Origin of the sequence: Stenotrophomonas sp., from assembly GCF_032056425.1 — a bacterium.
Classification (GTDB): domain Bacteria; phylum Pseudomonadota; class Gammaproteobacteria; order Xanthomonadales; family Xanthomonadaceae; genus Stenotrophomonas.
This window is the reverse complement of sequence record NZ_DAMBCN010000030.1, coordinates 1-55,429: the sequence shown is the minus strand read 5'-3', so window position 1 is coordinate 55,429 and position 55,429 is coordinate 1. Positions and strand designations below refer to the sequence as shown.

Below are 55,429 nucleotides of genomic sequence, written 5' to 3'. Positions count from 1 at the left end.
CCCACGCCGGCTCTCGGCACCTACGCTGCCAGATTTCCATCAGATAAGGCTTGGCAGCCGCATCCATGCGGCTGACACCCCGCAATCCGACACCGCCCCGCCTCTGACAGATTCCCGCGTTCTGTCGGAATGGCATGGGGTCGGATCCGGTTGCTGCGCAACGGGCTCTGACCCCAGCATTCTTTTGGATATCTGACAGATTCATCCACGCATGGCGTGGATCTACTGTGTCGACCAAGGTCGACACCTACCAGAGCAGAACGCTGTGTAGAGTCGAGCCATGCTCGACTGAAGCAACGGCAACGGCAACCGCAAAAGCGTGCATTGCGTGGGATGGTGGGTCGGTTGGCCAACGGCCAGTAGATCCACGCCATGCGTGGATGAATCTCAACCGGAATCGAAAAAATTCGATTGAACTCGAAGAGCATCCACGCATGGCGTGGATCTACTGTGTCGACCAAGGTCGACACCTACCAACAGCCGCGGGGGACTGTCGAAGGCGGGGTGGGTCCGGTTGCGGGGGCGTGAGCCGCATGGATGCGGCGACCGAGCTTACATGGACGTACTTGCAGCGTCCCCCGCAACCGGACCCACCGCGCCATTCCCCACGAACCCAGCGTTTGACGTTGACGTTGACGTTGCATTGAGCGGGTGCAGGGCGCAGCCCTGCCAAGCCCCCCACCCTATACTTGCCGCCGTGAGCCACTTCCCTGCCCTTGTCCCGCTGGATACCCCGCTGCTGGTCGCCTACAGCGGCGGGCTGGATTCGACCGTGCTGCTGCACTGGCTGTGGCGCTGCGCGCAGGCCAACGGCAGCCGTCTGCGCGCCATCCACGTGCACCACGGCCTGCAGGCCGATGCCGATGCCTGGGTGCGCCATTGCCAGCAGCAGTGCGATGCCCTGGGCATCGAACTGGCCGTGCACCGCGTGCAGATCGCCACGACCGCTGGCCTGGGACTGGAAGGCGCCGCCCGCCAGGCCCGGCGCGCCGCATTTGCCGCCGAGCTGCGCGAGGGCGAAACCCTGGCCCTGGCCCAGCACCAGGATGACCAGGCCGAAACCTTCCTGCTGCGCGCACTGCGCGGCTCCGGCATCGATGGCCTGGCGGCGATGGCCGCCGACAGCATGCTGCAGGGCCACCGCGTCTGGCGGCCCTTGCTGCACACCGCGCGCAGCGCGCTGCAGCACTACGCACAGCAGCAGGCCCTGCGCTGGATCGAAGACCCCAGCAACGGCCAGGACCATGCCGACCGCAACTTCCTGCGCCTGCACGTGCTGCCGCTGCTGCGCCAGCGCTGGCCACACGCGGCCGCGGCCCTGGCCGGCAGCGCCGATCACTGCGCACAGACCCGCGCACTGCTGGACGAGGAAGACGCCGAACTGATCGCGCATCTGGAAGTGGCGCCGCGGGTGCTGTCGCTGGAACTGCTGCGCCAGGTGTCGCCTGCGCGCGGTGCGCGCGTGCTGCGCGCCTGGGTACGCGCGCACGGTGCCGCACCGCTGCCGGCCACGGTGCTGCGGCAACTGCAGCACGAACTGCTGGAAGCGGCCAGCGATCGGCAGGCACAGGTGCGCTGGCAGGACCACGCCATCCAGCAGTGGCGCGGCCATGCGTACCTGCTGCCAGCGGAACTACCGGTACTTCCCGTCGATTGGCAGACCACCTGGGACGGCCGCGCGCCGCTGCCCTTGCCCGATGGCGGGCAGCTGAGCCTGCTCGGCGGCGAAGCGTTCGCGCAGCCGGTGCAGGTGCGCGCGCGGCGCGGCGGCGAACGCATCCTGTTGCCGGGCCGTACCCATTCACATGCGCTGAAAGACTGTCTGCAACGCGAGCACCTGGCCCCTTGGCGACGCGCGCAGCTGCCCCTGTTGTACGCCGGCGAGCAGTTGCTGGCCGCCGCCGACGTCGTGGTTTCCGCTCCCTTCCAGGCGTGGTTGCAGTCGGCCAGCGCACAGCTGCAGTGGCGACCCGGCGGCTGGTGAATTGACCCCTGCGCGTGGCCCGTCCACACTTGTCGCATGGCCAAGAAGTCCCCCGAAAACGCCTCCCCCGTTGCCCAGTTCGAACAATCGCTCGAATCGCTGGAGCAGCTGGTGGAGCAGATGGAAACCGGCGAGCTGAGCCTGGAAGCTTCGCTCAGTGCTTACGAACGTGGCGTCGGTCTGTACCGGCAGTGCCAGCAGGCGCTGGAGCAGGCCGAACTGCGCGTGCGCCTGCTCAGCGATCCGGCGCAGCCGGAAACAGCCGAACCCTTCGATCCGCCCAGCCATGACGGTTGAGGCGCTGTTCGCGCAGTGGCGCGACCGAATTGAAAGCCAGCTGGACGCGGCCCTGCCCTCGCCGGCCGACGCACCGCAGCGTCTGCACCAGGCCATGCGCTATTCGGTGCTGGGCGGCGGCAAGCGCATGCGCCCGCTGCTGGTCTACGCCAGTGGCCGCCTGTTCGGCGTGCCGCTGGAGCAACTGGATGCGGCCGCGATGGCCGTTGAGCTGATCCACGCCTATTCGCTGGTGCACGACGACCTGCCGGCCATGGACGATGACGCCCTGCGCCGCGGCAAGCCAACCACGCACATTGCCTTTGATGAAGCGACGGCGATCCTGGCCGGCGATGCCCTGCAGACCCGCGCCTTCGGCCTGCTGGCCGATGCCGCCCTGCCCGCCAGCCTTCGCGTGGCCTGCCTGCAGACCCTGGCCCACGCCTCTGGCGCGGCCGGCATGTGCGGCGGCCAGGCACTGGATATCGATGCCACCGGGCAGCAGCAGTCGCTGGCGGCGCTCACCCGCATGCATGCACTGAAGACCGGTGCGCTGATCCGTGCGGCGGTGCGCATGGGCGCGCTGTGCGGCGAGGCGCCCGCGCCGGTGCTGGCACAGCTGGACGGCTTTGCCGATGCGCTGGGCCTGGCCTTCCAGGTGCGCGATGACATCCTGGATGTCGAGGCCAGTTCCGAGCAGTTGGGCAAGACCGCCGGCAAGGACCAGGCGCAGGACAAGAGCACCTTCCCGGCATTGCTGGGCATGGACGGGGCCAAGGCGCAGCTGCGCGAGCTGGCCGCGCGCATGCAGGCGGCGCTGGCCGGTTACCACGAAGAAGCCGACGCGCTGCGTGCGCTGGCCACGCTGGCGGTGGAACGCGATCATTGACCGCGCCCGCCGGGCGTGGCCCGGCGCTGCCTCCACGCCGCAAATGGAAACGCCCGGCATTGCCGGGCGCTTCTTTGTGCGCGATGGATCGTTGTCGCTTACTTGATCAGGCGCAGCGCGAACGGGTAGCGGTACAGCTCGCCGTTGTTGGCCTTGACCGCAGCAATGATGCTGAAGATCAGGCTGAGCAGACCGACGATCGGCATCAGGATGGCACCGATGACCACGAATGTCAGGATGATGCAGACGAACATCGCGATGGCGATGGTGATCTGGAAGTTCAGCGCTTCCTTGGACTGGTCGGTCACGAAGGACTTGCTTGCATCATCCTTGTTGATCAGCCAGATGATCAGCGCACCGATGAAGCCGGTGAAGATGCCCAGCAGGTGCGCGGCCAGCGCCATGGTGCGCTGGTCGGACGGCGCGTTGCCCGCCGCCGGGACGTTATCGAAATCGCTCACGACAAAACTCCTTGTTTTTGGGTGGTCATGCGCGACCGGCAGCGGGCCGGTCGCGTCAGGCGGGCATAGCTTACGCCATCAACGCCATCAATCATTACCGGCGATCGTCATTCGCCCCACCAGGATCGAACCAGTGCGGATGTGCGAGCGCGGGTCGACGTCGCTGCCGACCGCTTCGATGCTGGCGAACATCTCCCGCAGGTTGCCGGCAATGGTGATGCCATCCACCGGGAACTGGATCTGGCCGTTCTCGACCCGGAAACCACCGGCGCCGCGCGAGTAGTCGCCGGTCACCCCGTTCACGCCCTGCCCCATCAGCTCGGTCACCAGCAGGCCGTCGCCCATCTGCCGGGCGATCTCGTGCAGCGAGCCCGCATTGGCAGCCAGCTGCAGGTTGTGCACACCGCCGGCGTTGGCGGTGGTCTGCAGCCCCAGCTTGCGGGCCGAGTAGCTGCCCAGCACATAGCGCTGCAGCACGCCATCGGTCACCAGGGCCGATGCCCGGGTGGCCACGCCATCGCCATCGAAGGCGGCCGAACGCAGGCCGCGGCGCAGGTGCGGCAGCTCTTCAATCTGCATCCACTCGGGGAAAAGGCGCTGGCCCACGCTGTCCAGCAGGAAGCTGGCCTGGCGGTACAGGGCGCCGCCAGACACGGCCGACAACAGGTGGCCGACCAGGCTGCGCGCCACTTCCGGGGCAAACAGCACGGGCAGGCTGCCGGTCGGCAGCGAACGCGGCTGCAGCCGGGCGACGGTCCGTTCGGCGGCGCGACGGCCGACGCTGGCCGGGTTTTCCAGGTCTTCGCGGGCCAGTGCGCCGGTGTACCAGCCATCCCGCTGCATGCCATCGCCGGTACCGGCAATCAGCGCGCAGCCGATCGAATGGTGGGTGCCGCGCTCGCGGCCGATGAAGCCATGCGAGTTGGCGTACACCGATACGCTCTGCATGCTCGACACCGAGGCGCCGTCAGAATTGCGGATCTGCGCATCGGCCTCGCGGCCGGCGGCCTCGCAGGCCAGGGCCAGATCCACCGCCTGGTCGGCCTGCAGCGCCCACGGGTGCCAGCTGTCCAGATCGGGGAAGTCGCGGGCCATCAGCGCGGCGTCGGCCAGGCCGGCGGCCGGGTCGTCCTCGGTGTGGCGGGCAATGGCACAGGCCTGCTCCACCGTGGCCTGCAGGCTGGCCTCGTTCAGATCGGCGGTGCTGGCACTGCCCTTGCGCTGGCCGAAGTAGACGGTCACGGCAATGCCGCGGTCACGGGTGGACTGCACCGTCTCCACCTCACCCAGGCGGACATTGACCTCCAGCCCGCGGTCTTCGCTGCAGCTCACTTCAGCCTGGCTGGCGCCCAGCGCGCGGGCACGGTCGATCAGCTGCTGGGAAAGGTCGGCCAGCCGTTCCAGACGGGCCAGGCTGTCGTCGCCGGTAGCCACTTCAGGGGCGATCACGTTCAATGCTTTATCCTGTACGGGTTGGGCCCGGCATCACGCCGGGCGACTTTTTTTGAGATCAGGTAGGGACGATGCGCGGACGCGACGAAGAAACCGGTGAATTCCACGACAAGAGCCGCAGCCAGAACCGGCGCGACGCACTTGACGTGCTGGCCCTGGGCGAGAAGCTGGTGTCGCTGACTCCGGCCCAGCTGGCCCGCCTGCCGATCCCCGAGGACCTGCTGCCGCACATCGCCGAGTGCAAGCGCATTACCGCGCACATCGCCCACAAGCGACAGCTGGCATTCCTGGCAAAGCACATGCGTCGCGAGGATGAGGCCACGCTGGACGCGATCCGCGATGCGCTGGACGCCAACAGTGAAACCGGCCGCCGCGAGGTGGCGATGATGCACCGCGCCGAAGACTGGCGCGAGCGCCTGCTGGCCGAGGGCGACAAGGCGCTGGCCGCCCTGCTGGACGACTACCCGCAGGCTGACCGCCAGCAGCTGCGCACGCTGGTGCGCAACGCCCAGGCCGAAAAGGCCAAGAACAAGCCGCCGCGCGCCTACCGCGAGATCTTCCAAGTGCTGCGCGCGCTGATGCTGCCGGCGGCGCTGGGCCTGAAGGCCGCGACCGACGAGGCCGACGACGTCGGTACCGACGAAGCCGACGAGGACTGAGTCCCCGCCGGCCCGGGCATGGGCGCTGGCCATCGCCGCGCTCAGGCCTGGGTACCGCCCACGGTCAGCCCTTCGATCAGCAGCGAGGGCTGGCCGACACCGACCGGCACGCTCTGGCCATCCTTGCCACAGATGCCTACGCCCTCGTCCAGGGCCAGGTCGTTGCCGACCATGCGCACCTTCTGCATGGTTTCCGGGCCATTGCCGATCAGGGTCGCGCCCTTCACCGGCGCGGTGATGCGGCCATCTTCGATCAGGTAGGCCTCGGTAGCCGAGAACACGTACTTGCCGCTGGTGATGTCCACCTGGCCGCCGCCGAAGTTGACCGCATACAGGCCCTTCTTCACCGAACGGATCATCTCCTGCGGGTCGTGCTCGCCGGCACGCATGTAGGTGTTGGTCATGCGCGGCATGGTCAGGTGCGCGAACGATTCGCGGCGGCCGTTGCCGGTCGGGGCCATGCCCATCAGGCGCGCGTTCAGCGCATCCTGCATGTAGCCCACCAGGATGCCGTCCTCGATAAGCGTGGTGCACTGGCTGGGGTGGCCTTCGTCGTCGATGTTCAGCGAACCGCGGCGTCCGTCCAGGGTGCCATCGTCGACGATGGTCACCCCCGGCGCGGCCACGCGCTCGCCAATGCGGCCGGCGTAGACACTGGTGCCCTTGCGGTTGAAATCACCTTCCAGGCCGTGGCCCACCGCCTCGTGCAGCAGCACGCCCGGCCAGCCCGGGCCCAGCACCACCGGCATCACCCCGGCCGGGGCCGGCACGGCGTCCAGGTTCACCAGCGCCTGGCGCAGGGCTTCGCGGGCGAAGGCTTCCGGGCGGCCATCGGCAAACAGTTCGGCATAGCCATAGCGGCCGCCGCCACCGGCATAACCCGACTCGCGGCGACCGTTCTGTTCCACGATCACCTGCACGTTCAGGCGCACCAGCGGGCGCACGTCGGCGCCGAGCACGCCGTCGGTGCGGGCCACCAGCACGGTGTCCACGCCGCCGGACAGGCTGACCATCACCTGCTTCACCCGCGGGTCGGCCGCGCGCAGGTAACCGTCCAGGCGCTTGAGCACTTCCACCTTCGCTTCGTTGCCCAGGCTGTCGATCGGGTCCAGCGTGGGGTACAGCGCGCGCGCACTGCCGCGCAGCAGCGAACGCCCGGCCTGCGCCCCGCCTTCGCGCGAGATCGCGCGCGCCGACTGTGCGGCGCTCAGCAGTGCATCGGCATGGATATCGCCGGAGTAGGCAAAGCCGGTCTTTTCCCCGGCAATGGCACGCACGCCCACGCCCTGTTCAATGGAATGCGCACCGTCCTTGACGATGCCGTCTTCCACACTCCAGCTTTCGCGCCGGGCGTGCTGGAAATAGAGGTCACCGAAGTCCACGCCGGGGCCGAGCAGCTGGCCGAAGGCGCGCTCAAGGCCGGCGGTATCCAGGCCGCCGGGGCGCAGCAGGCGGTCGTGGGCAAGAGTCAGGGCAGTATCAGTCATGGTCTCGATCTGGGGGTGCTGGCGCGGCCAGGCAAGGCCACGCGGTGAACGGGGGCGCCGCGCTCAGCGCGGGCGCGGCAGGTCGGTCACGGTCGGCGGCGGAACCGGCACGGGCACCGGAACCGGCGCAGGTGCCGGGCTGCGGTCGCGGCCGCGCTCGATCACCTCCACCTTGGGCTCCTTCCACGGCCCGGTCACCCGATAGGTGCGGGCGCCGATCTCACCCAACGGCTTGGACAGTACCGCATTGGTGGCCGCGCCCAGCGCCGCGCCCACCGGGCCACCGGCCATCGCGCCCACCACCGTCAGCAGGTTGCCGGCACGCGGGTTCACATCGATGGTCTGGTCGAACTGCTGCTGGCGCAGGTCGGTCTGGCCACGGATGGTGATGTTCGCCGCCGGACCTTCGATCAGCACCTTGTCGGTGCGCGCCATGCCGTTGGCGAACTGCATGCCGCCCTCGATCTGGTTGAAGGCAAAGCCCTTGGAGAAGAAATCACGGAAGTCGAACATCAGGCGGCGCGGCAGCTGGGCCACGCTCAGCAGGCCCAGCACGCGCCCAGCGCCCGGCTCCAGCTCCAGCAACTGGCCATTGCGGGCATGGATGTCCAGCTGCCCCTGCAGGTTGCCCAGCTGGAAGTCCGACGGGCCACCGGCCCACGAGGCCTGCAGCTGCGCCTGTCCGGAGCCCCCGCGCAACTGGCCGCCGTAGTCGAAGTTGTGCATCAGGCCGCCCAGGTCTTCGCTGCGCACCTGGGCGTTCAGTTCGGTACGGGCACCGGCGCTTCTGCCCAGCCAGCGGCCGGTGATGTCGATTTCCTGGTCCGGCGCGCGGAAGCGCAGCTCGTCCACGCTCAGGCCCTGCGCCAACGGCCGGGTACGCAGCACCGCCTGGCCCAGCACCACCTTGCCGAATTTCAGGTCGGCGATATCCAGGGCGAACGGCGGCAGCTTGGCCGGGTCCATGTCGTCGGCACCGGCCTGCACTTTCGCGGCAGGCGGGGTTGCCGCGCCGGCTGCGGCAGGTGGCGATTGCCAGTACACACGGTCCAGCGTGCCGCTGATGGTGCCGCCGTCGGCATTGGGCACGCTCAGGCGACCGGCCAGCGACGGCCCATCCATGCGCACATCCAGTGCCTGCGGGCCGGGGTGCAGCTGCAACCGGGTCTGCGCGAACACGCCGCCGATCAGCATCAGCTGGCCCACCTGCACATCCACCGTGCGCAACGGCATGCGGTCGCCATCGCCACCGGCGCCGCGGGCCAGGCCGATCCATTCCAGCGCGTCCAGGGTGGGGCTGCGGCCGTTGATGGTCAGCCCGCTGGGCGGCGGCTCGCGGTCCACCTGGCTGCTGCCCAGGGTGACCTGCACGCCGGTCTGGTTGTTGTGGCTGCGCGCAGCCAACGCCAGGCGGTTGCCGAACGCGACGTCGATGCGACCCGCCCCCATCGGCAGCTGTGCGGCTACGGTGGTGGGCAGCGGCTCGGCGGCCGGCTTGTCCAGCGGCGCTGGCAGGTCCAGACGGGTGCCGACAAGGTCAGAACGCAGGCGCAGTTCGCTGGGCGGCGCGGCGCTGCCGGGTGACACCTTCGGCAGATTCACCGCGATCGTCCATGGCGAGGTGCCATTGATGTAGGGCTTCAGCCACGCCATTTCCGGCGCGCGATCAAGCAGCACACCGGCCTCCAGGCTTGCCGACAATTCCGATTCGAACGCCAGCCGCGCATCGCGCACGAAGCCGCCCGCGCGCAGGCTCAGCGTGCCGTCCTGGCCCAGGTGGCGCACCGACAGCGACTCGGCCGCGAACCCGGCGTTGCTGTAGCGGGCCTGGCCGTGCATGCCATCGAAGGCCACATCGAAGCGCTTGTCGGCCAGCTTCACGCCGGCCAGGTCCACCGTGCCCTGCAGATGGCCGCCGCCCTGGTCATGGTGCAGCGGCTGCAGCAGGTCGAAGTGCACGTTGGCCGGGCCACTGGCGCTCAGGTTGTCCAGTGTGTCGCCGTATTCCTTGTGCAGCCCGCTCTGCCGCAGCATGGCCAGCAGCGCCCCGGCCTCGCTGCGGCTGTCGGCGCGCACGTACAGCGGTTGCTGGCCGAAATCGGGAATGCCGGCTTCGAAATGCTGCACCGCCACCCCGGCCAGATCGCCGCGGCCCTGGATTTCAAAGCCCGGGCCGATGAAGGCGACATCGGCGTCCACCTGCCCCATCAGCGGCCAGTCGTGCTGGAAGCGGATCTGGCCGTTGCTGATATGCCCGGTGGCCTCGAAGCGGCCATCATTGTTGTCGAACGGCCAGTCATCCAGGTCACCGCTGACCAGACCAATACCGTCCCGCACCTGACCACCGGCCAAGGCCATGTCCAGCCAGTCGGTGGCGCCCTTGCTCATCTTGGAATGGATCCAGAAGCGCTTGGCCGCAGTCATCGGCACGTCGTCCAGCTTGGCCGCCAGCTGCAGCCACGGCCGCGTGCCATCGCCCTGGAACCAGACACCGCCGCGCACATCGGCAGCGTAGTCGGTGCCCTGCACGCGCATGGCCGGGGTGCCGATGCGCCAACCACCCGCCTCATCGCGCCAGCCCACCACCTGTCCGGCCAGGTGCAGGTCGTGGCGCACGCCAAAGCCGCTGGGCCAATCGAACTGCAACTGCCGTTGCGGCTGCAGCTGCAGGCTGAAGCCCTCGGCATCGCCTTCAAAGCGTCCGCCCAGTCCGCGCAGGCCCGGCGCGCCGGCCACGCTGGCAAAGCCCAGCGACTGCAGCTCGCCCTGCGCCCACAATGGACCGTCGCGCTGGCCACGCAGCTGAAGGGCTGCCAGATCCAGCTGTGGCCGGGCCAGGTACAGCCAACGGCGCAGGCCCGGGTCCATGCGGTCGCTCAACGCCAGCGCGCGCACGGCCGTACCGGCCTGCACGGCGCCACTGCTGATCTGCAGCTGCCGGCCCATCCGCACCTGCAGGCCATCGAGTTGTTGGGCACCGTCTTCGCCCTGCAGGCGCAGCTTCGGCACCTGCAGCACCCAGCCATCGGCCTGCCGCTGCCAACGCAGCCGTGCCTGCAGCCGCTGCAGCTGCAACTGCGGTTGCTCCACGCCAGGCATGGGCGCGCCTTCCATGCGCAGGTCGCGCAGGTCCGAGTCGGTGGAAACCGCCACCGGGGCGAAATCACGCAGCGTCAGCCACAGGTTCAACTCGCCCTTACCCTCGCGCAGGCGCATTCCGGCGCCCGCCAGCAGGGGGGCCCACGCATGGAAATCCACCGGGTCGGCCCCCAGCCACGCCTGGCCATTGCCCTTGCGCCGGTCCAGTTCCAGCACCGCCGTCAGCGGCAGCGCCTCGGGCTGCGCCCACGCGCGTACCCCCGCCTGCAGGCGATCGCCCTGCACGCGCAGGCGCAGATCGATGCGCGGCAGAGTGGCCTCGATGCCCAGTGCGGGCGCATGCACGGCCAGACGCCCGCCAATCACCTGCAGCTCGCCCAGCCGACGCAGCGCATCCAGCGGGTCGCCGCCGCTGGTCGACTGCGGCAGGCCACGCACGCTCCAGCGACCATCTGCCGCCTGCTGCAGGTCCAGCGACAGCCCGCGCAGGCGCAGTTCGGTCAGCGACCGCCCGGGCAACAGCCCGCTGTACAGCGACACCAGCACCTCGGCTTCACCGATGGCCAGGCCCTGTCCGGCGCCGATATGCAGCCCCTTCAACTGCAGCAACGGACCACGTCGGGTCCAGGCCGTCTGCAGGCGATCGAAACGCACCGGCTGGCCGGCGCGCGCGCTCAGCCACGCGGCAATCTGCTGCGGGTGGCGCTCGGCCAGCGGCAGCAGCTGGCTGAGGGTGCCCACCAGCAGCGCCAGCAGGACCAGTCCTACCGCGCAGGCGGCAATGAGATGACGGCGGATCCTTCGCAGTCGCAGGCGCGGCGGCGCGCTCATCGGCCGGCGCCGGACAGCCGCCGGCGTGGATCAGAGCAGAACCACATCGAACTGCTCCTGCAGGTACTGCTCGTCCGCCTGGAAGCGGATGCTCTTGCCGAGGAATTCCTCCAGCTCGGCCACGGCGGCCGATTCCTCTTCGGTGATGCGTGCTACCACCTTGGTCGAGGCGATCACCAGCAGGCGCGCGGCATCGAACTGGCGCACCGCGCGGGTGATCTCCCGGAAGATCTCGTAGGTCACCGTCTCGGTGGTCTTGATGCTGCCACGGCCACTGCATTGCGGGCAGGTTTCCGACAGCTGGCGCTCCAGGCTTTCCACGGTGCGCTTGCGGGTCATTTCCACCAGGCCCAGCGGCGAGAAGTCGTACACCGTGGTCTTGGCATGGTCGCGGGCCAGCGCCTTTTCCAGCGTGCGCAGCACCTGGCGGCGGTGCTCGGCGTCGTCCATGTCGATGAAATCGATGATGATGATGCCGCCCAGGTTGCGCAGGCGCAGCTGCCTGGCCACCGCCTGCGCGGCCTCCAGGTTGGTGCGGAACACGGTTTCTTCCAGGTTGCGCTGGCCCAGGAACGAACCGGTGTTCACATCGATGGTGGTCATCGCCTCGGTCTGGTCGATCACCAGGTAGCCACCGGACTTGAGCGGCACCTGCTTGTCCAGCGCGCGGCCGATCTCGTCTTCCACGCCGAACATGTCGAAGATCGGGCGGTCGCCACTGTACAGCTCGATCTTCTCGGCCAGCACCGGCATGTACTTGGCCACGAACGCCTGCAGCTGGGCGAAGGTTTCCTTGGAATCGACCTTCACCTTGTCCACGTCCTTGCGGATCAGGTCACGCACCGAACGCAGCGGCAGGCTCAGGTCTTCATAGATGTTGCTGCACGAGGCCGCTTCGCGGCCGCGGCGCTCGACCACGTTCCAGACCCGCGACAGGTACGCGATGTCCTCGGCAATGGCTTCGGCCGGCTGGCCCTCGGCATTGGTGCGCACGATGTAGCCGTAGCCGCCGTGCTGGGCCGACAGTTCGGTCACCAGCGCTTTCAGGCGTGCGCGCTCGCCTTCGTCCTCGATGCGCGCCGAAACGCCCACCACTTTCGACTGCGGCAGCAGCACCATGTAACGCGAGGGAATGCTGATCTGGGTGGTCAGGCGGGCGCCCTTGGTGCCGATCGGGTCCTTCACCACCTGCACCACGATGTCCTGGCCGTCACGCAGCAGTTCCACGATGGGCACGCTGGAGGGCGGCGGCAGGGTGGTGTTCTCGGTATCGGCGCTGGCCACCGGGGCCGGCCGCACCACGTCGTTGGCGTGCAGGAACGCGGCGCGCTCCAGCCCCACTTCCACGAACGCGGCCTGCATGCCGGGCATGACCCGCTGCACCTTGCCCTTGTAGATGTTGCCGACCACGCCCCGGCGCCAGCCGCGCTCGATGTGCAGTTCCTGCAGCATGCCGTTTTCGATCACCGCGACCCGGGTTTCGCGCGGGGTCACATTGACCAGGATTTCCTCAGACATCGGCAGCCTCCCTGGCGGCATGGGCAGTGGGGGCCAGCACGCCGCAGCGGGCCAGCAGGCGATCAGTGTGCAGCAAAGGCAGCCCCATCACGCCGGAGTAGCTGCCTGACAGGTGTTCGATCCAGCGCTCGGCACCGCCCTGGATGGCGTAGGCCCCTGCCTTGTCCAGAGGTTCCCCGGTGGCCACGTAGGCGGCGATGTCAGCGGCGGCGATCGGCGCGAAGGTCACCTCGGAGATCACCAGCTCGGTCTCCAGGCCCTGCGCATGCACGACCACCACCGCGGTCATTACCTGGTGGGTGCGCCCGGCCAGGCGCGCCAGCATGGCGCAGGCCTGGGCCGCATCGGCCGGCTTGCCGAACACCTGGCCGTCCAGCACCACCTCGGTATCCGAGCCCAGCACCCGCGCCTGCGGGTCGCTGGCCAGCACCCGGGCCAGCCCGGCGCGCGCCTTGTCGGCGGCCACCCGGCATACATACTGTTCGGCACTTTCCTGCGGCGCACGCTGCTCGGGCACCTCCAGGTCCAGGGCTTGGAAGGGGCGTTCGAGTCGGGCCAGCAGCTGGTTGCGTCGGGGCGATCGGGAAGCGAGATAGAGCATCGGCACAGCATAACCTGAGGCCGCCGCCTGAATCGTCGGCAACCCGGCCTTCGATGCGTTCAACCCCGAACGGACTCACAGCGCGTTCATCGCTACGACACCACCCTCACCGGCACAACAAGGAGATCCCATGCGCCGCACCGCCACCCCGCTGCTGCTTGCCCTGTCCCTCGCTCTTGGAGCTTCGATGACCGCCCATGCTGCCCCGCCGCCGCCGCCCGCCGTCGCTGCCGCCGAAGGCACCCTGCTGAACATCTCGGCCAATGCTGAAGCCACCCGCGTGCCGGACGTGGCCACCCTGTCGGCCGGCGTGGTCACCCAGGCGGCCGACGGCAACAGCGCCATGCGCCAGAACGCCCAGCAGATGGACAAGGTACTGGCCGCGATCAAGGCCGCCGGCATTGCCGAGCGCGACGTGCAGACCAGCGGCGTCAGCCTCAACCCGCAGTACCGCTACACCGACAACGAAGCACCGAAGATCACCGGCTACCAGGCCAGCAACACGGTCAGCGTGAAGGTGCGTGACATCGCCAGGCTGGGCAAGGTACTGGACGCATTGGCCGCGCAGGGCGCCAACCAGATCAACGGCCCGCAGTTCGAGATCGACCAGCCCGAGCCGGTCTACGACGAAGCCCGCCTGGCCGCGCTGAAGAAGGCCCAGGCCCGTGCCCAGACCTATGCGAAGTCGCTGGGCCTGCAGGTCCGTCGCATCGTCAGCATTTCCGAGAACAGCAATGGCGGCTTCCGCCCGATGCCGATGATGGTCGCCCGCTCGGCCATGGCCGGCGCGGCCATGGACAAGGCCACCCCGGTGGCGCCGGGTGAATCGACCGTGTCGGTGAACCTGGACGTGGTGTTCGAACTGGGCCGGTAACCGCCGCCGGGCATGGCCCGGCGCTACCGCTTCATGAAGCCCAGCCCAACGGGGTCGCACCTGACTCTAGGCAGTCGCCCTCGGCTGGCGCTAATGATGGACTGCCAGCCGCGTGCGGCAACCCCGATGGCGGCCCTGGTGCGTCAAGGACTTCGACACTGGCATGGAGGTGGACCATGGTTCGTACCTATCCCGTAGCATCCCAGCACTTCGACCCCGCCCGCATTGCCGCCTGGAGCGCGGCCATTGCCCTGCACCTGCTCGCCCTGCTGTTGCTGCTGATCCCAGCGACCTACCAGGCCATCAGCGCACTGCCGCGTGACAACACCATCGTGCGCTTCATCCCCAAGGAAGACCCCAAGCCGCTGGAACCCACGCCGCTGCCGCCGAAGCCGGAGGTGGTGAAGCGGGTACCGGAATCGCAACCGGTGCCGACGGTCACCCCGCCGCTGCCCGCGCCCACTGCCACGCTGGAAGAAGCCCAGGGCATCATTCTGCCTGCGGCCGCGCAGACAGCGGTCGAAGCTCCGCCTGCGCTGGACCCGGGCGCACCGGTCACCGGCGCACAGCTGCAGTACCGCACCGCCCCACCGCCGAGCTACCCGGTGGCGGCCCTGCGCAACCACGAACAGGGCACCGTGCTGCTGCGGGTTGAGGTGGATCGGAGCGGGCAACCGGTCAACGTCAGCATCGAACGCAGCAGCGGCTCGCGCAGCCTGGACCAGGCCGCCCGCCAGCAGGTGCTGCGCCATTGGCGTTTCGTCCCGGCCGAACGTGATGGACAGGCAGTGGCTGCCATCGGCATGGTGCCGGTGCAGTTCAGCCTGCCCGACTGACGGCAGTGCCGATGAACCGGCCCGGCGTACGGCCGGGCCGGGATCGTCGAACGCGAGCTGCACCGCAACCCGGCCAATGCACTCCGGTTCTTCAGTGGCGATCACAATTCCGTTACGAATTCAGTAAAACTTCACGACGTCGTCACCTGCGGGAAACCTAGATTGGCGCGTCACCGGGGCACACCGGTGACGCCCTCGATGCTCGAGTTTTTCCAGTCAGGAGAGAAGCTGTGAAACACCCGATCCAACGGCCCGCCAGCCGCCGCCATAACCACCTGGCAACGTCCATCACCCACATCCTTACCGGCGGCGTAGTGCTGCTGGCCGGCGCCGTGGTCTCCCCTGCCTTCGCACAGGACCAGGCCACCAACCTTGACCGGATCACCGTGACCGGTTCGAACATCCCGCGCACCAACACCGAAACACCGTCGCCGGTGCAGGTGGTGACCCGCCAGGAAATCGATCGCACCGGCAAGACCACGGTGGCCGAATACCTGCAGACGTTGACCGCCGACGGTTCCGGCTCGATCCCCAAGACCTTCGGCAACGGCTTCGCCGGTGGTGGCGCAGGTATTTCGCTGCGCGGCCTGGGCGCCGGCTCCACGCTGGTGCTGTTGAACGGCCGCCGCATGGCCACCTATGGTCTGGCCGATGATGGCCAGAAGGTGTTCACCGATCTCAGCACCATTCCGCTTGACGCTGTCGAGCGCGTGGAAGTGCTGAAGGACGGCGCCTCGGCCATCTACGGCTCCGATGCGATCGCCGGCGTGGTCAACATCATCCTGCGCAGCGACTTCCAGGGTGGGATCCTGCGCGGTTCCTACGGCGTATCCGGCGATGGCGATGGCGATGCCAAGAAGGCCACGCTGACGGCCGGTACCGGCGACCTGTCCACCGATGGCTGGAATGCGTTCTTCAGCCTGGACGTCGGCAAGACCGACGCGATCAAGATCAGCGACCGCAAGAACCGCAAGTGGATCGGCACCGGTGACATCCGTCAGTGGGGCTATGGCAACAATGCCCAGTTCCTGGGCGGCGCCTACCTCAACGGCCGTACCGCGGGCGGCGTCGGCCCCAACGGCTCGGTCTTCGATGATCGCGTCCCGGCGGGCACCTCCGCGCAGCTGGTTCCGCTGCCCGGCTGCCAGGGCCTGACCACCATTCCCGGGCAGACCGATGCTTCGGTGGCGGCGCAGGGCTGTCTGTGGGATCCGAACCAGCTGTACCGCGACCTCACCCCCGAGGAGAAGTACGTCAACGTGTTCGGCCGCGCCAGCTTCGCCTTCGGTGAAGGCGGCGAGGTGTACACCGAGATCGGCTATTCGAAGAAAGAAACAATCTTCAGCAACACGCCGTCCGGCGTATCCGGCAGCTGGGGTTACCCGGAAGGTCCGCGCAATGCCAGCAGCGGCGCAGGCGCCGTGGTGCTCTCGCCCACCCATCCGGACAACCCGATTCCCGGCCAGGCCTCGCGCCTGCGTTACTCCGCCTGGGATGTCGGTCCTCGCGTGACCAACAACACCAATGAGTTCAACCGCTTCCTGGTGGGCGTGAAGGGCAACTGGGGCGAGTGGAGCTATGACACCGCCTACCTGCATTCGGGCACCGACCTGGTCAACAAGCGTACCGGCTTCCTGCGCTACAGCGCCGTGCAATGCGCACTGGGCAACCCGACCTGCGCCGGCGGCGTGTGGCGCATCGGCGATAACGCCGGCCTCAATTCGCAGGCGCTGTACGACTACATCTCGCCCACCATCAGTGCCCGCGCCAAGTCCAGCCTGGACATGTTCGACTTCACCATCTCGCGCAGCCTGATGGATCTGAAGGGCGGCCCGCTCGGCCTGGCCATGGGTACCGAATGGCGCAAGACCAGCAACAGCCTGACGCCGCAGACCTACACCGACCAGGGTGACATCATCGGCCTGGGCTATTCGGCCTATGACGGTACCCAGAACGTGTACGCCGGCTATGTCGAACTGTCCGCGCCGGTGCTGGAATCGCTGGAACTGTCGGCCGCCGTGCGTTACGACAAGTACGAAAGCGGTGAAGGCAAGGCGACCCCGAAGCTGGGCGTGAAGTTCACCCCGGCCGACTGGATCGCCCTGCGCGCCAGCTACGCCGAAGGCTTCCGCGCGCCGAACCCGGCCGAGAACGGTGACGGTGGCCTGGCTGCATTCTCCAACGCCCGTGACCCGGTCCGCTGCGCCGCCAGCCCGGCTGCCGACGTCGGCACCAACTGCAGCTCGCGGCCGGTTGCGATCATCACCCGCCCCAACAAGGACCTGAAGCCCGAAGAGTCCAAGAGCTACTCGGTGGGTATTGTCCTGCAGCCGACGTCCAGCACGTCGCTGACCGTCGACGCGTGGCAGATCAAGCGCACCAATGAAATCGCGCAGGGCTCCACGGCCGATGCCATCGCCGCCGGCAACGTGCTGCGCGACATCGACCTGATCAACGGCATCGCGGGCACGGGCAGCATCCTGGCAGTCAACACCGCCTACATCAATGCGGCCTCCACGCGTGTCCGCGGCATCGACACCGATATCCGCCAGACCTTCGATATCGGCCCGGGCCAGCTGGAAATGGACCTGCAGTGGAGCCACGTGCTGAAGTACGAGCGCACCGACGCTGATGAAACCTTCGACTACGCAGGCACCCACGGCAACTGCGATGTGACCAACTGCATCGGTACGCCGAAGGACCGCATCAACTTCGGCACCACCTGGCGCCAGGGCCCCTGGAGCGTAAGCGGCGTCGCCAACTACATCTCGAAGATGGATAACAAGGACTTCCGTGGTCCGGACGGCTCGTATCAGTTCGCTTATGCCGACGGCACCGACGTCACCAAGATCTCCTCGTTCACCACCTTCGACCTGTCCGGTCGCTGGAACATCACCGAGGCGTTTGAACTGAATGCCTCGGTGCAGAACGTGTTCGACCGCATCGCGCCGCTCGACCCGACCACCTACGGCGGCGTGAACTACAACCCGCTGCACTTCAGCGGTGCGATCGGCCGTTACTTCACCGTCGGCGCCAAGTACACCTTCAACTGATCCAGGAAGGCGAACCGCACTGCAAAGGCCCGGGCACGTCCCGGGCCTTTTCTTTTTCACCACGGCCCGATGGGCCATGATGAAGGCCTCCCGCGCGAGGCACGATCGCATGCCCTCTTCCACCCAACGCCTGGGTCTGGCCGCATTGACCGCTCTGGTGGTGGGCTCGATGGTCGGCGCCGGTATCTTTTCGCTGCCGCAGAACGTGGCCCGCAGTGCCGGGCCGGCGGCAGCGCTGATCGGCTGGGCCCTGAGCGGCGCCGGCATGCTGATGCTGGCCTTCGTGTTCCAGGCGCTGGCCAACCGCCGCCCCGACCTGGACACCGGCATCTACGCCTATGCCCGCGAGGGTTTCGGCAACTACATCGGCTTCTCCGCCGCATGGGGCTACTGGGTGGCCTCGGTACTGGGCAATACCAGTTTCTTCGTGCTGATCTTCAGCGGCCTGGGTCACTTCCTGCCGGTGTTCGGCGAAGGCAACACGCCGGTCGCGTTCGCGGCCTCGTCAGTGCTGCTGTGGACAGTGCACCTGCTTGTCCTGCGTGGCCTGCGTACCGCAGCAATCGTCAACGGCCTGGTCACCGTGGCCAAGCTGGTCCCGATCGCACTGTTCCTGGTGCTGGCCGCGGCGGCGTTCCGCATGGACGTGTTCAGCGCCGACTTCTTCGGTACGCCGGCGCTGGGCGATCTGGGCACGCAGCTGCGCGGCATGATGCTGGTGACGGTCTGGGTATTCATCGGCATCGAAGGGGCCAGCATCTATTCGCGTCGTGCGGCCCGCCGTACTGATGTTGGCCGCGCCACCGTGATCGGCTTCGTTGGCGTATGGATGCTGCTGGTACTGGTCAGCCTGCTGTCGATGGGCGTGTTGTCACAGGCCGAGCTGGCCGGCCTGCCCAACCCCTCGATGGCTTACGTGCTGCGCGCCATTGTGGGCGAATGGGGCGCCACGCTGATCATCATCGGCTCGATCATTTCGGTCGTGGGCGCACTGCTGGCCTGAGTGCTGCTGTGCGGAGAAGTGCTGTACGCCGCCGCTGGCGACGGCACCATGCCTGCCTTCCTGGGCCGGGAAAATGCGCGTGGCGTACCGGCCAACGCACTGTGGATGAGCAATGGTCTGATCCAGGTGTTCCTGCTGCTGGTGCTGTTCAATTCGGGCAGCTACACCAGCCTGGTGCTGCTGGCCGCTTCGATGAGCCTGGTGCCCTACTTCCTGTCGGCTGCCTTCGCAGTGCAGCTGGCCTGGCGGGGCCAGGCCTATGCAGGCGAAAAGGGCGTGCGCTGGCGCGACTTCGGCGTAGCCGTGCTGGCCAGCCTCTACGCGCTGTGGCTGGTGTATGCCGGCGGTCTGGACAACCTGCTGTTGTCGGTGCTGCTGTACGTGCCCGGCGTGGTGCTGTTCGCATTGACCCGGCGCCAGCAGGGGCAGGCGGTGTTCACCCGTTGGGAGTGGGTGCTGTTCGGCGCGATCGTGCTGGTGGCGATCGCCACGTTGGTCGCGTTCTGGCGCGGCGCGTTGGCGTTGTAACGTCAAGCTAGCTCGACTGCGCCGCCGCCTTTGTAGAGTCGAGCTTGCTCGACTGGCGCTTGCATCGAGCACACAGCAGTCGAGCAAGCTCGACGCTACCAAGCAGATGCACACGCACAAAAAAAAACCTGCATCTCGCGATGCAGGTTTTCAAAGGTGGCGCCCGAAGTTGGACTCGAACCAACGACCCCCTGATTAACAGTCAAGTGCTCTAACCGGCTGAGCTATTCGGGCAGACGACTAGTATAACCACTCTTCACGCGCGATGGTAGGGGTGATTGGCAATCATTGCGGCCGCCCGATACAGCTGCTCAGCCACCACCAGCCGCACCAGCATGTGCGGCAGGGTCAGCGGGCCGATCGACCACTTCTCGTCGGCCAGTGCCGATACTTCCGCCGAATGCCCTTCCGGGCCCCCGATCAGGAATGCCAGATCCCTGCCCTGCCCGCGCCAGTGCTCCAGGCGCTGTGCCAACTGTTCGGAACTGAGCTGGCGGCCGGGAACATCCAGCGCCACCACGTAGGCGTTCTTCGGCAATGCCGCGATCACCCGCTTGCCTTCGTCCTCAGTGGCACGCCGTGCATCGCGGCCCTTGCCACGCAGGCCGGGCTCGATCTCCACCAGTTCGAACGGCAACCAGTGCGAGAGCCGCTTCTGGTATTCGGCAAACCCCTGTGCCACCCAGCTCGGGGCGCGCTCACCGGTCGCAATCAGACGGGCTTTCATCAACAGTCCTCCAGAAACGTCGACGGCGCCACCGGCGCCGTCGAGGGGATGCAGCTACGGATGGCTCAGGCCACTTCGTCGTCGCTGGATGGCGGCTGGTCGCCGACGGTCCACAGGCGCTCCAGCGCGTAGAACTCGCGCACGCGCGGCAGCATCACATGCACGATCACATCACCCAGGTCCACCAGCACCCATTCGGCTTCGCGCTCGCCTTCCACGCCCAGCGGCATCACGTCGATCTTCTTGGCGAAGCGCACGACTTCATCGGCAATCGACTTCACATGGCGGGTGGACGTACCCGACACGATGACCAGGTAGTCGGCGACGCTGGACTTGCCGCGCACATCGATCTCGACCGGGTCCTTGGCCTTCAGGTCTTCGGTGGCTTGACGGACGCTGGCCAGCAGTTCCGGCACCGAAGGCGGCGGGCTGGGCAGTTCGACCTTGATGGTCTGGGGCTGGGTCTGGTTGCTCAAAGCGGATCGACTCGATAAACGTGGGGGCGATTATACGGGCAAGGCGCGCCCGCGGCATTCACGGGGTGGCCGGGCGGTACAGACCGTGGTCCACCACGTAATCGGCCACCGCTGGCGGCAGCAGGGCCCGCCACGGGCCGGTGGCGGCAATCTGCGCGCGCACCGCGCTGGCCGATTCCGAGCGCAGCGGGTGGTGCAGGCGCAGCACGCGACCGGCCGGGCTGGCGAACAGCGCCTGCTCGTTGTCGGCCCAGCGCCCATCCAGCAGCTGCCCCAGGTCGCCATCCACCGAATCCTGCAGGGGGCTGCCCGGGCGTTCGGCCACGATGAAATGAGCCAGGTCGAACAGACGCTGCCATTCATGCCAGGCCGGCAGAGCCAGCAGGCTGTCGGCACCCACCAGCCAGGCCAGCGGGCGGCTCGGCCCCAGCTCGGCGCGCAGTTCGCGCAGGGTGTCGACGGTGTACGACGGGCGCCCCGGGAAGCGCTTGGCCCGTTCCAGCTCACGCCGATCCAACAGCAGGCCCGGCTCATCGCCAATCGCCAGGGACAGCATGCGGCAGCGCTGTTCGGCAGTGGCCCCGGGCGGCGCGCGGTGCGGCGGATCGGCGGCCGGCAGCAGCCGCACCGCCACCTGCAGCTCATCACGCGCAGCGCGCGCGATCGCCAGATGCCCCAGGTGCACCGGATCGAAGGTGCCCCCGTAGTAGATCCGCAGGCTCATGGCTCAGGCACGGGCCAGCAGGCGCACGGCACGGGCCTCGGCCACCGCCACCAGCAGGCGCTCCAGCGCCAGCCAGGCATCGCCGTCTGCGCGCCCCTTGGCGATGCGGTCGACCAGACCGGCCTCGGCCACGAAGCGCTCCCAGCGCTTGCCTTCCGGGTGGCGCTGCAGCGCGCGCTTGTAGGGCGCCTGGCGCGATTCCCAGATACCACGGGATTTCATTTCCGCCGCCAGGTTGCCGCCGCGGGCCTGCACCCGTGCCAGACCGGCACCGGCCAGCAGTTCACGGATGACCATCGGCATCAGCGCGGCCACCGCCTCGCCCTCGCCGCGCAGCCCGGCCAGCATGCGCAGTACCGCCTGCGGCTGCCCGGAGAAGGTGGCTTCCAGCAGACGGAAGACATCGTAGCGGGCGGCATCGGCCACCAACGATTCCATGCGTTCCACGTCCAGGGGCTGGCCGTCGGCCAGCAAGGCCAGCTTGTCGATTTCCTGCGCGGCAGCCAGCAGGTTGCCTTCCACGCGCTCGGCCAGCCGCTGCACGGCAGCCGGGTCGGCGCGCAGGCCCTTGCCGCGCAGCCGGCGCTCGATCCAGTCGGGCAGTTCGTGGGGCTTGATCGCCCAGGCCACCGACAGCACACCGACGCGGTTCACCGCTTCGGCCCACTTGCCCTGGTGGGCCTTGCTCCATTCGTTGGCGGTGATCAGCAGCACCACGTCCGGGGCCGGGTTGGCGCAGAACTGGCTGATGACCTCGGCACCGTCCTTGCCCGGCTTGCCACTGGGCAGGCGCACTTCCACCAGGCGACGGGCGCTGAACAGGCTGGGCGCGTTGAAACTGGCGTCCAGCTGGTTCCAGTCGAAATCACGACCGTCGGCATCGAACACCTCTCGTTCGCCGATGCCGGCAGCGCGCGCGCGTGCGCGCACGGCATCGGCCGCTTCCAGCACACGCAGGGTTTCCGGCCCGGCGATCAGATAGACCGGCGCCAGCGCGGCGTCACCGCCCTGGCTGGCAAGCTGCTCCGGACGCAGTTCCATCGCTGTGCCGGCTCAGCGCTCGACCGGCGGTGCCGGTGTGGGCTGTGCGTCGTCAACCGCAGCCGGCTTCGGCGCCGCCAGGCTGCCGCCCCGCTCCAGTTCGGCGCGGACCACGCTGTCGATGCGGCGGATGATGGACGCCGACATTTCCCGGCGCAGTTCATCGGCCAGGATCTCGCGTTCGGTGGTGGTACCGGTGGCGTCGGTCGGCGGCGACACGTAATCGCGCGACAGCTCGATCACCTGCTGCGGCACCAGCTCGCTGCCGTCTTCGCGGCGGAAGATGAAGATGACCGCGTAGCGCAGGCTGTATTCCTGGGCGCGGCCCTGCGCATCGATGGCGATGGGCAGATCGCCCCAGCGCTCGGACAGTACCTGCAGCTGGGTGCTCGGCCCGGTGCTCTCGTCATCGGCCAGCCTTGCGCCGGACGCCAGCAGGCTGCGGTTGAGCAGCTTGACCAGTTCGCTGTAAGGCGCGGTGGACACCACCCTCACTGGCGCCGTATCGGTCGGCAGCATCAGCTTGTTGCGCAGGTGGAAACCGCAGCCGGCAAGGCCGAGGGCAAGGACGAGGGCAAGCAGGATTCGGGTCATGGGAACAGTCTGGCGGAGCCGGGCGATCACGGCAACAGACAGCGTGCCCGATCACGCGTGAACGCAGGGCCATCGGCCGCTGACGCCGGCGTGGGGAACACGCACCGGCCGCCACATGGGCGGCCGGTGCCGGGGACATCAGGCAGCGACGATGTTCACGATCTTGCCCGGCACGATGATGATCTTGCGCACCGTCAGGCCTTCCATGAACTTGGCCGCATTGGGTTCGGCCTGCGCCAGCGCTTCGATATGGTCGCGCGCAGCATCGGCAGCCACCTCGATGGTGCCGCGCAGCTTGCCGTTCACCTGTACGGCCAGGGTGACCGCATCGCGCACCAGCGCGCTGCTGTCAGCCTGCGGGAAGACCTGGTCTTCCAGCAGGGTTTCGCCATGGCCCAGTACCTGCCACAGGGCGTGGCTGGCATGCGGGGTAATCGGGTTCAGCAGCAGCACCACGGCCTGCAGGGCTTCCTGGCGCACTGCACGGCCCTGCGCACTGGCATCGTCGAACTTGGCCAGCGCGTTCATCAGCTCCATCACCGCCGCGATGGCGGTGTTGAAGCTGTGGCGGCGACCGTAGTCGTCGCCCACCTTGCCGATGGTTTCGTGGGTCTTGCGGCGCAGCGCCTTCTGGTTGGCATCCAGGGCGGCCACGTCCAGTGCCGGCGCAACGCCTTCTTCAGCGTGCTTGTGCACCTGGGTCCACAGCCGGCGCAGGAAGCGGGCCATGCCGTCCACGCCGGCCTCGTTCCACTCCAGCGACTGTTCCGGCGGTGCGGCGAACATCGAGAACAGGCGCACGGTGTCGGCGCCGTACTTGCCGACCATGGCCTGTGGGTCCACGCCGTTGTTCTTCGACTTGGACATCTTCTCGGTACCGCCCACCACCACCGGCTGGCCGTCGGCCACCAGAGTGGCGCCGGTGATGCGGCCGCGCTCGTCGCGCTGCACGTCCACGTCGGCCGGGTTGATCCAGTCCTTCGAACCGTCCGGATTCGGGCGGTAGTAGGTTTCGGCAATCACCATGCCCTGGCACAGCAGATTGCGTGCCGGCTCGTTGCTGTCGACCATGCGCGCGTCGCGCAGCAGCTTGTGGTAGAAGCGGAAATACATCAGGTGCAGGATCGCGTGCTCGATGCCACCGATGTACTGGTCCACCGGCAGCCAGTAGTTGCCGCGCTTGTCCACCGCGTCACGCGCACCCGGCGAGGTGTAGCGGGCGTAGTACCAGCTCGATTCCATGAAGGTATCGAAGGTATCGGTTTCGCGCTCGGCCGCGCCGCCGCAGTCCGGGCAGGTGGTCTTGCGCCATTCCGGGTCGGTCTTGATCGGCGAACCGGTGCCCGAGAACGCCACGTCTTCGGGCAGCACCACCGGCAGCTGCTCCTCCGGCACCGGCACCGCGCCACACTTGTCGCAGTAGATCACCGGAATCGGGCAGCCCCAGTAACGCTGGCGGCTGACGCCCCAATCGCGCAGGCGGTAGTTGACGCGGCGCTGGCCCTGGGCCTTGCGCTCGAAGCGTTCGGCCAGGGCTTCGAAGGCGCCCTGGAAGTCCAGGCCGTCGAATTCGGCCGAGTTGACCAGTTCGGTCTGCCGGCTCTTGTCGCTGTACCAGTCCTGCCAGCGGGTGGCATCCCAGGTGCGCTCGTCGTCGTTGCGCGCATCCTTCAGCGCGATGACCTGCACGATCGGCAGGCCGTACTTGTTGGCCACCTCGTTGTCGCGCTGGTCGTGACCGGGAACGGCCATCACCGCGCCGGTGCCGTAGCCCATCAGTACGAAATTGGCCACCCACACCGGCACCTGTTCGCCGGTGACCGGATGGATCGCGCGCAGGCCGGTATCCATGCCGCGCTTTTCCTGGGTTTCCAGCTCGGCTTCGGTCACCCCCCCCTGCTTCAGCTCGGCCAGCAGCGCGGCCAGTGCCGGGTTGCTCTTGGCCGCATGCAGGGCCAGCGGGTGTTCGGCGGCAATGGACACGAACGTTACGCCCATCACCGTGTCCGGACGGGTGGTGAACACGCGCAGCGGGTCCAGCGCGCTGCCATCGGCATCACGCACGTCGAACTGGATTTCCAGGCCTTCGGAACGGCCGATCCAGTTGCGCTGCATGGTCTTGACCGATTCCGGCCAGCCGTCCAGCTCATCCAGGCCGTCCAGCAGTTCCTGGGCGTAATCGGTGATGCGCAGGAACCACTGCGGGATCTCGCGCTTTTCCACCAGCGCGCCGGAACGCCAGCCGCGGCCGTCGATCACCTGCTCGTTGGCCAGCACGGTCTGGTCCACCGGGTCCCAGTTCACCACCGAGTTGCGGCGGTAGGCCAGGCCCTTGCGCATCAGGCGGGTGAACATGCGCTGCTCGTGGACGTAGTAGTCCGGGCGGCAGGTGGCGAATTCGCGCGACCAGTCGATGGCATAGCCCAGCGATTTCAGCTGGCTGCGCATGTGGTCGATGTTCTTGTAGGTCCACGCCGCCGGCGCGGTCCTGTTCTTGATGGCCGCGTTTTCCGCCGGCAGGCCGAATGCGTCCCATCCCATGGGCTGCAGCACGTTGTGGCCGGTCATGCGCTTGTAGCGGCTGATGACGTCGCCAATGGTGTAGTTGCGCACGTGGCCCATGTGCAGCGCACCGGACGGGTACGGAAGCATCGACAGGCAGTAGTACTTCGGCTTGTCCGAGGTCTCGCTGACCTCGAAGGCACGGGTGGCGTCCCAGTACTGCTGGGCGGCGGATTCAACCTGCTGCGGGTCGTAGGCGATGGGTTCAGCGCTGGTCATGGAACACGCGGATGCGGCGGCAAAGCGGTACAGCGTACCGCAGTGCGGCAAACGTCTCCAATCCTGCCCCGGGAAGTGCAGTCAGCTGTCGCTGCCGTCCCGGCCGCGGCACCGCCGACTGCGCCGGTCACGACAGGGCGCGGGCGTTGCCGTGATTGGGTTTGCGGGCAGGGGCGACGCCGGTCACGGAACGCTGCTGACCCGGCATTTGCCTACCGCCGTTCCGGCATTCCCCGCTGCCGGCGCCGCCGGCCCCGACCGAATCTGCACTTGCGGGCCGGCCGGCTCCCTGTCCAGCCGGCCGCTGGCCGCTCCCTGGGGCCCGGTACAGGAGATCCACCATGAAACTGCTGCAACAGGCAGCCTTGGCCGCTGCACTGGTGCTGGGCAGCGCCGCCACCGCCCAGGCCGCCACGTTCAACTGCGCCTACATCATCACCAGCGAACCTGGCGGCTCCGGCTTCTACGGTGTGGAAGCTGACACCCAGCAGGACGCGATCAACCAGACCATCGCCTGGCTCCATGACACCTTCGGCCCCGTCGGGTTCCAGGTGAAGTGCTACCCGCAGCCCTGACCCGGACCGGGCGCGGCCATCGCCGCGCCCTCAGCGGTGCCGCAACAGCGGCAGCGCCGCCGCCAGCCAGACCGCCCAGCAGGCGAACGCCAGGCGCTGCGCCAGCGGTGCCGGCAGCAGGCCCTGCAGGCCGAAAGCGGCCAGCGCAGCGGCCAGGCCAGCGGCCAGCGCGAACAGGCCCGGCGCGCGGGCACCGGCGCCGCGCATCTGGCTGGCCCCCAGCATCAGCGTGCCGGCCACGAAACCCAGCACCCAGACCATCCAGGCGCTGGCGTGCAACTGGCTGGCGCCGCCATGCAGATCGTCCAGGTCCAGCGGCAGCACGCCCATGGCCGCGAAGGCCAGGCCGGCCAGCAGCAGCATCTGGCTGCCCACGCGACCCGCCCAGCCTTCGGTGGCCGGCAGCCGCCGGCGCAGGCGCTCGGCCACCACCATCGCCAGCATGCCCGGCAGCACGAAGCCCAGCAGGTTGAACGTCAGTGCATGTGGCACCCCCTGCGCGCCGAGCAGGGCCACCGGGTGCACGCCCTGCGCGTAACCGCCCAGGCTGGCGCCGAAGCCGACCACCGCGGTCATGAACAGCACGGCGGCGCACAGCCCCAGCCAACGATCGATCCGGACCCACGACATGGTGCACACCCACACGGCAGAAGAATCCGAACATTGTCGCGACCTGCGCGCAGTGCGCCAAGCCAAGGCGTGACGGCAGGGTTGAGACCGACAGCAATCGACACCATAGAATCGGTCTCCTGTTGCCGAAACGATGTGCCCCCATGACCGAGACGACCTACGTATTCGACGCCACGACCGCGACCTTCGAGGCCGAAGTCCTGCAGAAGTCGCTGCAGACGCCGGTGCTGGTCGATTTCTGGGCCACCTGGTGCGGCCCGTGCAAGACCCTGGGGCCGATGCTGGAAAAGCTGGCCGCCGAGTACAACGGCGCCTTCGAACTGGCCAAGGTCGACGTGGATGCCGAACAGCAGATCGCGGCCGCCTTCCAGATCCGGTCGGTGCCCACCGTGTTCCTGGTCAAGGGCGGGCAGCTGGTGGACGGCTTCCCCGGCGCCATTCCCGAAGGGCAGCTGCGCGAATTCCTGGCCCAGCACGGCATCGTGCCGGCCGACGTTGGCGATGCCGGCAGCGAAGAAGAGGCGCCGCTGGACCCGCAGGGCCAGGTGGACGTGCTGCGCGCACAGATCGCCGCTGAACCGGACAAGGACGAGTTGAAGCTGGACCTGGCGTTGGCCCTGCTGCAGATCGGCGGGGTGGACGAAGCAGGCAAGCTGATCGATGCCCTGCCGGCCAACCTGGCCACCGATGACCGCGCCGTGCGTGGCCGCGCCCGGCTGGCCTTTGCCACGGCGCTGAAAGACGCACCGGCCGCCGATGCACTGGACGCGCGCATTGCCGCCAACGGCAAGGACCTGCAGGCGCGCCACCTGCGCGGCGTGCAGCTGCTGCTGGGCGGCCACGACGAAGCCGCGCTGGAACAGTTCCTGGAAATGCTGCGCATCGACCGCAGCTATGACGACAACCTGCCGCGCCGCACGCTGATCGATGCCTTCAATGTCATCGCCGATGAAGATCTGGTGGGCCGTTATCGCCGCAAGATGGCCTCGCTGCTGTTCTGATCGCGCTGTTTTCGTTCAGGATTCCCGGGACACACCGGGCAATAATGTGATGCCGGCCGCATTTTTGAGCAGCCGGTATCCATTCCGGGGGGAATAGGTCAGGGCCATGGGGTCTGCACGCTGGCCCCCGCATTGCCGGGACTGCATGCCGTGACCGTTGGGATCTCGTCTGTTGTTGTGCGCGTGTTCGCCGCGCTGCTTGCCGCCGCCAGCCTGCTGCCGGTCACTGCAGCCGCGCAGGACTGGACCTACCGGGTGCGCCCGGGCGACACCCTGTGGGATCTGGGCGGCCTGTATCTGAAGCCCGGCGTACCCTGGCAGCAATTGCAGCAACACAACCGCATCGACAACCCCTACCGGCTGCCCCCGGGGCAATCGCTGCGCTTCCCGATCGGCTGGCTGCGGGTGGAACCGGCGCCGGCACGTGTGCTGGCCGTGCGCGGCCCGGTGCAGTTGAGCGCGGGCAGCGGCGCAGCCACCCGGGTGCTTCAGGCCGGCGAGCACCTGCATATCGGTGATGTCGTGCAGACCGGCGCCGATGCCAGCCTGACCCTGGAGTTTGCCGACGCCTCGCGCCTGCAGCTGCGCGAGCACTCGCGCCTGCGCCTGGACCAGCTCAGCCGTTACGGCCACACCGGCATGGTCGATACCCGCATGCGCCTGCAGCAGGGCCGCGCCAGCAATCGCGTCACCCCGGCGCGCGGTCCGGCGTCGCGCTACATCATCGATGCCCCCACCGCGACCAGCAGCGTGCGCGGCACCGTATTCCGGGTAAGCGCAGGCGAAGACGGCCACCCGGCCGCCACCGAAGTGCTGCAGGGCAAGGTCCAGGTCGGCAACCGCCAGGGCCAGCAGCTGGTGCACCCGGGCCAGGCCAGTGTCGCGGCCCGGGCCGATGCGGCGCCGGCGGCCGCGTCGGCCCTGCTGCCGCCGCCCGCATTGGCGCCGGACACGTTGCAGCGCCCCGGCCTGCCCCTGCAGCTGCACTGGCAGGCGGTGGCCGGTGCCGATCACTACCGGGTCGAGGTGGTGCAGGCGGCCACAGCGGAGATCCTGCTGTTCGCAACGACCACGGCCGATACCCGGCTGACGATCGCCGCCCTTCCCCCCGGCGAACACCGTCTGCTGCTGCGCGCGGTGGATGCGCAGGGCGTGGAAGGCCTCGACGCCAGCCTCGATTTCCGTCTGGACGACCAGCCGCCACCGCCGCTGACGGTCGCGCCGCTGCACGGCCAGACGATCAACACCGACCGCCCCCGCTTCCGCTGGAGCCGCGCCCCCGGCGCGCAGGCCAGCGTGCTGCAGATTGCCAGCGATGCGCAGTTCCTGTCCCCCTTGCAGGAGCAGACCACCACCGGCACCGATCTGCGCCTGCGCCAGCCATTGCCGCCGGGCCCGTATTTCTGGCGCGTGGCGTCCCGCGACGGACAGGGCCGGCAAGGCCCTTACGGCAACGCGTTGCCTCTGCAGCTGACCGACCTGCCCGTGGACCCGGCCCTGCAGCCGCCGGAAGCTGCCGGCGGCGAGCTGACCCTGCGCTGGCAGCCCGGCAGCGAAGGCCAGAGTTACCGCGTGCAGGTTTCCCGCAACGGGACGTTCGAGGCACCATGGCTGGACCAGACCGTCGAGCAGCCCCAGGTGAGTTTCAAGCGCCCTTGGCACGGCACCCTGCATGTGCGCGTGCAGTACATCGATGACGACGGCCACGCCGGCCCGTTCTCGCCCGCCCAGCAGGTCAGCCTGCCGTGCCGGCTGTGCTACGGCGCCGGCGGCAGCGCCGCCCTGCTCTGGCTGCTGCTGTGAGGCGCTCGCCGCTGCCCTGGTCGCGGCGGGTGATGCTGGCCGTGTTGGCCTTCGTGGCCACCGCGGTCGTCAGTCACGGGCAGTGGCTGTGGCGTCAGGATGAAGCGGCCTATGACCTCATGGTCGGCGACTGGACCTACCGGCCCGACCCCAGCGTGCTGGTGGTGGCCATCGACGAAGACAGCCTGGCGCGCATCGGCCAGTGGCCGTGGCCGCGTTCGGTGCATGCGCGGCTGTTGGACCGCTTGACCGATGCCGGTGCCGAGCGCGTGGCGCTGGACCTGATCCTGACCGAGCCCGACCGGCGCGACAGCCGCCAGGATGCCGAGTTGGCCGCGGCCATCCGCCGCAACGGCCGCGTCGTGTTGCCGGTGCTTGCGGCGCCGGCCGCCGGTGACCGCATGGCTGAAGAACTGCTGCCCATTCCGCTCATTGCCGACAGCGCCGCGGCGCTGGGCCACAGCGATGTGGAAGTGGATGGCGACGGCGTGGCCCGCGGCGTGTACCTGCATGCGGGCATCGGCCAGCCGCACTGGCCGGCACTGGGGCTGGCCCTGGCCGATCTGCCGGTACAGGCCGCGCGCGGGCTGCCCGACCCGGATCCGGCGCTGGAAACGCCCTACCAGTGGCGACGCGATGACTACGTGCGGGTGCGCTACGCCGGTCCGCCGGAACGGTTGCCACAGGTGTCCTATGCCGATGTGCTGGACGGCCAGGTGGATGCCGCCCTGCTGCGCGACCGCCGCATCGTGGTGGGCATGACCGCCAGCGGCATCGCCCCGCGGCTGTTGACCCCCACCACCCGCGAATACTGGATGAGCGGCAGCGAGTACCAGGCCAGCATCGCCTCGATGCTGCTGCAGGGAAAACAGATCCAGGTGGTTCCGCCAGTAGCGCAGGCACTGCTGGCCGGCCTTCTGGCCGCGTTGTGCGTGCTGCTGCTGGGCCTGCGCCTGCCGTGGCTGGCCGCGCTGTGCTCGCTGCCATTGGGCCTGGCCATGAGTTGGCTGCTGCTGCGCACGGCCAGCCTGTGGTGGGCACCGGCTGCGGCCACCTTCGGCATCGCGATGGTGTTGCTGGTGTGGGCGGTCTGGCGTATTTCCGCCTGGCATCGCCAGGCCAACCGCGATGCATTGACCGGACTCGGCAACCGCCTGCGCTTCGAACAGTCGCTCCAGCAGGAATGCGACGCCGCGCGGCGCAACGGCAAACCGCTGAGCCTGGTGCTGATCGACGTGGACCATTTCAAGCGCCACAACGACCGCCATGGCCATCAGCTGGGCGACCGCGTGCTGCGTGACGTCGCCGCGCTCATTGCCGCACACGCACGACGCCCACGTGACATTGCCGCACGTTATGGCGGCGACGAGTTCGCGATGGTGCTGCCGGACACGCCGGCCAGCGGTGCGCGGCAGGTGATCGAAGACCTGATTGCCGACGTGCGCTCCCTGCCCGCCCCTGCGGCCGGAGACGACAGCCGTATCACGCTCACCATCGGCGTGTACACGCACGTACCCGACAGCCAGATGCAGCCGCACCACTTCGTGGAAGGCGCCGATGCCGCGCTGTACCGTGCCAAGGCGAACGGTCGCGACGGCTACGCCATGGACGGCGCGTAACCCTGATCCCGTCCGACGCCCGTAGAGTCGAGCTTGCTCGACTGCTCTTCGCGCGATGTCGGCAAAAAAAAGTCGAGCAAGCTCGACTCTACGGACGAAAAAATCAGAGCTGCCTGACAGCAGTACCCCCCCCGGCGCCAAGCATTCTGGGGCATGCCCAGCCGAGCGCTCCTGCAAAACCGCCGCTCCGCCATCGGTCACTTCTACGTCATCACCAGCGTAACGGCAGATCGCCACTGCCTGTTTCGCGACCCTGCGCGCGCGGCCCTGCTGGAAGACGCCTTCCGCTACAGCGACCAGCAGGGGCTGACACGCTCCTGTGCCTGGGTGGTCATGCCCGACCACTTTCATTGGGTCATGCAACTGCGCGAGGGCTCACTGGGGCGATGCGTGCAGGCGTTGAAGTCACAGTCGGCCATTGCCATCAACACTGCGCTGGGCGGTCATGCGACGGTGTGGCAGCGCGGCTATTACGATCATTGGATTCGGGACGAGCGCGATGTACGCCGGCAGGCCCTTTACGTTATGGCCAATCCCGTGCGGGCAGGACTGGCGCAACGGTTGGGGGAATATCCCCATGTATGGTGTCGCTGGCCGATTTCGTAGCGTCGAGCTTGCTCGACTGTCTTTTCCCGACAGCGGATGCAAAGCCGTCGAGCAAGCTCGACGCTACCGGAGCAGGGCGAGATGCCAGGGCGGTGGAGCGGGCGCGACGCCATGAAAGCAGGACCGCACGGGGCACCAGGGAGCACGCGTGGCGAACGCTCATCCCGCGTGACCCAACAAGCCCCGGGGTTCAACATACGGTGGCGAATGGCTAGACTCGAGACCTCGCCCCCTGCCCCGCACCCGCATGAAAGCCAGTACCTTCCGTCTCGGCATCAACCTGTGGCCGCCGTTCCTGTTCACCGGCATCCATGTCACCCGCATCACCGCCGACTACCGGCAGATCGATGTCGAGCTGCGCATGCGGCCGTGGAACCGCAACTACGTGGGTACCCACTTCGGCGGCAGCCTGTTTGCCATGACCGATCCGTTCTGGATGCTGGGCCTGCTGCACACGCTGGGGCGCGATTACTACGTGTGGGACCGTGCCGGTGCCATCGAATTCCTCAAGCCCGGCCGCGGCACCGTGCGCACCCGCTTCCACATCGATGATGCGGTGCTGGACGAACTTCGCGCCGAGGCCGCCGGTGGCGAAAAGGTGCTGCGCTGGTTCAGCAACGATGTTGTCGATGCATCGGGCGAAGTGGTCGCACGCGTGCGCAAGCAGGTCTACGTGCGCCTGAAACCGCAGGCACGCGGCGGCTGACCCGCCGTGCCGGACGCTACAACGGCACCGACAGCATGGTCGTCAGCTCGCCCGTTGCGTCCCGCTCGCGGCGCGGCACCTGCAGGTGGCGACCATCGGCCGACAGCGTGGGTACCCGGCTGGGCGAACGCCATTGCGCCGGCAGCCGCGCCAGCGCCTGTGCCGGGGCATCGGGCTGCTGCCGCAGCCATCGCTGCGCCCCCAGCAGACGCACCAGCGCCGCGTTGTCCTGGCTGCGCGCGGCGTATTCCTGGTACGCCGGGCCGCTGATGCTGGCCAGCGTGCAGCCGATCCAGTTGGCCACGCAGCGGACATCCCAAGGCTGCTCCCAGCTGCGTGCTACCGGTGCATCCTCGGCCAACGTGCGTTCGGCGGCAGTCCCACAGGCCCAGGCGAAGTTCTGCGCGATGCGCGCGCGGGTCTGGGTGCGGTCCAGCATCAGCACCGTGGCGCCCTGCCGCAGCGAGGCCTCGATGGCCCGCTCATTCAATGCGAACTCGCCCTGCATCGCACGGCACAGGCTCTGTTCGTCGGTCGACAGCGGCTGCAGCGCCGCGTCACAGACCGCAGGCAACGATTGATCGGGCGGCAGCTCCACCAGCATGTCGGCCAGCAACTGCGCGTTCACCTGCACGCTCGCGGCGCCGATCATGCTGTCCAGCAGCGTGCCGCCACGGTGCATCAGGCGCCTGCCCAGCTGCAGCGAACGGCAACTGCCGGCCAGCGCTGCCGCCGTATCGCCCTGCACGAAGGCCAGCGCATGTGCGCTGGTGCCGTCCATCAGCAGCTGATAGCGCGGCACCGGCATCATCAGCGGATCACCCAGTCCCTGGAACGGAGAATCGAAACGATCGAAGTCGGCCAGCTGTTGCTGCCGTTCATGCAGACCAGCATGGCCGGCATGGCCGTCGATGAAGCGCTGCGGATCAGCGCGCACGCGCGCCAGGCAATCCGGTACGCGCGACCCACAGGTAACGCCCACCTGCGCCGTCACCTGCGGCTGGGTGCCTTCCAACAGGGAATCGGTCATGCCCGGCTCCGGCCCGGCCCGCCACCGCGCTACGTCCTTCAGCAAGGCCTGCTCGCGCTGCGCCGCATCCAGATCGTCGAACGGCAGCGTCCACAGCAGCGCAAAGCCATTGCGCCCGGCCAAGGGCTGCACGTCTTCCAGCAGGCGCACCTGCGCGCGCTGCGCGGCCGACAGCGGCCAGAACCGCGCCAGCAGCCACGCAAGCACCAGCAGCCCCACCAGGGCCAGCAGGCTCCAACCGATTCCGCGCAGAATCCTCAACACAGCATCCCTGCCCTGTAAGCCGCCGTCGTGATCGGGCAGCGTAATCGACAGCCCGCGACCGCTACAATGCGCGCATGTCGCTCGAAGCCCCCGCCCTGGTTCCCCGTCCCTCCCTGCAGCGCCTGTTCCTGACCGGCCTGCTGACCCTGTTGCCGATCTGGCTGACCTGGGTCGTGGTGAAGTTCGTGTTCGTGCTGCTGTCGGGCATTTCCAGCCCGCTGGTGGTGCCGTTGTCCGAACAGATCGCCACCAACTTCCCGCACTACCTGGGCTGGGTGCGCGCCGAGTGGATCCAGAACACCATCGCCCTGCTGGCCACGCTGCTGGTGATCTTGGCGGTGGGCGTGGCCAGCCGCCGCGTGGTCGGCCAGCGCCTGCTGCGCTGGGTAGGTGCGGTCATCAAACGTATTCCGCTGGCCAGCATCATCTACGACAGTGCCAAGAAGCTGCTGGACATGCTGCAGACCGAGCCGGGCAGCACCCAGCGCGTGGTGCTGATCGACTTCCCGCACCGGGACATGAAATCGGTGGGTCTGGTCACCCGGGTCATCAAGGAACAGGGCAGCGACCGTGAACTGGCCGCGGTGTACGTGCCGACCACGCCCAACCCCACCTCGGGCTATCTGGAAATCGTGCCGGTGGAACTGCTGACCCCGACCGACTGGACCGTGGACCAGGCCATGAGCTTCATCATCTCCGGCGGTGCCGTGGCCCCGGCCAGCGTGCCCTTCACCCGCGCCGGCGAACGCGCCGAGTGAGCGAGCCGGCGCACGCCACGCCGCATGCACGGCCGCTGCAGGACCGTGCAGTGCTGCTGTTCATCGTGCTGGCCACGTTCTTCTGCGGCAACGCCGTGCTGGCCGAACTGATCGGGGTGAAGATCTTCGCGCTGGAAGACACGCTGGGCATCAACCCGCTGAACTGGAACCTGTTCGGCCAGACCGGCTCGCTCAGCTTCACCGCCGGTACGCTGCTGTGGCCGGTGGTGTTCATCATGACCGACACCATCAACGAGTTCTTCGGCAAGCGTGGCGTGCGCTTCATCTCGTGGCTGGCTGTGGTGCTGATCGCCTACGGTTTCCTGTTCGCCTTTGCCGCCATCTCGCTGGCCCCGGCCAGCTGGTGGGTCACCTCGATGGATGCGCATGGCGTGCCGGACTACCAGGCTGCCTTCGCTGCGGTGTTCGGCCAGGGCATGTGGACCATCGGCGGTTCGCTGGTGGCCTTCCTGGTCGGCCAGTTGATCGACGTGGCCGTGTTCCACCGCATCCGCCAGGCCACCGGCGAGCGCCATGTGTGGCTGCGCGCCACCGGTTCGACCGCCGTGTCACAGCTGGTGGACAGTTTCGTGGTGATCTGGATTGCCTTTGTGCTGGGCCCGCAGCAGTGGCCCACCTCGCTGTTCCTGGCGGTCAGCAGCGTCAACTATGTGTACAAGATGGGCTTTGCGATCGCCCTCATCCCCTTGCTGTACCTGATGCGCCGGGCCATCACCCGCTATCTGGGGCCACAGCGCGCGGCGGATCTGCGCGCCGCCGCCGCGGCTGACTGAAGCCCCAGCGCCGGCAAGCTGACTGCGGCTTCACGCTGGCCGTACGCGCGCGGATCGTGCAAGCTCCACGGTCTGTGTTCCACGGAAGCTCCTGATGCCGTATTCCCCCCGCGTCCTGGCCGCCGCCATCGCTGCGTTGTTCCTGTTCAGTGCCGTACCCTCGGCCGAAGCAGCGAAGAAAAAGGCCAGCCGCCCCGCCGCCGCGCAGAGCCGCCAGGCCGCCAAACCCAAGGCCAAGCCGCGCGCCGCCCCACGCCGCGCCGCGCCGCGCCCCACCGCCCCGGCCCGCACCGTGCCGCGCGCGGTGCAGCTGGAGCGCCTGTACGACGAATACTGGGATGCCTCGATGCGGTTGAACCCGCTGCAGGCCACCTTCCAGGGCGAAACCCGCTACAACGACCAGCTGCCCAACATCCTGTCGGCCGCCTGGCGCCAGCAATCGCACGATTTCACCGTGGAATGGCTGGGCAAAGTGGAAAAGGTCGGCAGTGAAGGCCTGCAGGGCCAGGACCTGCTGAGCTACCAGATCTTCGTGCGCGATGCGCGCGCCACGCTGGACGCCGAACGCTACCCCAGCTGGATGATGCCGATCAGCCAGTACTACAACATCGGCAGCATCATGGCGATCCTCGGCGCCGGCGCCGGTGCCCAGCCCTTCAACACCGTGCAGGACTACGACACCTGGTCGCGCCGGTCGCTCGGCATTCCGCCGCTGTTCGACCAGGCCATCGACAACATGCGCCAGGGCATGAAGGCCGGCGTGGTGCAGCCGCGTGACCTGATGGAAAAGGTGCTGCCGCAGCTGGATGCGGTGATCAAGCCGACCGCGGAGGAAAGCATTTTCTGGTCGCCCATCCGCACCATGCCCGACAGCATTGCCGCCGAAGACAAGGCGCGCATCAGCGCCGAGTACAAGCGCATGATCGAACTGCGCATCATGCCGGCCTACCGGGCACTGCGTGGCTTCATCGCCACCGAGTACCTGCCGGCCACCCGCGAAAGCAGCGGCCTGGGCGCGCTGCCCGATGGCCAGGCCTGGTACGCCAACCTGATCGTGCAGACCACCGCCAGCGACCAGACCGCCGCGCAGCTGCATGCGCTGGGCGAACAGCGCGTGCAGGAACTGCAGGCGCAGATCGCCGCGGTGATGAAGGACAACAAGCTGCGCGGTTCGCAGGCCAAGCTGCTGAAGAGCATGCGCAACGATCGCCAGTTCCAGTACGTCAACGCCGACGACCTGCTGAACCGCTACCGCCAGGTACAGCAGCAGGTGTCCACGCGCCTGCCGCAGGTGCTGGACACGCTGCCCAAGTCCGGCCTGGAAATCCGGCCGGTCGATCCGGAGCGCGCACTGGCTGCCGCCGCAGCCGGCTACCAGCCGTCGCCGGCCGGACAGCCCGGCGTGCTGTACGTGAACACCCGCGACCTGCCCAGCCGCAAGCGCTGGAGCGTACCGGTGCAGTACCTGCACGAAGCCATTCCCGGCCACCACGTGCAGCTGGGCCTGCAGCAGGAACTGGCCAAGCTGCCGCGCTTCCGCCGCCAGGGTGGCGATGTGGCCTTCATTGAAGGCTGGGGCCTGTACGCGGAAACCCTGGGCGACGACCTGGGCGCCTACAACGACCCCTACGACCGCATTGGCTACCTGTACTCGCGCCTGTTGCGCGCCACCCGCGTGGTGGCCGATACCGGCGTGCACGCGCAGGGCTGGAGCAAGCAGCAGGCGGTCAGCTACCTGCAGAAGAACGCGGACATGAGCGCTGACGATGCCAGCGCCGAAGTGGAGCGGATCATGGCCCAGCCGGGCCAGGCGCTGTCCAACGTGGCCGGCCTGACCACCATCATCGCCCTGCGTGACAAGGCCCGCGCGCAGCAGGGTGCCGCGTTCGACCTGCGCCGCTTCCATGCCGAACTGCTGAAGGACGGTTCGATGCCGCTGGATGTGCTGGGCCGCAAGATGGACCGCTGGCTGGCCCAGCCCGGCGCAGCGGCCACGCCATGAGCGAGACCGGCGCACTGCTGGGCATCCACCATGCCGCGCTGATCTGCAGCGACTACGCGCGCTCGAAGGAGTTCTACGTGCGCGTGCTCGGCCTGCGTGTGCTGGCGGAAAACCACCGCCCCGCGCGCGATTCGTGGAAGCTGGACCTGGCCCTGCCCGACGGCGGGCAGCTTGAACTGTTCTCGTTCCCTGCACCGCCGCCGCGGCCCAGCCGGCCCGAAGCACAGGGCCTGCGCCACCTGGCCTTCCGGGTGGCCGCGCTGGAGCCGTTCATCCAGCGCCTGGCCGAGCACGGCGTGGCCTGCGAACCGATCCGCGTGGACGAATACACCGGCGCCCGCTTCACCTTCTTCGCCGACCCCGACGGCCTGCCGCTGGAACTGTACGAAGCCGTCTGACCCCATGCATGCGATCCCCAATGGGGTCAGAGCCCGTTGCGCCGCAACGGGATCCGACCCCGGTCGACCCGCAGCCGCGTGAACCTGTCGAAGGCGGGGCACTGTGGGTTTGCGGGGTGTGAGCCGCATGGATGCGGCGACCAAGGCTACATGGACGTACTTGCGCCGTCCCCGCAAACCCACAGTGCCCCGCCATCCCACGGAATGCCGCTCTTGCTTCTGCTTCGGCAGGTGCAGGGCGCAGCCCTGCAAAGCCTCCCTCTTCCCCATACCCCGCCGAATGGGTATACAGTCGCCCTGTACCGGCATCGTGCCGGAATGAACCCTGGGAGGGGACCATGCGCAAGACCTTCAAGACCCTGCTGCTGGCACTGCCGCTGTGCCTGGCCGCGCTCTCGGCGCAGGCCGCCGACAGCGCCGCCGGCCGCTGGAAGACCATCGACGACAAGACCGGGAAGGTGAAGTCGATCGTCGAGATCACCCAGGCCGCCAACGGCACGCTGTCCGGCAAGGTGGTCGACATCCTGCACTCGGACAAGGGCCCGAACCCGGTCTGCGACGGCTGCGAAGGCGCCAACAAGAACAAGCCGGTGAAGGGCATGACCATCCTGTGGAACCTGTCGCAGGACAAGGGCAGCCACAGCAAGTGGTCCGGCGGCACCATCCTCGACCCGGCCAACGGCAAGACCTACAAGTCCAAGATCGAACTGCAGCCCGGCGGCGGCAAGCTGGACGTGTCCGGCTGCATCGCGTTCATCTGCCGCGCGCAGACCTGGGTGCGCGAGTAATCCACCCCGCCCCGCGCAGCACCCCGTGACCCGGCCCCGGCCGGGTCACGGCGTTGCGGGCATGCGATAATCTGCGGTTCCCCTCGGCTGCACCCCGCGACCATGACCCGTACCGCGCTCGTCACCACCGCCCTGCCCTACGCCAACGGCCCGCTGCACCTGGGCCACCTGGTCGGCTACATCCAGGCTGACATCTGGGTGCGCGCGCGGCGAATGAGCGGCGGCAAGGCCTGGTTCGTCTGCGCCGACGACACCCACGGCACGCCGATCATGCTGGCGGCCGAGAAAGCCGGGGTTACCCCGGAAACCTTCATCGCCAACATCCAGGCCAGCCACGAACGTGACTTCGCCGCCTTCGGCGTGGCCTTCGACCACTACGATTCCACCAACTCGGCGGCCAACAAGGCGCTGACCGAACAGTTCTACCTGAAGCTGGAAGCGGCCGGCCACATCAGCCGCCGTTCGGTGGCGCAGTTCTACGACCCGGCCAAGGGCATGTTCCTGCCCGACCGCTACGTGAAGGGCATCTGCCCCACCTGCGGCAGCCCCGACCAGTACGGCGACAACTGCGAAGTCTGCGGTGCCACCTATGCGCCGACCGACCTGAAGGAACCGCGTTCGGTCATTTCCGGGGCCACCCCGGAGATGCGCGACTCTGAACACTTCTTCTTCGAGGTCGGCCACTTCGATGCGTTCCTGCGCGAGTGGCTGGCCGGCGATGTCGCCCTGCCCGGCGTGAAGGCCAAGCTGGGTGAGTGGCTGAACGCCGAAGGCGGCCTGCGCGCCTGGGACATCTCGCGCGATGCGCCGTACTTCGGTTTCCAGATTCCCGGCCAGCCGGGCAAGTATTTCTACGTCTGGCTGGATGCGCCGATCGGCTACCTGTCCAGCTTCCAGACCCTGTGCGGCAAGCTGGGCGAAGACTTCGAGGCGCACCTGCGCGCCGGCACCAGCACCGAACTGCACCACTTCATCGGCAAGGACATCGTCAACTTCCACGGCCTGTTCTGGCCGGCGGTGCTGCACGGCACCGGCCACCGCGCGCCCACGCGCCTGCACGTGAACGGTTACCTGACCGTTGACGGCGCCAAGATGAGCAAGTCGCGCGGCACCTTCGTGATGGCGCGTACCTTCCTGGACGCCGGCCTGGAACCGGAAGCGCTGCGCTACTACTACGCCGCCAAGACCAGCGGCGGCGTGGACGACCTGGACCTGAACCTGGGCGACTTCATCGCCCGCGTGAACGCCGATCTGGTTGGCAAGTTCGTCAACCTGGCCAGCCGCTGCGCCGGCTTCATCAGCAAACGCTTCGACGGCCTGCTGGCCACCCAGCTGCCCGACGCGGCGCAGTACCAGCGTTTCGTCGATGGCCTGGCGCCGATCCGCGAAGCCTACGAGCGCAACGACCCGGCTGCGGCCATCCGCCTGACCATGGCCCTGGCCGACGAAGCCAACCGCTACATCGACGATGTAAAGCCCTGGGTGATCGCCAAGCAGGAAGGCGCCGAGGCGCAGCTGCAGGCGGTCTGCAGCCAGGGCCTGAACCTGTTCCGCGTGCTGGTGACCGCGCTGAAGCCGGTGCTGCCCACCACCGCCGCCCAGGCCGAAACCTTCCTGACCGCGCCGGTGAACGATTGGACCGCGCTGGCGCAGCCGCTGCTGGGCCACCGCATTGCCGAATACACCCCGCTGTTCACCCGTATCGACCCGAAGAAGATTGACGCCATGATCGACGCCTCCAAGGACACCCTGCAGCCGGCCGCCGCTGCTGCCCCCGCCGCTGCTGCCGCCAAGCCGGCCGCCCCGGCCCCGGCCAAGGACGACGCCAAGAGCGCCGACGCGCCGGCCTACATCGGCATCGACGATTTCGCCAAGCTCGACCTGCGCATCGGCAAGGTGCTGGTGTGCGAATTCGTGGAAGGCTCGGACAAGCTGCTGCGCTTCGAACTGGACGCCGGCGACCTGGGCAAGCGCCAGATCTTCTCCGGCATCCGCGCCAGCTACGGCGAACCGGAAACGCTGGTCGGCCGCAGCGTGGTGTTCATCGCCAACCTGGCCCCGCGCAAGATGCGCTTTGGCCTGAGCGAAGGCATGATCCTGTCGGCCGGTTTCGACGGCGGCGCGCTGGCACTGCTGGACGCCGACAGCGGCGCGCAGCCGGGCATGCCGGTCCGCTGATGCATCGCGGGCGCGGCCCACGCCGCGCCCGAACCGCACACCGCCACGGAAGGCACCGCCATGGGAGAGAGCAGGATGGAGCTGGCGCTGTTCGATTTCGACCACACCATCACCACCTGCGACACCTATGGCCGCTTCGTGCGCCGCGTGGCCACGCCGGAACAGCTGGCGCGTGCGTGGTGGAAGGTGGGGCCGTGGCTGCTGGCCTACCGCCTGCGCATCCTGTCTGCCGAGCGCATCCGCGCGCGCGTGACCCGCCTGACCTTCAGCGAACGCCATACCGATGACATCGCCACGCTGGCCGCCGGCTTCGCCCGCGAATTCCTGCCCGAGGTGATGCGGCCGGAGATGCTGGAGCAGATCCGCTGGCACAAGGAGCAAGAGCACACCGTGGTGATTGTGTCCGGGTCGCTGGATCTGTACCTGCAGCCCTGGTGCGAACAGTGGGGCCTGCAGTTGATCTGCAACCGGCTGGAAAGCCAGGACGGTCGATTGACCGGGCGCTACGCCGATGGCGACTGTGGCCCGCGCAAGGTCGACCACATCCGCCGCCGCTTCGACCTGTCGCGCTATGTGCGCATCCACGCTTACGGCGACAGCTACGAAGACCGCCCCATGCTGGCCCTCGCCCACGAGCGCTGGTACCGCGGCAAGCCCCTGAAATAACCAACGCGCAGCCTTCGCCACGCATGAGCCTGATTCCGCCCCTGACCGAACGCCTGGACCGCCTGCTGCCGCAGACCCAATGTGGCCAATGCGGCTTTGATGGCTGCCGCCCGTACGCGCAGGCGATGGCCCGTGGCGACGCCGGCGTGGACCGCTGCCCGCCCGGCGGCGATGCCGGCGCGCGTGCACTGGCGCAGGTGCTGGGCGTTCCGGCGCTGCCGTTCGACCGAACGCGCGGCGCGCACAAGGCACCGCAGGTGGCAGTGATCGTGGAAGCGGACTGCATCGGCTGCACCAAATGCATCCAGGCCTGCCCGGTCGATGCGATCGTCGGCGGCGCCAAGTACATGCACACCGTCATTGCAGAGCTGTGCACCGGCTGCGAGCTGTGCATCCCGCCCTGCCCGGTGGACTGCATCGATCTGCAGCCGCTGTAAGGGGTCAGATCCCTTTTCGCAGAAGAGGGCTCTGACCCCAGCCCGCGTTACGGCACGGCCGCCGTGATCACGATCTCGACCTTCCACTCGGCGTGCGCCAGCTTGGCCTCGAACGTGGCGCGGGCCGGCGTCGCGCCCTCGACCACCCACTCGTCCCACGCCTTGTTCATGCCATCGAAATCGGCAATGTCGGCAAGGAACACTTCTGCACGCAGCACGTGCTGGCGGTCACTGGCCACCAGCGCCAGCAGCTTGTCGATCTCGGCCAGCACCTGCCGGGTCTGCCCGGTGATGTCCTGGCTGGTGTCTTCCGGAATCTGGCCGGAAAGGTAGGCGACCTTGTTGTGCACGGTCATTTCGGACATACGCGGTCCGACGTCGTAACGCTCCATCATGGGCGTGGCTCCTGCGGGTGGACAGACCTGCATTCTCACCCACCCGGCGTGCGAAGTGTGTGCCGGGCACGGCCACTGCATGTAGCCAGCCTGCGCACAGTGCAACGCTGGTCAAACGGCGGCGACAGGCGCACGATGCGCCACGCTGCGTTGACACCACCCTCGCCCCCACTGACGCACCCTTGCGCCGATGACCGCCCCCGCCGATTCCACACATCCTGCCGCCTCCACCTGGAAGCGCGTTGCCACCATCGTCATCCCGCTGCTGATCCTGGCCCTGGCCCTGCATGGGCTGGCCAACGAGTTCGACGAGAACGGCTACCGCGCCATCCGCCACGCCTTCCAGAACCTCAGCCTGGGCCAGATCGCGCTGACGGTGCTGCTGGGCCTGGCCAGCTATGCCTGCCTGATCGGCTTCGATGCCATCGGCCTGCGCCGCAGCGGCATCCGCGTGCATCCGGCGCGGATCGGCATCACCGCCTTCCTGGCCCACACGCTGGGCCAGACCGTCGGCTTTGCCGCGCTGACCGGCGGCGCGGTGCGCCTGCGCGGCTACCGCAGTGCCGGCCTGGACCTGGCACAGATCGGCCAGGTGGTGCTGATGAGCACGCTGGGCTTCGTGTTCGGTGCATGGCTGCTGATCGGCCTGGCCCTGTGCATGGAACCGGCCGCCGCCGCGCTGGCCCTGCCGCTGGACCCGACCGCGGTACGCGTGGTCGGCATCGCCGCATTGGCCGCGTATGCGCTGACCGTGCTGCTGGTCGGCCGCCACGGCCGTACCTTCCACATCTTCGGCCATGGCCTGTGGCTGCCCGACCGCCGCACCATGCTGGGCGTGACCGCACTCAGCGTGGTGGAACTGGTGCTGGCCAGTGCTGCGTTCTACGTGCTGCTGCCCGACTCCACCCCCACCGGGTTGCCCGGCTTCGTTGGCCTGTACCTGGTGGCGGTGCTGGCCGGGCTGGTGTCCACGGTACCGGCCGGGTTGGGCGTGTTCGAATGGAGCCTGCTGAAGCTGCTGCCGCAGGTGGCCCCGGCCGCCGTGCTGGCCGCCGCGCTGATCTACCGCGTGACCTACTACGTGCTGCCGCTGCTGCTGGCCACCCTGCTGGCCCTGGCGCCGGCGTTGCGGCAACCGTTCCAGGCCGGTGCCGGCGCCACCCGCGCCGGCTGGCACGCCCTGCGCCCGTGGCTGCCGCAGATCATTGCGCTGGCCGCCTTCAGCGTGGGCGCGGCGCTGGTGATCGATGGCACCCTGCCCACGCCACGCCGGCACCTGCTGAACGCCTCGCTGCCGATCCTGGAAACCTCGCACCTGATCGGCAGCCTGACCGGCGTGGCCCTGCTGCTGATCGGCCAGGGCCTGGCCCGGCGCAGCCATGCGGCCTGGATGCTGGCCATGGCGATCTGCGTGATCACCCCGCTGCCGATCTGGCTGCGCGGTGGCCAACCCCTGATCGCGCTCTCTGCGCTGCTGGTGGCGATGGCCCTGTGGGCCGCACGCCGCGAGTTCTACCGCCAGGGCGCGCTGCTGGATGAGGCGTGGTCCTGGCCCTGGCTGCGCAACCTGGGGCTGGTGCTGGTGGCCGTTATCTGGCTGCTGTTCTTCACCTACAGCCACGTGGAATACCAGAACGAGCTGTGGTGGCAGTTCGCACTGTCCGGCAATGCCCCGCGTGCGCTGCGCGCGCTGCTGGTGGTAGCGATCGCGCTGGTGATTTTCGGCCTGGCCCGACTGCTGCACAGCACGCGCACGCCGCTGCCGGCGGCCGACGATGCCACCCTGCAGGCGTTGGCACCGGTGCTGGCCGGCGCCAGCGATACCCAGGCCTGCCTGGTACTGACCGCCGACAAGGCCGTGCTGCGCGACGAAGCGCAGCAGGGCTTTGTGATGATGCAGCGCTACGGCGGATCGTTGATCGCCATGGGCGATCCGGTCGGCCCGCCCGAGGTGGCGCGCGCGTTGATCTGGCGTTTCCGCGAAGAAGCCGACCGGCTTGGCCTGCGTCCGGTGTTCTACCAGGTGGGTGAAGCCTACTGGCAGACCTACCTGGATCTGGGCCTGGGCCTGGTGAAGCTGGGCGAAGAAGCGATGGTGCCGCTGCACGATTTCGGCCTGGAAGGGCGCGAGCGCGCGGACCTGCGCCAGGCCTGGAACCGCGGCAAGCGCGGCGGCCTCAGTTTCCGGGTAGCGCCGGTGGAGGAGATCCCCGCCCTGTTGCCGCGCCTGCAGGCCGTTTCCAACGCCTGGCTGGAAGACAAGGCCGGCGATGAAAAGGGCTTTTCGCTGGGCAGCTTCGACCCGGCCTACCTGGTGCGCTTCCCGATCGCGCTGGTCGAGGCCGAAGGCGAGATCGTGGCCTTCGCCAACCTGTGGCAGGCACCCGCCGGTGCCGAGCTGTCGGTGGACCTGATGCGCCACGTCAACGAGGCGCCGAAGGGCACCATGGATTTCCTGTTCATCGAGCTGTTCCTGTGGGGCCGTGCGCAGGGTTATGCCCGCTTCTCGCTGGGCATGGCGCCGCTGTCCGGGTTGGCCCAGCATCGCCTTGCCGGGCGCTGGAACCGGCTGGCCGGACTGCTGGCGCGGCATGGCGAACGCTTCTATGGGTTCAGCGGCCTGCGCCGCTTCAAGTCGAAGTTCGCCCCGCAGTGGCGGCCGCGCTATCTGGCTGCACCCGGCGGCATGCACCTGCCCGCCGCGCTGCTGGATGCCACCCGGCTGATCTCGCTGGACCCGCGCCGCGGGTGACCGTGCAGGTTTTGCGCCGGGCCATGCCCGGCGAGCGCCTCAGGTTTTACGCGCCGCCCTTCAAAATCACCTCGGCCAGGCGATCGTAATCGCCGCCGAAATGATGGTCGCCCGGCAGCTTCACTTTCTGCACGCCGTCGTTGGCCGGCAGGTCCGGGCACAGCGCATCAGCATCTTTTTCGCCGAACACGCACAGCGTCTTCGCCGCCGGCAGTCGGGCGATTTCCGGGGCAATCGGCAGGCCATCGCCGCCACCGCCCAGCCAGTTGCTGACATGGAACTCGAAGTCGGCCTTGCGCCCCACCGACAGCAGGGCGATGCGCTGCACGCGCGCACGGGTTGCGGCGTCCAGCTGGTTGATGCTGGCCGGCAGCACGTCGGCGCCCTGCGAGAAACCGATCAGCATCACCTTGTCGCGATGCCACTGCTGGCGGTAGTGCTCGATGATCTTCTGCAGGTCCACCGCGAACCCTTTCGGCGTGCGCGCGGTCCAGAAGTAGCGCAGCGAGTCCAGGCCGACCACCGACACGCCGTGTTCGGCCAGCGACTCGGCCACGTTCTTGTCCAGCCCGGCCCAGCCGCCGTCGCCGGAAACGAACACCGCCAGGGTGTCACCGTCGCCGCGAGCAGGCACCTCCACCACCGGCAGGCCCTTCAGCGCATCGGGCGGCGGCGCCAGGCTCACCCCGGCCTGCGCGCCCATCACCCGTGCTGCGGCCACCAGTCCCGGCGTGGCATCGCCGGCAGCGGTGCGTTTGAAGCCACGGGCCATGGCCACCTGCTGCACGAAGGCATCGGCATGACCTGCCTTGCAGCCCTCGCCGCCGGCGGCATTCAACCACGGCAGGTTCAGTTCGGCCGGCTGCAGGCGACCGTGCTTCACGCCGTCGCCGCAGACCATGCGTTCGTGGCTGTGATCCGGGCAGAAGCCGCTGGTCAGCAGGCCGGCGAACACCTGCGTATCGGCCTGCGCCGCCAGGCTGTAGGCCAGCTCGGCGCCTTCACCATCACCGCCCACCAGCGGCAGGTGGTAGCCGGGCAGATGCAGGTAGGCCTGCACCCAGCGCGAGAAGTTCTCCACATCACCGGCGCCGAATGCGCAGCTGCTGTTGCCCTCGCGCTTGAGCACGCCGCGCAGGTGGTCCACGTCAACGGCCGCGACCAGTGCGCCGTCGGCACGCAGGGCTTCGATCGGCGCGCGTTCGGCTGCGCCTGCGGTGCTCTGCTGGAACCAGATCACCACGCGCTTGGGCGCTCCGGCAGGCGAATGCACCGGCACCTGGTCGAAACGCCCGTGGCTGACCTGCTGCACGTCGGCGGCGGCCGACCCGGCCAGCAGCGCCAACACCAGTCCCATCGCCCCGCACAACCCTGCACGCGTCATGTCGCATCCCCGTTGGAATGCGCACACGATACGCTGCCGGCGCGTGCACGGCATGTACCGGCGTGGGCGGTTCAGCCGGTGCTGGCGATACGCGTGCGGCGGTACAGCGACGCGGCCAGCTGCAGCAGCCAGCCGACAATGACCACGATCACCAGCTTCTGCCCCAGCCCGCGCGGCGGGCCGTCACGCCACAGCACGTGCACCCACAGCAGCACGAATGCCAGCCATGCCCACGCCCACAACAGCGCCGCACTGCGCTGCCAGCCCGGCTCGCGGCGCAGGTACCAGGCCTGCAGCAGCATGGCCACGCTGGCACACAGGAACGCGGTGTTGGCGGCCAGGCCATGCACCAGCGGCGCGACCAGCGGCGCCAGCTCCGGCAGCCAGCTGTCGCCGATCGCCACCGTGGCCAGGCCCAGCGCGGCCACGCTGAACAGCAGCGGCGCGGCAGCACTGCGCCGTGGCCCAAGGCTGCCGCGATAGAGCGCCACACCCAGCACCGCGATGGCCAGCGCCAACAGGCAGTAGGCCGTGCGCAGCGCCAGCCCCCAGGGGCCGTGCAGGTACAGGCTCAGGGTGGCCCGTACCCAGTCCAGGTCGGTGCGCGCGAACTGCGTCCACAGGGCCGTGGCCACGAACAGCAGCAGCGCCACCAGCGCCAGCAGGGCGGCCGGCCGCGCGCGGCTCACGGCGCCTCCTGCGGGTGCCGCGCCTGCCATTCGGCCAGCGCCTTGCGGTAACGCTGCAGTTCTTCCGAATACAGGTCCAGCACGCACAAGGGGCAGCCGCTGCCACAGCACTCGTTGGGGCCGGGTTCTTCCGGCGGCAGCGGGCGCGGGTCGGGATCGGGCACGGGATCGGTCACAGGCAGATCAGACAGGACAGGAAACACCGCGCCAGTGTAACGGCCCCGCTCAGCGTTCCAGCTGCCGGCGCAGGTTGGCCCGTGCCGCAGCATCCAGGCGCTGGTGGAAGAAGTCGCTGAGGAAAATGCGCGGTGCGCGCAGCAGCCCCTGCAGGAAGCGGCGGCGACCGGCGCGGTACAGGAAGCCCGGCACCACGCCCCGGTACTCTTCGGCCACGCCCCGGTCGTAGGCGTCGAACACCTCCGCCGGCGCGCCCAGGATGGCCATGTCGCAATCCAGGAACAGCGCGGCTTCGGCGTCCACCTCATCGGGCCGCAGCGCACCATGGCGCGCGGTCAGCAGGATCAGCTGCTCGACCCGCGCGGCATCGACCTGCGCAAGAGCGGGCACCTCGGCAATGGCCTGCAGCGCCAACTGCGCCGAGCGCGCCTCGTTGTCCTTGCGCCCGGCCTGGTACACCGCGTCGTGGTACAGCGCGGCCAGATAGACCTCGACCGGCTGCTGCCAGCCTGGTCCAACGGCCACCTGCTGGCAATGCTGCAGTACCGCGCGCACGTGGCCGAAGTGGTGGTAGGCACGGGGCGGCGTGGCATAGGCCGCTTCCAGCGCCTGCCAATGCGCGGGCGTCAGGGCAATCGGGGCGAAGTCCATGCCACGATGATCCCGCCAGCGCCCCGCCAGAGCAAGCTGGACAGTTTTTCACCACGCACTCACAACGCTTGCCGGGCAAGCGCTGCACGCTGTTGTCCACAGCTTTGTGAAGCGCTGGTCCACATCCTCTGTGGATCAACGCCCGCGCCGACGGACGGTCTGCCCCGCACCGCTGCCGCAGGCCTACACTGCCGGCAGACGGCACCCGCCGCCGCCGCGCAGGGGTCCACCATGTGCCGCTTTCCCGCCTTCTGCGTGCTGCTGTCCGCGCTGTGGGTCGGCGCGGCGCCGGCACAGCAGCCCACCGTTCCCTCGCCCGCGGCATCCGTGCAGCAGGTGGCCGACCAGCCAACCGCCGTGCCGTCGCCGCAGCAGGTGCTGGCGATCCCGCCGCCGTTGCGGCAGATGCTGCGCAGTCAGGTGACCAGCCGCTGGAATTCGCGCGAACAGCGCCTGCAGTCACTGGTGGCGATGATCTTCAGCTCGCAGGGCATGGACCTGCAGTACGACGCCAACGCGACCTACACCGTCTCCGAGATCTGGCAGCAACGGCGCGCCAACTGCCTGGCCTTCACCCTGATGTTCGTCACCCTGGCGCGCGAGGCCGGCATCAAGGCGCGCGTGCAGGAAGTGGACCGGGTGGTGTCGTGGTACCAGGACCAGGACCAGGGCGTGGTCTACAGCGTGGGCCATGTCAACGCCAGCGTCCTGGTGGACGGCCGCAACGGCACGGTCGACCTGGACCGCAACGTGCTGTACGACCGCCGCGGGCCGCACCCGATCACCACCGAGCGGGCACTGGCGCACTTCTATAACAACCGCGGCGCCGAGCGCCTGGCCGCGCATGACCGGACAGGCGCGCAGGCCTTCTTCGATGCCGCCCTGGCCCAGGACCCGTCGTTCGCCGCGGCTTGGAACAACATCGGCGTGCTGCGCAGCCGCGACGGCGACCTGGCCGAGGCGCGGCGTGCGCTGGAAATCGCTCTGCGGCTGGAGCCGGGCCATGACTCAGCCCTGAGCAACGCCGCGGCGCTGTACCGGCAACAGGGCCTGACCGCCCAGGCCAGCGGGCTGGAACGGCAACTGCGGTCGGCGCAGCGCGAAGATCCGTTCGTGCAGTACATGCTGGGCGCGCAGGCAGAGCGCAGCGGCGACCTGCGGCGGGCGATCTACTACTACCGCCGCGCCGTGCGCCTGTACGACACCGCGCACCAGTTCCATTTCGGTCTGGCCCGCGCGTACTTCCTCAGCGGGCAGGTGCAGCGCGCCGACCGCGAACTGCTGCGGGCGCAGGCGCTGGGTGGGCCCCCACAGCAGGCCCACTACCAGGCCAAGCTGGACAGCCTGGCCCGTTGGCGCGCACAGCAGCAGCTACGGCGCTGAACCCGATCAGGCCTTTTTCAGGAAACAGGTCTTCAGCACCAGGCCCTTGATCTTGTCCGAGTTGCCTTCGATGTGCTCGGCATCGTCTTCCACCAGGCGGATGTTGCGGATCACCGTGCCCTGCTTCAGCGGGATCGAAGACCCCTTCACCTTCAGATCCTTGATGACAGTGACGGTGTCACCGGTCTGCAGCGTGTTGCCGTTGCTGTCACGCACGACCAGCGTCGCGCCGGTCGCCTCCTCGGCAGTCCACTCGAAACCGCAGTCGGCGCAGATCCACAGCGCGCCATCGGCATAGGTGTTTTCCAGGGTGCACTGCGGGCAAGCGGGGGCGGACGACATCGGCAAGTACCTCAAAATGAATCAACAGCCGCTATTGTAACCGGCACGCCTGTGCTCCGATTTTTCTCGCGCGCGGCGCTTTGATTGATCTCGCTGGGGCGGATGGGCGGACTCTGCCTTTTGCTGCCGCGGCGCAGGGAACTGTCATGGCGGCGTGGGGAGGGGCGGACGGGACCGTAGGCGCCAAGGATGGCGCCTACGAGCTACATGGACGTATTAACCGCGTGTCCCGGCCGCCCCTTCCCGCGCCGCCCGAGCAGAGCAGGCAGGCAGGCGCTCAATCCCAACCGAAGCCGACTGAAACTTGCAGGACGCCCCGATCTGCAGCAGAGTGCGCGGCCCCCGCCTGCCCCCCGGATCCCCCCATGCGCCTCGGCATCGACTTTGGTACCAGCAACTCCGCCGCCGCGATCGTGCGCGATGGCCAGCTGCTGCCGATCCGCTTCGGCGACGCCGAACAGTTCCGCACCAGCGTCTACTTCCCCGGCGTGGTGCCCGACCCGGACGAATTCCAGCTCGATGCCGGGCAGGAACACCAGCTGCAGCAGATGATCGACAGCGCCGCCCGCGCGGCCCGTGCCGCCGGCCAGGAACGCACGCCGCAGGCCCTGCGCCGCGAGGCCCTGCGTGCCCTGCGCCGCGAGTGGATGGAGGCCCGCGCCGGGCAGGAACGCAGCGCCAGCGACCTGCTGCAGAACGCGGTGTACGGTGACGAGGCGCTGGAAGCCTACTTCGAAGAACACGAGGGCAACCTGGTGCAGAGCCCGAAGTCGATGCTGGGCTACAACCTGCACCCACGCGCCAAGCAGACCATCACCGGTATCGCCGCACACATCCTTGAACATATCCGCCTGACCGCCAGCGCACAGCTGGGGCAGCCGCTGCGCGCCGCCCTGCTGGGGCGCCCGGTGCAGTTCCGCAGCTCCATCGGTGATGCCGGCAACGCCCAGGCCCTGGATATCCTGCGCGAGGCCGCCAGCCAGGCCGGCTTCGACCAGATCGACTTCCTGGAAGAGCCCGCGGCCGCCGCCATGCACTACCACGCCGAAAGCCGTGAGCGGCACCAGGCGGTGATCGTCGATATCGGCGGCGGCACTACCGATATCGCGCATGCCGAGGTAGGTGGCGACGCGGCACCGCGCATCCACCGCGCCTGGGGTATCGCCCGCGGCGGCACCGATATCGACCTGGCATTGAGCCTGTCCAGCTACATGCCGCTGTTCGGCCGCGGCAGCACCCGCGTGCCCGCCCACCACTACGTGGAAGCGGCCACGGTGCAGGACATGACCCGCCAGCGCGAATTCCGCCTGCACAAGTACGACCACGTGGACGCACCCTGGGGCGACCGCCTGCAGGCACTGCAGGACACGGGCAACACCGCCCGCCTCTACCGCGACGTGGAACGCGCCAAGATCGCCCTGAGCAGCAGCCCGCAGCACCGCAGCACGCTGGACTACATTGCCCGCGACCTGCATGCCGACACCAGCGCCGAAGGCCTGACCGCTGCCGCGCACGGCTACCTGGAACAGATCCGGGCCCTGCTTGCGCAGGTCCGCAGTGATATCGGCGGCGATCCGGACGCGGTGTTCCTGACCGGTGGCATGTCCCGCGCCGGCTACCTGCGCCAGGCCGCGGCCGAGGCCTTCCCCGGTGCCCGCATGGTGCATGGCGAGCCCTCCCTGGGCGTGGTGCAGGGGCTGGCGCTGGCGGCAGCCAGCCGGAATTAACAAAACGTTACGCGAACTTTGCTACCCTCGGTAGGCTTGATAGGGCTCTACCTTCCGCCGGCTGCGCCGGTGTGTGTCCCCGGGTAGGGCCCGGCCCGCGCAGCGGGCCTTGCGGCCATGCCTTCTGGCTCGTTCATGGTCCGCGTACTACCCGAGCCGCCATCGAGACCCGCTTTGGGCACCCGCCTGGCCCCTGTGGCCGCACAACCTGAAGAAGCACCAGCACCCATCGACTGCCGCCGTTGTGATGCGGTCTGCTGCCGGTTGCCCGTGCTGCTGCAGGCGGGCGACGAGGTGCCCCGCCAGTATACCGCGCGCGACAGGCACGGCCGTGCCGTGATGGCGCGCAATGATGAAGGCTGGTGCGCGGCGATCGATCCCTATCACCTGCGCTGCACGATCTATTCGCAGCGCCCGGCGATCTGCCGCCAGTTTGCGATGGGCGGCGATGACTGCCGCCGCGAGCGGCAGGACTACCTGCGCCAGGCCGATGCCTGGTCGCTTTCCTCCCCTTCCACCTGACAGGAGCAACCATGCCCCGCAAGGCAAAGACCCCCGCGAAGGCCAGCAACAGCATCCGCAGCGAACGCAAGGGCGCGACCGCCACCACCGTGGTCAGCAGCGATTCGATCGCGTCCGATCTGGCCGCGTTCCGCAAGAGTGGTGGCAAGATCGAAGTACTTGGCACCACCTGGGCGCTGAAGAAAGCCAGCTGACCCACCCTGACCGCGGCGGCGCTGCCGCCGCGGCCTGCCGGGCCGGCTCAGCGGTCCAGACGGACCCGCACGCTGCCCGAGTGCGACTGCACACGGATATCCCCATCACCACTGCCCAGCCGGGTGTCCAGATGACTGCCCGGGCCATAGCGTGGGCGCTCGACACTGCCTGCATCGCTGTTGATCGAGCCGCTGAAGCTGTTGACCGACAGCTGCGCCGACACCGCACGCGGCAGCCGCAGGCTGACCGAGGCACTGACCGATTCCACGCTGATGCGGCCACCCGGCGCCAGCGCAGACGCCGACAGATCGATGCCGCCGGACACCGTTTCCACCGCCAGACGCTGGATGCGACCGGCGTCCACCCCGACCCTGCCCGACACCGTCTGCGCGCCGATATCACCGGAGACGCCGCCACCGGCCTGGATCTGCCCACTGACCGTGTTCACGTCCAGGCGCGGTGTCTGCAGCCGTGCGGTCACGTTGCCGCTGACGGTGTTGAGCTTGCTGTCGGCGCTGCGGCCTGCTGCGCTCAGATTCCCGCTGACCGTATCGGCTTGCAGCCGGCGCACGTCGATCCCACTGATGTCCTGGTCGGCACTGACGGTGCTGAGCAGCAGTTCGGACGAACGCGGGACATTGAGCACCAGCGTTGCTCCGCCGTTGTTGCTGCGGCGCGGGTATTCCACTTCCCAGCGCACGCGGTTGGCGCTTTTTTCCTGGCGCAGCTGCAGGCCGTCGCTGAGGCTGCCGGTCAGCTGCACATCGTTGCGGTCCCAGCCGCGCACCGTGACCTTGCCGGCCACGTTGCTCAGTTCAATCCGGCCGCCACTGGCCAGGGCGTGGCGTTCGTCCACGCGGGTGTCGGCCAGCGCCAACGAGGGCAACAGCAGCAGCGCAGCAGACAGGGGAAGCAAGGCTCGCATCGGGAATCTCCTCAGGTTGTCAGTCCGGCGGCGGCCTGTGCCGCCTGCCGGGTCAGTTCCAGCCGCAGCGCGTAGGTGCGCCGCAGTTGTGCCAATAGATGTGCAGCGCGCGGGTCCTGCGCCATGGCGGCGCGGATCTGCACCACGCTGCGGTCCAGTTCCTGCAGGGCCGGCTGCCATTCCGGCGCACGTTCTGCCGGCAGTGATGCCACCGCCTGCTGGTATTGCGCGGTCATCGCGTTCGCCTGCACCTGCAGGCTGCCCGGCGCCGGCCCGCTGTCTGGCCGCCACGGCGCCACCGCAAACACCGCCAGGCCCGCGGCCAGCGCCGCGCCCAGTGGCCACCACGCGCGGCGCAGTGGGCGGCGCCGCAGCACCACCACTGGGGGCGGGGTGGTGGCATGCGGCACCGGTTCGCGCGGTGGCAGCCGTGCCGACAACTGCGCCCAGCCTTCCGCCGGCGGCGTGCGTTGCTGCGGCAGCGCGCGCAGCCGCGCCAGCAGGTCGTGATCGGGATCGGGTGTGGTCATGTCATGTCTCCCAGCCGCGCACGCAACAGACCGCGCGCGCGATGCAACTGTGCCTTGGAACTGCCGACGGCCATCTGCAGTTGCTCGGCGATTTCATGGTGTTTCCAGCCTTCGATGTCATGCAGCACCAGCACGGCACGGGCGCGCGGCGGCAGCATCGCCAGTGCACGTTCCAGATCGCGCTCGGTGCCGGCGCAACGGTCATGCACGGCCAGTTCCGGCAGACCACCCTCCATGTCATCCAGGCTGTCGTGGTCGTGCCCGCCGGCGCGTGTGCGCAGCTCCATCAGCGCCGCGTTTACGCCAAGGCGGTGCAGCCAGGTGGCCAGGCTGCTTTCAAAGCGGAACCCGGGCAAGGCCTTCCAGGCCTGCAGGAACGCTTCCTGCAATGCATCCTCGGCGCGCGCCTGCTGGCCGCCGCACAACCGCCACAGCACCGCAAACAGGCGCGGTGCATGACAGCGGTACAAGCGTTCGTAGGCCGAGGTATCGCCCGCCGCTGCCGCCCGTATCAACGCGGGCTCATCGGGCGCATCCGTGGCGGCAGGGGGCGGCATGGTGGTGTCGAGCATAGCGCTTGGATGCAGCGCCCCGGCAAAAGGTTTAGACGGCCCGCAGCCGCTTCGGCATGCAACCTTTTCTGTCGCCGCTGCATCCATGCCTGCATCCCCCCGCGTGGCCGCAGGCCCGGAGACCCCATGTCCGCCACCCACTGTGCTGCGCTGCTGGCCATCGCAATCTGCATGGCGCAGCAGGGCCTGGGCCTGACGCTGCAGTGGCACGGCGAGGCCCACGGCGCATGCCTGCAGCGGCACCGCCAGGCGCTGGTCTGCGTGCAGTGGCCACCTGCAGTCGAAACGCCATCGCGCGCCGGGTAACATCGGGCGTTGTTCTCCGCTACCCGCTGTCGCCCCATGATGTTGTCATTGAAGGATCACCTGCCGGCCTGGAGCCACCCGTGGCTGGAATATACGGGCATCGCCCTGCAGATCGTGCTGGTGATGGTGGTCGCGTGGCTGTTGCGGGTGCTGGCCCGTCGCCTGATCCGACGCTTTTCCGAGCACTACACGCTGCCGCAGGAAATGGCGATGGGCGCGCGGCGGATCAGCAGCTTCGTGGTCTATTTCAGCGCCCTGCTGTACATCCTCAGCCTGCTGGGTGCATCGCCTTCGGTGCTGTGGACCGCCTTCACCGGCTTTGCCGCGGTGGGTGCAGTGGCCTTCTTCGCGGCCTGGAGCGTGCTGTCCAACATCTTCTGCACGCTGCTGATCTTCACCACCCGCCCGTTCCGCCTGCACGATTACATCGAAGTGCTGGAGAACGGTGAGAAGCCGGGCCTGAAGGGCCGGGTGATCGACGTGAACCTGATCTACACCACGCTGCAGGAGACCGGCGATGGCCACCAGGGCACGGTGCTGCAGCTGCCCAACAACCTGTTCTTCCAGCGCACGGTGCGGCGCTGGCGCGACCCGTCGCAGGCCCCCGGCGGCATCCAGGGCGACGGCTGAGGGGGGCTTTGCAGGGCTTGCAGCCCTGCACCTGCTCAATGCAACGGCAACGGCAACGGCAACGTCAAAAGCGGGCTATCCGTGGGTTGGCGGGGTGGGT

Annotated in this window: 51 protein-coding genes, 1 tRNA gene and 1 pseudogene; 29 read left to right on the top strand and 24 right to left on the bottom strand. The window is 68.4% G+C overall.

What is annotated here, in order from left to right; all coding sequences use genetic code 11:
* Positions 1 to 697 precede the first annotated feature (697 nt).
* The 3 genes from tilS to RTY46_RS17185 are packed head-to-tail and all read left to right on the top strand — an operon-like array spanning position 698 to position 3,149.
* A complete protein-coding gene (gene tilS, locus RTY46_RS17195) occupies positions 698 to 1,984 on the top strand; it encodes a tRNA lysidine(34) synthetase TilS (protein ID WP_312709904.1) in 1,287 nt (428 codons plus the stop codon).
* A 36-nt stretch (positions 1,985 to 2,020) separates the two neighbouring features.
* A complete protein-coding gene (locus tag RTY46_RS17190; protein ID WP_006381978.1) occupies positions 2,021 to 2,281 on the top strand; it encodes an exodeoxyribonuclease VII small subunit in 261 nt (86 codons plus the stop codon).
* The gene (locus RTY46_RS17185) at positions 2,271 to 3,149 is read left to right on the top strand and encodes a farnesyl diphosphate synthase (protein WP_312709903.1); all 879 of its coding nucleotides are present in this window, start codon (positions 2,271 to 2,273) and stop codon (positions 3,147 to 3,149) included. Before RTY46_RS17190 ends, RTY46_RS17185 begins: the two co-directional genes overlap by 11 nt.
* Positions 3,150 to 3,247: 98 nt before the next feature.
* Here the strand turns inward: RTY46_RS17185 and RTY46_RS17180 are convergent, their stop codons facing one another.
* Together RTY46_RS17180 and pmbA are read right to left on the bottom strand one after the other, a co-directional pair.
* Positions 3,248 to 3,610 carry a DUF4870 domain-containing protein gene (locus tag RTY46_RS17180; RefSeq protein ID WP_312709902.1) on the bottom strand — a complete coding sequence of 121 codons (363 nt, stop codon included), beginning with the start codon at positions 3,608 to 3,610 and terminating at the stop codon, positions 3,248 to 3,250.
* An 87-nt stretch (positions 3,611 to 3,697) separates the two neighbouring features.
* Entirely contained in the window at positions 3,698 to 5,065 is a 1,368-nt protein-coding gene (gene pmbA / locus RTY46_RS17175) for a metalloprotease PmbA (protein WP_312709900.1), read from the bottom strand.
* Positions 5,066 to 5,133: 68 nt separating this feature from the next.
* On the opposite strand from pmbA, the gene yjgA reads away from it, so the two are divergent.
* The gene (yjgA, locus tag RTY46_RS17170; protein ID WP_108753744.1) at positions 5,134 to 5,721 is read left to right on the top strand and encodes a ribosome biogenesis factor YjgA; all 588 of its coding nucleotides are present in this window, start codon (positions 5,134 to 5,136) and stop codon (positions 5,719 to 5,721) included.
* A 41-nt stretch (positions 5,722 to 5,762) separates the two neighbouring features.
* On the opposite strand, the gene tldD is transcribed toward yjgA, so the two are convergent.
* The 4 genes from tldD to RTY46_RS17150 all read right to left on the bottom strand — a co-directional run bounded on the left by tldD (position 5,763) and on the right by RTY46_RS17150 (position 13,257).
* A complete protein-coding gene (gene tldD / locus RTY46_RS17165) occupies positions 5,763 to 7,208 on the bottom strand; it encodes a metalloprotease TldD (protein ID WP_312709899.1) in 1,446 nt (481 codons plus the stop codon).
* A 63-nt stretch (positions 7,209 to 7,271) separates the two neighbouring features.
* Positions 7,272 to 11,138 carry a YhdP family protein gene (locus tag RTY46_RS17160; protein ID WP_312709897.1) on the bottom strand — a complete coding sequence of 1,289 codons (3,867 nt, stop codon included), beginning with the start codon at positions 11,136 to 11,138 and terminating at the stop codon, positions 7,272 to 7,274.
* A gap of 30 nt (positions 11,139 to 11,168) precedes the next feature.
* Positions 11,169 to 12,656, bottom strand: a complete 1,488-nt coding sequence (gene rng, locus RTY46_RS17155) for a ribonuclease G (protein WP_312709896.1) — start codon at positions 12,654 to 12,656, stop codon at positions 11,169 to 11,171.
* Positions 12,649 to 13,257, bottom strand: coding sequence for a Maf family nucleotide pyrophosphatase (locus RTY46_RS17150; RefSeq protein ID WP_312709895.1), 609 nt, complete (start codon positions 13,255 to 13,257; stop codon positions 12,649 to 12,651). The genes rng and RTY46_RS17150 overlap by 8 nt, the downstream gene beginning before the upstream one ends.
* Positions 13,258 to 13,387: 130 nt before the next feature.
* Between RTY46_RS17150 and RTY46_RS17145 the strand changes: the two genes are divergently transcribed.
* From RTY46_RS17145 to RTY46_RS17130, 4 genes and pseudogenes are all read left to right on the top strand, one after another.
* Positions 13,388 to 14,131, top strand: coding sequence for an SIMPL domain-containing protein (locus RTY46_RS17145; RefSeq protein ID WP_312709894.1), 744 nt, complete (start codon positions 13,388 to 13,390; stop codon positions 14,129 to 14,131).
* 176 nt (positions 14,132 to 14,307) lie between these two features.
* The gene (locus RTY46_RS17140) at positions 14,308 to 14,967 is read left to right on the top strand and encodes a TonB family protein (RefSeq protein WP_312709893.1); all 660 of its coding nucleotides are present in this window, start codon (positions 14,308 to 14,310) and stop codon (positions 14,965 to 14,967) included.
* A 230-nt stretch (positions 14,968 to 15,197) separates the two neighbouring features.
* Positions 15,198 to 18,020: a TonB-dependent receptor gene (locus RTY46_RS17135; protein WP_312709892.1), complete on the top strand. Its 2,823-nt coding sequence runs from the start codon at positions 15,198 to 15,200 to the stop codon at positions 18,018 to 18,020.
* Positions 18,021 to 18,129: 109 nt separating this feature from the next.
* Positions 18,130 to 19,551: pseudogene (locus RTY46_RS17130) on the top strand (basic amino acid/polyamine antiporter).
* A 157-nt stretch (positions 19,552 to 19,708) separates the two neighbouring features.
* On the opposite strand, the gene RTY46_RS17125 reads toward RTY46_RS17130, so the two are convergent.
* From RTY46_RS17125 to leuS, 7 genes are all read right to left on the bottom strand, one after another.
* Positions 19,709 to 19,785 (bottom strand) — tRNA-Asn (locus RTY46_RS17125).
* 22 nt (positions 19,786 to 19,807) lie between these two features.
* The gene (gene rlmH, locus RTY46_RS17120; protein WP_197584414.1) at positions 19,808 to 20,278 is read right to left on the bottom strand and encodes a 23S rRNA (pseudouridine(1915)-N(3))-methyltransferase RlmH; all 471 of its coding nucleotides are present in this window, start codon (positions 20,276 to 20,278) and stop codon (positions 19,808 to 19,810) included.
* A gap of 65 nt (positions 20,279 to 20,343) precedes the next feature.
* Positions 20,344 to 20,754, bottom strand: a complete 411-nt coding sequence (rsfS, locus tag RTY46_RS17115) for a ribosome silencing factor (protein WP_312709891.1) — start codon at positions 20,752 to 20,754, stop codon at positions 20,344 to 20,346.
* A 58-nt stretch (positions 20,755 to 20,812) separates the two neighbouring features.
* Positions 20,813 to 21,478, bottom strand: a complete 666-nt coding sequence (gene nadD / locus RTY46_RS17110) for a nicotinate-nucleotide adenylyltransferase (RefSeq protein WP_312709890.1) — start codon at positions 21,476 to 21,478, stop codon at positions 20,813 to 20,815.
* A gap of 3 nt (positions 21,479 to 21,481) precedes the next feature.
* Positions 21,482 to 22,519, bottom strand: coding sequence for a DNA polymerase III subunit delta (gene holA, locus RTY46_RS17105; protein ID WP_312709889.1), 1,038 nt, complete (start codon positions 22,517 to 22,519; stop codon positions 21,482 to 21,484).
* 12 nt (positions 22,520 to 22,531) lie between these two features.
* Positions 22,532 to 23,113 (bottom strand): LPS assembly lipoprotein LptE, encoded by a 582-nt coding sequence (gene lptE / locus RTY46_RS17100; protein WP_312709888.1) that lies wholly within the window; start codon positions 23,111 to 23,113, stop codon positions 22,532 to 22,534.
* A 138-nt stretch (positions 23,114 to 23,251) separates the two neighbouring features.
* Entirely contained in the window at positions 23,252 to 25,894 is a 2,643-nt protein-coding gene (leuS, locus tag RTY46_RS17095) for a leucine--tRNA ligase (protein WP_312709887.1), read from the bottom strand.
* Positions 25,895 to 26,235: 341 nt separating this feature from the next.
* Here leuS and RTY46_RS17090 point away from each other — a divergent pair, with 341 nt between their 5' ends.
* Positions 26,236 to 26,469: a hypothetical protein gene (locus RTY46_RS17090; protein WP_312709886.1), complete on the top strand. Its 234-nt coding sequence runs from the start codon at positions 26,236 to 26,238 to the stop codon at positions 26,467 to 26,469.
* Between the two features lie 30 nt (positions 26,470 to 26,499).
* Here the strand turns inward: RTY46_RS17090 and RTY46_RS17085 are convergent, their stop codons facing one another.
* Positions 26,500 to 27,099, bottom strand: a complete 600-nt coding sequence (locus RTY46_RS17085) for a DUF998 domain-containing protein (protein ID WP_312709885.1) — start codon at positions 27,097 to 27,099, stop codon at positions 26,500 to 26,502.
* Positions 27,100 to 27,242: 143 nt separating this feature from the next.
* On the opposite strand from RTY46_RS17085, the gene trxA reads away from it, so the two are divergent.
* The 5 genes from trxA (at position 27,243) to RTY46_RS17060 (ending at position 32,834) form a co-directional block, all read left to right on the top strand.
* Complete coding sequence (gene trxA / locus RTY46_RS17080; RefSeq protein WP_312709884.1) at positions 27,243 to 28,100, top strand: thioredoxin; 858 nt, start codon at positions 27,243 to 27,245, stop codon at positions 28,098 to 28,100.
* 150 nt (positions 28,101 to 28,250) lie between these two features.
* A complete protein-coding gene (locus RTY46_RS17075; RefSeq protein WP_312709882.1) occupies positions 28,251 to 29,903 on the top strand; it encodes a FecR domain-containing protein in 1,653 nt (550 codons plus the stop codon).
* Positions 29,900 to 31,522, top strand: a complete 1,623-nt coding sequence (locus tag RTY46_RS17070) for a CHASE2 domain-containing protein (protein WP_312709880.1) — start codon at positions 29,900 to 29,902, stop codon at positions 31,520 to 31,522. Before RTY46_RS17075 ends, RTY46_RS17070 begins: the two co-directional genes overlap by 4 nt.
* Positions 31,523 to 31,675: 153 nt before the next feature.
* Positions 31,676 to 32,128 (top strand): transposase, encoded by a 453-nt coding sequence (locus tag RTY46_RS17065; RefSeq protein WP_312709878.1) that lies wholly within the window; start codon positions 31,676 to 31,678, stop codon positions 32,126 to 32,128.
* Positions 32,129 to 32,375: 247 nt separating this feature from the next.
* The gene (locus tag RTY46_RS17060; protein ID WP_312709876.1) at positions 32,376 to 32,834 is read left to right on the top strand and encodes a DUF4442 domain-containing protein; all 459 of its coding nucleotides are present in this window, start codon (positions 32,376 to 32,378) and stop codon (positions 32,832 to 32,834) included.
* 16 nt (positions 32,835 to 32,850) lie between these two features.
* On the opposite strand, the gene RTY46_RS17055 is transcribed toward RTY46_RS17060, so the two are convergent.
* Positions 32,851 to 34,128 carry a hypothetical protein gene (locus tag RTY46_RS17055; protein ID WP_312709874.1) on the bottom strand — a complete coding sequence of 426 codons (1,278 nt, stop codon included), beginning with the start codon at positions 34,126 to 34,128 and terminating at the stop codon, positions 32,851 to 32,853.
* Between the two features lie 74 nt (positions 34,129 to 34,202).
* Here RTY46_RS17055 and RTY46_RS17050 point away from each other — a divergent pair, with 74 nt between their 5' ends.
* The 8 genes from RTY46_RS17050 (at position 34,203) to rnfB (ending at position 42,149) form a co-directional block, all read left to right on the top strand.
* Positions 34,203 to 34,886: a DUF502 domain-containing protein gene (locus tag RTY46_RS17050; protein ID WP_108750658.1), complete on the top strand. Its 684-nt coding sequence runs from the start codon at positions 34,203 to 34,205 to the stop codon at positions 34,884 to 34,886.
* Positions 34,883 to 35,680, top strand: coding sequence for a queuosine precursor transporter (locus RTY46_RS17045; RefSeq protein ID WP_312709872.1), 798 nt, complete (start codon positions 34,883 to 34,885; stop codon positions 35,678 to 35,680). The genes RTY46_RS17050 and RTY46_RS17045 overlap by 4 nt, the downstream gene beginning before the upstream one ends.
* Positions 35,681 to 35,774: 94 nt before the next feature.
* A complete protein-coding gene (locus RTY46_RS17040; protein WP_312709870.1) occupies positions 35,775 to 37,682 on the top strand; it encodes a DUF885 family protein in 1,908 nt (635 codons plus the stop codon).
* Positions 37,679 to 38,080, top strand: a complete 402-nt coding sequence (locus RTY46_RS17035; RefSeq protein ID WP_312709868.1) for a VOC family protein — start codon at positions 37,679 to 37,681, stop codon at positions 38,078 to 38,080. Before RTY46_RS17040 ends, RTY46_RS17035 begins: the two co-directional genes overlap by 4 nt.
* Before the next feature lie 338 nt (positions 38,081 to 38,418).
* On the top strand, positions 38,419 to 38,868 hold the full coding sequence (locus RTY46_RS17030) for a DUF2147 domain-containing protein (RefSeq protein ID WP_108750662.1): 450 nt from the start codon (positions 38,419 to 38,421) through the stop codon (positions 38,866 to 38,868).
* 102 nt (positions 38,869 to 38,970) lie between these two features.
* Positions 38,971 to 41,046 carry a methionine--tRNA ligase gene (gene metG / locus RTY46_RS17025; protein WP_312709867.1) on the top strand — a complete coding sequence of 692 codons (2,076 nt, stop codon included), beginning with the start codon at positions 38,971 to 38,973 and terminating at the stop codon, positions 41,044 to 41,046.
* Between the two features lie 75 nt (positions 41,047 to 41,121).
* Positions 41,122 to 41,712, top strand: coding sequence for an HAD family hydrolase (locus RTY46_RS17020; RefSeq protein WP_312709908.1), 591 nt, complete (start codon positions 41,122 to 41,124; stop codon positions 41,710 to 41,712).
* Between the two features lie 23 nt (positions 41,713 to 41,735).
* Positions 41,736 to 42,149: an Rnf electron transport complex subunit RnfB gene (gene rnfB, locus RTY46_RS17015; protein WP_312709866.1), complete on the top strand. Its 414-nt coding sequence runs from the start codon at positions 41,736 to 41,738 to the stop codon at positions 42,147 to 42,149.
* 47 nt (positions 42,150 to 42,196) lie between these two features.
* Here the strand turns inward: rnfB and RTY46_RS17010 are convergent, their stop codons facing one another.
* Positions 42,197 to 42,544, bottom strand: coding sequence for a RidA family protein (locus RTY46_RS17010; protein ID WP_108750666.1), 348 nt, complete (start codon positions 42,542 to 42,544; stop codon positions 42,197 to 42,199).
* A gap of 190 nt (positions 42,545 to 42,734) precedes the next feature.
* On the opposite strand from RTY46_RS17010, the gene mprF reads away from it, so the two are divergent.
* A complete protein-coding gene (gene mprF, locus RTY46_RS17005) occupies positions 42,735 to 45,296 on the top strand; it encodes a bifunctional lysylphosphatidylglycerol flippase/synthetase MprF (protein WP_312709864.1) in 2,562 nt (853 codons plus the stop codon).
* Between the two features lie 46 nt (positions 45,297 to 45,342).
* Here the strand turns inward: mprF and RTY46_RS17000 are convergent, their stop codons facing one another.
* The 4 genes from RTY46_RS17000 to RTY46_RS16985 all read right to left on the bottom strand — a co-directional run bounded on the left by RTY46_RS17000 (position 45,343) and on the right by RTY46_RS16985 (position 48,197).
* Positions 45,343 to 46,680, bottom strand: a complete 1,338-nt coding sequence (locus RTY46_RS17000; protein WP_312709862.1) for an AcvB/VirJ family lysyl-phosphatidylglycerol hydrolase — start codon at positions 46,678 to 46,680, stop codon at positions 45,343 to 45,345.
* 71 nt (positions 46,681 to 46,751) lie between these two features.
* Positions 46,752 to 47,369 (bottom strand): DUF998 domain-containing protein, encoded by a 618-nt coding sequence (locus RTY46_RS16995; protein WP_312709860.1) that lies wholly within the window; start codon positions 47,367 to 47,369, stop codon positions 46,752 to 46,754.
* Positions 47,366 to 47,545: an oxidoreductase-like domain-containing protein gene (locus RTY46_RS16990; RefSeq protein ID WP_108756846.1), complete on the bottom strand. Its 180-nt coding sequence runs from the start codon at positions 47,543 to 47,545 to the stop codon at positions 47,366 to 47,368. Before RTY46_RS16990 ends, RTY46_RS16995 begins: the two co-directional genes overlap by 4 nt.
* A 49-nt stretch (positions 47,546 to 47,594) precedes the next feature.
* Positions 47,595 to 48,197: a hypothetical protein gene (locus tag RTY46_RS16985; RefSeq protein ID WP_312709858.1), complete on the bottom strand. Its 603-nt coding sequence runs from the start codon at positions 48,195 to 48,197 to the stop codon at positions 47,595 to 47,597.
* A 231-nt stretch (positions 48,198 to 48,428) separates the two neighbouring features.
* Between RTY46_RS16985 and RTY46_RS16980 the strand changes: the two genes are divergently transcribed.
* Entirely contained in the window at positions 48,429 to 49,580 is a 1,152-nt protein-coding gene (locus RTY46_RS16980; protein WP_312709857.1) for a tetratricopeptide repeat protein, read from the top strand.
* Positions 49,581 to 49,586: 6 nt separating this feature from the next.
* Here RTY46_RS16980 and RTY46_RS16975 read toward each other — a convergent pair whose 3' ends face one another.
* Positions 49,587 to 49,922 carry a zinc ribbon domain-containing protein YjdM gene (locus tag RTY46_RS16975; RefSeq protein WP_312709856.1) on the bottom strand — a complete coding sequence of 112 codons (336 nt, stop codon included), beginning with the start codon at positions 49,920 to 49,922 and terminating at the stop codon, positions 49,587 to 49,589.
* 365 nt (positions 49,923 to 50,287) lie between these two features.
* Between RTY46_RS16975 and RTY46_RS16970 the strand changes: the two genes are divergently transcribed.
* From RTY46_RS16970 to RTY46_RS16960, 3 genes are all read left to right on the top strand, one after another.
* Entirely contained in the window at positions 50,288 to 51,649 is a 1,362-nt protein-coding gene (locus RTY46_RS16970; RefSeq protein WP_312709854.1) for an Hsp70 family protein, read from the top strand.
* Between the two features lie 228 nt (positions 51,650 to 51,877).
* Positions 51,878 to 52,171, top strand: coding sequence for a YkgJ family cysteine cluster protein (locus RTY46_RS16965; RefSeq protein WP_312709906.1), 294 nt, complete (start codon positions 51,878 to 51,880; stop codon positions 52,169 to 52,171).
* 11 nt (positions 52,172 to 52,182) lie between these two features.
* On the top strand, positions 52,183 to 52,365 hold the full coding sequence (locus RTY46_RS16960; protein ID WP_312709852.1) for a hypothetical protein: 183 nt from the start codon (positions 52,183 to 52,185) through the stop codon (positions 52,363 to 52,365).
* A 47-nt stretch (positions 52,366 to 52,412) separates the two neighbouring features.
* Here the strand turns inward: RTY46_RS16960 and RTY46_RS16955 are convergent, their stop codons facing one another.
* The 3 genes from RTY46_RS16955 to RTY46_RS16945 are packed head-to-tail and all read right to left on the bottom strand — an operon-like array spanning position 52,413 to position 54,393.
* Positions 52,413 to 53,291 (bottom strand): DUF4097 family beta strand repeat-containing protein, encoded by an 879-nt coding sequence (locus tag RTY46_RS16955; protein WP_312709850.1) that lies wholly within the window; start codon positions 53,289 to 53,291, stop codon positions 52,413 to 52,415.
* Between the two features lie 11 nt (positions 53,292 to 53,302).
* The gene (locus RTY46_RS16950; protein ID WP_312709849.1) at positions 53,303 to 53,821 is read right to left on the bottom strand and encodes a hypothetical protein; all 519 of its coding nucleotides are present in this window, start codon (positions 53,819 to 53,821) and stop codon (positions 53,303 to 53,305) included.
* Positions 53,818 to 54,393, bottom strand: coding sequence for a sigma-70 family RNA polymerase sigma factor (locus RTY46_RS16945; protein ID WP_312709848.1), 576 nt, complete (start codon positions 54,391 to 54,393; stop codon positions 53,818 to 53,820). Before RTY46_RS16945 ends, RTY46_RS16950 begins: the two co-directional genes overlap by 4 nt.
* Before the next feature lie 126 nt (positions 54,394 to 54,519).
* Here RTY46_RS16945 and RTY46_RS16940 point away from each other — a divergent pair, with 126 nt between their 5' ends.
* Together RTY46_RS16940 and RTY46_RS16935 are read left to right on the top strand one after the other, a co-directional pair.
* Complete coding sequence (locus RTY46_RS16940; RefSeq protein WP_312709846.1) at positions 54,520 to 54,699, top strand: hypothetical protein; 180 nt, start codon at positions 54,520 to 54,522, stop codon at positions 54,697 to 54,699.
* Positions 54,700 to 54,735: 36 nt separating this feature from the next.
* The gene (locus RTY46_RS16935) at positions 54,736 to 55,329 is read left to right on the top strand and encodes a mechanosensitive ion channel family protein (protein WP_312709845.1); all 594 of its coding nucleotides are present in this window, start codon (positions 54,736 to 54,738) and stop codon (positions 55,327 to 55,329) included.
* The last annotated feature ends 100 nt before the right edge of the window (positions 55,330 to 55,429 follow it).

Coding starts and splice junctions, on each gene's coding strand:
- RTY46_RS17190 (WP_006381978.1), top strand. CDS start 2,021: ATGGCCAAGAAGTCCCCCGAAAACGCCTCCCCCGTTGCCCAGTTCGAA.
- RTY46_RS17185 (WP_312709903.1), top strand. CDS start 2,271: ATGACGGTTGAGGCGCTGTTCGCGCAGTGGCGCGACCGAATTGAAAGC.
- yjgA (WP_108753744.1), top strand. CDS start 5,134: ATGCGCGGACGCGACGAAGAAACCGGTGAATTCCACGACAAGAGCCGC.
- tldD (WP_312709899.1), bottom strand. CDS start 7,208: ATGACTGATACTGCCCTGACTCTTGCCCACGACCGCCTGCTGCGCCCC.
- RTY46_RS17160 (WP_312709897.1), bottom strand. CDS start 11,138: ATGAGCGCGCCGCCGCGCCTGCGACTGCGAAGGATCCGCCGTCATCTC.
- rng (WP_312709896.1), bottom strand. CDS start 12,656: ATGTCTGAGGAAATCCTGGTCAATGTGACCCCGCGCGAAACCCGGGTC.
- RTY46_RS17150 (WP_312709895.1), bottom strand. CDS start 13,257: ATGCTCTATCTCGCTTCCCGATCGCCCCGACGCAACCAGCTGCTGGCC.
- RTY46_RS17145 (WP_312709894.1), top strand. CDS start 13,388: ATGCGCCGCACCGCCACCCCGCTGCTGCTTGCCCTGTCCCTCGCTCTT.
- RTY46_RS17140 (WP_312709893.1), top strand. CDS start 14,308: ATGGTTCGTACCTATCCCGTAGCATCCCAGCACTTCGACCCCGCCCGC.
- rlmH (WP_197584414.1), bottom strand. CDS start 20,278: ATGAAAGCCCGTCTGATTGCGACCGGTGAGCGCGCCCCGAGCTGGGTG.
- nadD (WP_312709890.1), bottom strand. CDS start 21,478: ATGAGCCTGCGGATCTACTACGGGGGCACCTTCGATCCGGTGCACCTG.
- holA (WP_312709889.1), bottom strand. CDS start 22,519: ATGGAACTGCGTCCGGAGCAGCTTGCCAGCCAGGGCGGTGACGCCGCG.
- lptE (WP_312709888.1), bottom strand. CDS start 23,113: ATGACCCGAATCCTGCTTGCCCTCGTCCTTGCCCTCGGCCTTGCCGGC.
- leuS (WP_312709887.1), bottom strand. CDS start 25,894: ATGACCAGCGCTGAACCCATCGCCTACGACCCGCAGCAGGTTGAATCC.
- RTY46_RS17090 (WP_312709886.1), top strand. CDS start 26,236: ATGAAACTGCTGCAACAGGCAGCCTTGGCCGCTGCACTGGTGCTGGGC.
- RTY46_RS17085 (WP_312709885.1), bottom strand. CDS start 27,099: ATGTCGTGGGTCCGGATCGATCGTTGGCTGGGGCTGTGCGCCGCCGTG.
- trxA (WP_312709884.1), top strand. CDS start 27,243: ATGACCGAGACGACCTACGTATTCGACGCCACGACCGCGACCTTCGAG.
- RTY46_RS17065 (WP_312709878.1), top strand. CDS start 31,676: ATGCCCAGCCGAGCGCTCCTGCAAAACCGCCGCTCCGCCATCGGTCAC.
- RTY46_RS17060 (WP_312709876.1), top strand. CDS start 32,376: ATGAAAGCCAGTACCTTCCGTCTCGGCATCAACCTGTGGCCGCCGTTC.
- RTY46_RS17050 (WP_108750658.1), top strand. CDS start 34,203: ATGTCGCTCGAAGCCCCCGCCCTGGTTCCCCGTCCCTCCCTGCAGCGC.
- RTY46_RS17040 (WP_312709870.1), top strand. CDS start 35,775: ATGCCGTATTCCCCCCGCGTCCTGGCCGCCGCCATCGCTGCGTTGTTC.
- RTY46_RS17035 (WP_312709868.1), top strand. CDS start 37,679: ATGAGCGAGACCGGCGCACTGCTGGGCATCCACCATGCCGCGCTGATC.
- RTY46_RS17030 (WP_108750662.1), top strand. CDS start 38,419: ATGCGCAAGACCTTCAAGACCCTGCTGCTGGCACTGCCGCTGTGCCTG.
- metG (WP_312709867.1), top strand. CDS start 38,971: ATGACCCGTACCGCGCTCGTCACCACCGCCCTGCCCTACGCCAACGGC.
- RTY46_RS17020 (WP_312709908.1), top strand. CDS start 41,122: ATGGAGCTGGCGCTGTTCGATTTCGACCACACCATCACCACCTGCGAC.
- rnfB (WP_312709866.1), top strand. CDS start 41,736: ATGAGCCTGATTCCGCCCCTGACCGAACGCCTGGACCGCCTGCTGCCG.
- RTY46_RS17010 (WP_108750666.1), bottom strand. CDS start 42,544: ATGATGGAGCGTTACGACGTCGGACCGCGTATGTCCGAAATGACCGTG.
- mprF (WP_312709864.1), top strand. CDS start 42,735: ATGACCGCCCCCGCCGATTCCACACATCCTGCCGCCTCCACCTGGAAG.
- RTY46_RS17000 (WP_312709862.1), bottom strand. CDS start 46,680: ATGACGCGTGCAGGGTTGTGCGGGGCGATGGGACTGGTGTTGGCGCTG.
- RTY46_RS16985 (WP_312709858.1), bottom strand. CDS start 48,197: ATGGACTTCGCCCCGATTGCCCTGACGCCCGCGCATTGGCAGGCGCTG.
- RTY46_RS16980 (WP_312709857.1), top strand. CDS start 48,429: ATGTGCCGCTTTCCCGCCTTCTGCGTGCTGCTGTCCGCGCTGTGGGTC.
- RTY46_RS16975 (WP_312709856.1), bottom strand. CDS start 49,922: ATGTCGTCCGCCCCCGCTTGCCCGCAGTGCACCCTGGAAAACACCTAT.
- RTY46_RS16970 (WP_312709854.1), top strand. CDS start 50,288: ATGCGCCTCGGCATCGACTTTGGTACCAGCAACTCCGCCGCCGCGATC.
- RTY46_RS16960 (WP_312709852.1), top strand. CDS start 52,183: ATGCCCCGCAAGGCAAAGACCCCCGCGAAGGCCAGCAACAGCATCCGC.
- RTY46_RS16955 (WP_312709850.1), bottom strand. CDS start 53,291: ATGCGAGCCTTGCTTCCCCTGTCTGCTGCGCTGCTGCTGTTGCCCTCG.
- RTY46_RS16950 (WP_312709849.1), bottom strand. CDS start 53,821: ATGACCACACCCGATCCCGATCACGACCTGCTGGCGCGGCTGCGCGCG.
- RTY46_RS16945 (WP_312709848.1), bottom strand. CDS start 54,393: ATGCTCGACACCACCATGCCGCCCCCTGCCGCCACGGATGCGCCCGAT.
- RTY46_RS16940 (WP_312709846.1), top strand. CDS start 54,520: ATGTCCGCCACCCACTGTGCTGCGCTGCTGGCCATCGCAATCTGCATG.
- RTY46_RS16935 (WP_312709845.1), top strand. CDS start 54,736: ATGATGTTGTCATTGAAGGATCACCTGCCGGCCTGGAGCCACCCGTGG.